Source organism: Alteromonas sp., assembly GCF_984505615.1.
In genome coordinates this window covers 1-44,366 of sequence record NZ_CFHOXV010000037.1, presented here as the reverse complement: position 1 = coordinate 44,366, position 44,366 = coordinate 1, and the positions used below count along the sequence as shown (strand labels likewise).

The following is a 44,366-nucleotide window of genomic DNA, read 5'->3' as shown; positions in this document are numbered from 1 at the left end:
TTGATTGCCTAACTCTAAGACTAGCTTAGAGGTGAGGCGGACCATCTAATTAAACGGGCTGAATAAGCCCGTTTTTTTAAAACTATGCAGGATTAATATTCCCACCAGCCTTCCTGCCACCAGGCAAGAAACTCTTCAAAATCGATGTAGCCGTCATCATTGTCGTCAATAATTTTGAACCCTTCTTCCACATGGCTCATTTTCGTTTTCGGCGACAATACGGTCAGCAGTTCAATAAATTCAGGCAGATCGATTTGACCGTTACCGTCTTTATCAAAGAAGCTGAAATCACTTTTGATTTCTGCGATTTTTTCTTCTGTAAGTTGGGTGCTCACTTAATGTCCTGATTAATTACGACTTATGAACAAAGTGTACAACCCAACTTCCCGGCTGTCTACTTAACCTGTGCCTGTTTTGCTGCCAGCGCACGTTGACGCTGCTCTTCTGCTTTTTCCTGACGACGTTTTTCCATTGCCAGTCTTGCATCAGAACCCACGTGCTCTTCGCTGCGTGCTTTCGCCAGCTGAACCTGTTTCTCACGCTCGCGGAAGCGGGCAATCTGGTCGTCACTGTGTGTACCGTGACAATGAGGGCAACTCACACCCGGTTCGTACTTATCAGACTGTTTGTCTTCTTCAGTGATCGGCAAACGACAAGCATAGCAGGCATCATACTGACTTTTCTGTAAATCATGATTCACCGCAACACGGTTATCAAATACAAAACAGTCACCTTCCCATAAAGACTCTTCTGCCGGTACATCTTGCAGATATTGCAGAATACCGCCTTCCAGGTGATAAACCTCGTCAAATCCCTGCTCTTTCAGATAAGCCGTGGATTTCTCACAGCGGATACCGCCGGTACAGAACATGGCCACCTTCTTATGTTTTTCCGGGTCCATGTTACCTTTCACATAGTCAGGAAATTCACGGAAGGTCTTTGTTTTTGGATCGACGGCATGTTTGAAAGTACCGATTTCAATCTCGTAATCGTTGCGGGTATCAATAACCAGCACGTCAGGATCACTGATAAGGCCGTTCCAGTCTTTGGGTTTCACGTATGTACCTACCGTATGGCGGGGATCAATACCTTCCACACCCATTGTCACAATCTCTTTTTTCAGTTTTACCTTGGTGCGGTAGAACGGCTGCTCGTCATGCAGGGATTCTTTGTAAGAGATAGGGTTGATTCGCGGGTCGCTGTTCAGATAAGCGAGTAAGTTATCAATCCCTTCCCGGGGACCGGAAACTGTGCCATTGATGCCTTCGCTGGCAAGCAATAATGTGCCTTTGATACCCTGCTCTTCCATCTTTTCGAGGAGCGGCTGGCGCATAGCTTCGTAGTTTTCAAGCGCAACGAATTTGTACATCGCGCAAACGATATATTGAGTCATTTTATATTTACCTTTGCTGATTGGAGCGTAAGACCAGTGCAAATTGCGGCGCGAAATATACCAGAACGTCTGCGATTTTCCAAATCAGCTCAGGATCTAACAAAAAATAAGCGTTTTTTCAGGCAGTCAGCAATGAGGAAGAACCGCTTATCACCTCATCCAGCATAGTTTCATCTACAGGTTCCGGCGGGCGGGAAATATGCTGCAACCGCATACGGGTTGCCAGACTGCAATTTTCCTTAACTTCGGGAGGAATGAGCGTGGCGTTGTCATGGGCACTTAACGGATCAGGGTGCATAGACTGCCATAATGAAAAGGCCGCCGCTGAGCCGGAATTCGCCATCTTTGCCGTGGTATTGAGCGCCATATAATCGGCATCAGAGGGCTTAAGCGGTGGCCGTTTATAGTGATTCAGACGCTCGGGAAAATGAGGATCGCCGGTAACCCCGTCTGCCTCTGCAGGCAACAGTGAAAAGTGCTCAGCACCGGGCTGACAATGCATGGCAAGGAAAAGGGAGAACTGTGCGCCTTTACCTGCCGCACGGGCAAGCTCCCCGTTCCATTCACGATCAGGGATCAGTGCCGGTAGCCGGCCAGAGTCAAAGGGTAAATCGGGTGTACTCATACTGTGCTTATCGGCATTGACCGGGATAACTAAAGACAGATCCGTACAAATTTACATACTTGAACTTTAGGCGTAATGGTCCGATCATTATACTAAAGTCTGGTTTCAGGGTAACAGGTAGATGAATTACGCAGATAAACGTGTACTGATTATAGAAGATCAGCGCCCTTTTCTGCTGGTTTTGCGGGGTCTGCTGCATTCTATGGGTGCAACCGAAGTTGTCACCAAATCCTCCGCAGAGCAGGCGTTATCCCTGTGCCGGAAACGCAAGTTTGATATCATCATCAGCGACCTTCATCTGGGCTCTGACAAAAAGAACGGTTTTGAGTTTATCGAAGAGCTGCGTAGTCAGAAACTGGCAAAACCCTCAACCATTGTGATGTTGATCAGTGCTGACAGCACCCGTCCCTTCGTACTGGGCTCTATTGATCGCGGACCTGACGACTACCTGATAAAACCCTTTTCCCAAAACCAGCTGAAAACCCGTCTTGAACGTGCCTGGAAAAAACGCCAGGCCCTGCTGCCCGTTTATCATGCGCTTCATGAAGGCGATACTGCCCTTGCCCGAAAGCAGGCGGAAAAATTACTTGCTACTAACCGGCCTTACCGTGGTTCGGTTGCACAACTGCTCACCGGCATTTGCTGGCAACAGAAAGATTTCGCCGGTGCTCTGAATGTACTGAGCGATTTTGATACAGACAGACCGGTGCCCTGGTTGCAACTGGCACTGGCTAAAAACTGGTTGAAAATGAATGAGCGGGACAAGGCCCTTTCTATGGCACAAAGCGTTCTGCAACGTAACCGTTTCAGTGCCGAAGCTTATGACGTGGTGGCAGAATGCCAGTTACTCAATAACGACACTGAGCGGGCTGCAGAAACCATACGTCATGCCATCAAAATTTCCCCTTACTGCACAGAGCGTCATCACATTGCCTGTCATATCGCCCGTCAACACAAGGATTTTGTGCTGGCCAGTGAAAGTGCGCAGGCAATCTGGTTGTTGTCCCGTAAAACGGTAAAAGAGCATGCGGATATCTGGTGCAGCTACATTCGCAGTATTCTGGAAGTAGCGGAAAACGCTGAAGATAAGAAAACCCGTAACCGCTATCAGCAGGAAGCCCATCTTGCCGTGCAGCGGGGTAAGTTTGACGATTACCTCAGCCGTAATAACGACGAATTCGATTTCGTGATCTATGAACAAATATTTACAGCCCGTCTTCACAGCATTGAAGGAAAGCTCATCGAAGCTAAGCGGGCGTTGAACAGTGGCCAGGAAGCGATTCAGCACAAATACGAGTCTTATCCGCAAACCTATGCGCCGGACAGTTTAAAAGTGATGTATGCCATCGGCGAGTATGATGAAGCAGACGCTCTGGTGAATGTAATTCGATCAGGTAACCTGCACGATTCTGTAAAACAGATGCTGGATACCGACAAGCAAAAGGCTGCTGAAAAACAACAGCTTTACTCTATGCATAACAAAGAAGGCATTGAACATTATCAGCAGGGCGATTATAAAGCGGCACGCACGTCTTTCACCAAAGCCCTGCAGTTTGCACCGGTGAATACCGGGGTTGCCCTCAACCTGCTGCAATGCGTGATTAAACTGCTGAACACCGATACTAAAGAGCAGCCGGCTTTATTAACAGACAGCAAGCGGTTGCTGAAACTGCTGGATGGTATGTTCATGAAGCCTCAGTTCCTGCAAAAGTTTGAGGAACTGAGAGCAGAATTATCAGGACTTACCGGAAAGGCTGCCTGATAACACTTTAACAGGCTTTTTCCTTCCCAGCGCGGCCATCATCGAGCCGGTGACCACCAGTAATGCTCCGCCATAAGCAACCGTGTCCAGTTCCGGCTGGTGAAAGGTATCAGGCATAATTTTCTCAGCTAACGTCATACTGATAAAAGTAAAGACCGGTTGTACTGCCAGCACGGCGGATACCTTAGACGCATACCAGACACGCATCGCCTCGGTGAAAGCTCCATAGGCAACCAGTGTATTCAGGCAGCAAAACACCAGTGCTGCCATTTGCAATCCGTCCATGGACATCAGCTCTGTCGGGGTACTTAGCGGAATAAGTAACATGCCACCTGCGGCATACATGATGAGTGTGAGTTGTCTGGCTGATAAAGTGCGTAACAATGGTTTTTGCGCCAGTGCATAAATAGCCCATGCGACTGCTGAACCGGCGATGATGAACAGGCCGGCAATGCTTTCTGTTTCTGAGGCAAATATCTGAGGCAACCGCTGATTGAAAAACAATCCCAGCCCGAGGATCAAAAGGCCCGCACCGGCAAACTGCACTTTGGTAAACGACTCTTTGTACAACAACACCCCGCCGGTCATCAGCACAAACGGTGCAATTTGCATGAGAACCTGGGCACTGGACGCACTGAGGTAATTTAATCCCATAACGTTGGTGACATAATTGGTTACCAGCATCACCGTAGCGAGGGCCGCCAGCAACCAGCCATTGCGGGTCAACGATGCGGCAACAGGCAGGCTGCGACGTATTTTAAGAATAAAAAATACCACCAGCCCTGCCGTCAGGAACCGGTAAAAAGTAATTGTCGGGCTGTCCATTACCTTAAGGCAAAGGGTTAACGCTACCGGCAGCACGCCCCACAAAAAAGCGGTCAGCAGTGAAAGTAAAAAACCGTAGACCGGTCTGAGTTGGGATTCCAAGCAGTTATTCGTCCAGCAAATCTTCGAGGCTGGCAATCATATCGTTGATCTCATCCTCCAGCTTGCTTTTTTGCTTCGCTGTCAGAGAACTTGCGACAGATGACGCAAGTCTGGCATGTTGCTGTCGATTGTTTCGCCAGACTTGAAGAAATGCTTCAGACCGGTACTGTTCAGGATTGAGCATCAGCGCAGTAAGCTGCTCAGTAAATTCAGGATTATTCTTACGGCCGGCGAATAACACCCTCGCCCGCTGCTGTAAATCACGCCTGTATGCCAGCCACAATTCCCGTGACGGCATGAAGCCGGGCGCCATATCCTGAATTAACTGTTTTTGTTCCTCTGTCAGCCGGCCGATCCTTTCTTCCATATCCTCTTCCAGGCTTTCTACACGGTCTTCCATGCGTTCCTGTTCTGACCACTCATTGGTTTCTTCTATCTTTTCCTCTGTTTCCTTGTTGTCCTTTTCCAGTGCAGCAAACAGTCTGATCACCTGCTCGTCTGACAGCTCACCCGCCATTGATGCCAGAGGCGGAGTGATTTCCTCCCGCAAACGCTGCCAGTGCTCCGTGGCTTTGGTGTAATGAGACAACAGGCGCTGTTCTGTCAGCCGGTTCTCTGCCAAATCCTCTTTCACCAGTTTGAGATGATTAATGTAGGCGGGCAATTCTTTACTGCGATGCCAGTCAATCCACTTGTCCAGCTGCTTATCAAACATGGCTTCCTGGCGATTATTCAGCTCGATGTAATCATCCATGTACCAGTAAACCAGCCAGTCCAGATTGTTGTATGCCAGTTTACTGCTGCATCCGCCCAGTAATAAGACAAATATAACCGTTACCCATTTTTTCATGACTGTTCCTGCCTGAAACCATTGAACAATGATACGCTCACCTCTATGCTTCACGGTGATGTGTTATCACTATAAAGCCCTGAAAATCACAGTAAATACTATTTAATTTTTAGTAACAATTCTGTCTCTCTGTGGCTTATATGATTCGTATCAACACTTGCAGTTCAACCCGCTGGCATACTTTGCCGGCTCTGATTCAATAAGGACGGAACGTGAACAGTAAAGTAGCCATACTCACCTCGGGAGGAGATGCTCCCGGCATGAATGCCTGTATCCGTGCCATCGTGCTGGTTTGTGAACGGGCCGGCCATGACATCGTCGGTTATTTGCATGGTTATAACGGTTTGCTGTCACAGGAATACATGACGCTGGACAGTCGTCAGGTACACAACCTCGCCCAGCGCGGGGGCACGATTTTACACAGTGCCCGCTGCAAGCCTTTCAAGACAGATGAGTCCGGAAAGCTTGCTGCTGCCAATCTTACTGCGCTCGGTATAGATACCCTCTTTGTCATTGGGGGCGACGGCTCTTTTCGCGGCGCGGCCCATCTCGGAAAATTCTGGCAGGGTCAGATCATTGGGTTACCGGGTACCATTGATAACGACATTAACGGCACAGACGCCACTATCGGCTATTTCACTGCAATTGAAACCGCTGTCCAGTCCGTGGATAAAGTACGGGATACTGCTGATGCATTTGAGCGTGTTTTTCTGGTAGAAGTGATGGGCAGACATGCCGGTTTCCTCGGCTTGAACGGCGCAATTGCCTCAGCGTCAGACTATGTCATTTTGCCGGAACTGTTTGAAAGCGAAGAAAAGACATTAAAAGACATCCTGACTCAGCTCAATGAACGCCGGGAACAACGCGGTAACGTGAGTTATATCATCGTGCTGGCGGAAAATCTCTGGCCCGGCGGGATTGCTGATTTAGCCTCACGACTGGAATCGCTTACTGAAACGGAAGTGCGTCCTGTTATTCTCGGGCATGTGCAGCGGGGCGGCTCGCCGGTCTCTCAGGACAGGTTGCTGGCACTTAAGCTGGGGGCCTATGCGGCAACTCTGACGGGCAGTGCTGTAACCGGCGTAATGATTGGAGAACTACATGGCAAACCGGTTCAGGTTCCTCTGGAAGACACCTGGAAGCAACGTAAACCGCTGGATGACCTGTCAGTTGATACCATGAAACTACTTATGAACAACCGTTATGCGTAACCTGTTACCGGGAGGATAAATTAAAAAACGGAGCATAATGCTCCGTTTTTCTACATCTTCATCGCAGCTTTGACTTTATCGCGGTGACTGCGGCTGACTTTCAGCTCGGTGTCATTCTGCAGAATAAGGTGATACTCGCCACTGATATGACTCACCAGCTTCTTAACGAAGCGGATATTGGCAATGGCAGAACGGTGAACTCTCACGAACCACTGAGGGTTCAGTTCCTGTTCCAGTTCCTTCATGGTTTTACGCATGATATGCATACCATCCAGCGCATGAACACACATGTAGTCACCGGCAGCGTCAATCCACTGGATGTCCTGCACGGCAACACGGGTCACTTCAGAGCCGTCTTTAATGGCCAGTACTTCCGGATAAGGATTGGTGTCGATAGACTCGCCGCTGGCAAGTTTACGGAGAATTTCGTTGGTATCATCACCGGTAAGCTCAGCCACCAGATTTACCAGCTTGCGGGACTGCTCATCCTGGTCACGGGTAGTGAAATACTCTCTTACTTTCACCAGCGCATCTGACAATCTGGCATCATCAGCCGGTTTCAGCAAATAATCAACTGCATGAATATCAAACGCTTTAATAGCATAGCTGTCATAAGCGGTGACAAATACAATCATCGGAATTGGCTGGTTCAGTTCACGGAGTTTGTGAATGACCTGAAACCCGTTCAGACCCGGCATCTGGATATCCAGAAAAACCAAATCAGGCCGGTTTTTAGAAATTACGCTTACCGCATCCAGACCATTCTGGCATTCCGCCACCACTTCTACATCAGCGTGACGTTCCAGACGTGTGCGTAACCCTTTCCTTGCCAACGGCTCGTCGTCTACCACGACAGTTTTTATTTTACGATCACTCATGCTTTACGTCTTATACTTCGTAAGGGATCCGCAGTCTCACACGTATGCCTGACGGCTGATTATGTTCAACCGAAAAAGCAAAATTACGCTGATATAAAGACTGCAGACGTTCCTTTATATTCACTAACCCCACACCGTTTTCACGATGCAGCTGACCATCCTTTATTTCCGCACCGGGCCCGTTATCAGCGACATCCATTAACAGGTCGTTGCCAAAGGTACGTGCAGAAATAGAAATTTGACCGCCGTTCTCCATAGTGGATATGGCGTGTTTAATTGCATTTTCAATAAGCGGTTGCAAAATCATCCCCGGCACCAGGGCTGACTCACAATCAGGTTCAATATCCCATACTACATCTAATCTGTCATCAAATCGTACTTTTTCTATTTCAAGATACAAACGCAGTACTTTGATTTCTTCACCCAAAGTAACCCGCTTAATGGGATCATTATCCAGAGAATAGCGTAAAAAGTCCGATAACCGTGACACCATGGCTTCTGCAATATCATTTTCTTTCAGCAGGATCAGCGTGGAAATGGCGTTCAGTGTATTAAACAGGAAGTGAGGGTTAAGCTGATAGCGCAACATTTTAATATGCGCCTGATGCGCCATGGTACTGGCTTTTAATGCATTCTGCTTTTCTTTTTGCAGCATCTGGAAGTTCTTGATACCAAAATAGGTACCCGTCCAGCAGCCCACCATGATCAGAGAATTGATCGTATTGGTAAAGTACAGATACCAGGCATCAGGCCGGTAGCCGTGCTTATAGATTTCCCAGTAGTTAACGTTCTTTACTACTGCCCATACCAGCGCCACCACATAACAGGCGAGAATGACGGTAGTAATCATTTTCAAAGGAGCCAGTTTTCTGGCCCAACGAAACACATACCGTAACGGAATGGTCAGTAACCAGCCGGCATAAGCATTGAGCAAAATGATAAAGACCCAGATAGGCCGGACATCATGAAGAAACGAACCAATATAATAAATTAACGCAAAACCCGCCCAGCCCACGCTGTGCAAGGTCCAGAATAAGCGTTCGTTACTTTCGAATAACTGTTGCCAACGACTCACTTTATTACCGTAAAATCAAATAGTAATTTCAATTATACGCATATTAAACGGGTTCATGGCAATCTTGGTCGTGCTTCCCCGGCACCTTGTCGCAGTGGATTTTGCTTAATAACTTATATTTAAGCGCTTAAACCAGTGAGTCCACCACCAGGCCGGGCCAATGAGTAAAAAACGGATATCATCGAAAAACGATGGCTTCCTGCCTTCGATTTTGTGACCGGCAAACTGCAGGATCCACATGACAATAAACAAGATAAGACAAAATTCCCACACAGCCACAGGACTGCCATCAATCAGATTGATGACACCGAAACTGATAATTGTCAGTAGCGTCATAGCCGCGCCTACCGGACCGGACAGGCGGAAATAGTAGTACAGGACAGGCAGCACCAGCAAATGGGCCCAGGTGAGATCGGTTTGCTGCAGAAAGCCGGGGAGCGGAATACTCCATATTAAACCCAGGGTAACGAGGTAAATAGACGGCACCGCAACGGCGTGGATTAACACATTCGTTTTATTCTGGTGGCTTTCCGAGTATTGCAATAACAACTTGTCAATCTGTCGCATATCAATAACGCTCCGTAAATGGATCCGCCGGCGGTAACGGAAAGCCTGAGCTTTTTCTGCTATAGAGCCAGAATATAGCGTTCAATTAAGGTTTCGACCGCCTTTTGCTCATTGGTAAACTGAATACCGTAATAATAGTATCCTTTTACTTCGGCAACGTTCCGCACGTTGCTGTCTATCCTAATGGTTTCACCATCCAATTTACAGCCCAATGTTATTTTTTTGTTAACTTCAAGCTTGCTATCCTCTGAACCCGTTTTTATGGCCAGTTTGCAGCCCGTTTTCGATACATCAATAATCAGGCCCCGGACTCTTTCCTGCTCTTCCTGATCTAAATAAACACTGACAGGAATGCCCGGCTGGGAACGCCGGTCACTGCGTAGTCCCATGGTTTGCAGCTTAGACGGAAATCCGGTGATAAGAATACTCACCGGTTTGCTGAAACACTTTAAAATTGTAGTTTTGAAGGCAATAACCTGCCCCAGCCCGCCTTCGATCACAAACCTCACGACCACTTCATTGCCGGCAACAAGATAATCACGGATGTTCGCCCATTTATGGGTATTTGGTACCTGAAAGATAAATGCGTTAGGAATATCCATACCCACATAGTGCGTTTTAAGGCGTTGCGGTGCAGTAGGTGTCTCTATCTGTAAATCGACAACGGTGCCGGGCGCCAAGCTTTTCAATGCAGTCATGTCATCTTTACTTAAAGAGGTGGTTTCGGCTTTACTCACAGCAGGCTGTACTCCTTTTCAGTCAGTGACATTATCATACTCCCTTTTCGCTGATGCTGACAAAAAGTCCGGTGTGATGCATGATAGCACTCTGCATGACTTTTCACGGATATTTACATGACTTCTTTGCGATACGATCTTTCCGTCCGCTCCCGCTCTCAACATCTTTTCGCAGTAACCCTCACAATTCCCGCCTGCGACACTGATGTACTGACGTTGAGCTTACCGGCGTGGATCCCGGGCAGCTATATGGTGCGGGATTTCGCCAGACACATCATCACACTGACAGCTGCAGACAACGCAGGCAATGTTTTACCTGTTACAAAAACAGATAAACAGACCTGGCAAATTAAAGCGGGTAAACAGCCAGTCACTGTTGAATACACCGTTTATGCCTTTGATCTCTCCGTACGTGCAGCTTACCTTAACGACGAATACGGCTTTATCAACGGCACCAGTGTCTTCTTGCAGGTCAACGACCTCCCCGCAGCATCCTGTGAAGTGACGGTATCTTTACCTGAATCCTTAAGCCACTGGCATGTAGAAACCAGTATGCAGCCTGATGACACAAATGGTACACATTTTATCTGCGAAGATTACGCGGAGCTTATCGATCACCCTGTATTCATGGGTGAGTGTGTGCTCGACAGTGTAACGGTTCAGGGCGTGGAATTTGTGTTCCTTTTTAGTGGCAAAACGCCGGTAAACACGAAAAGAATATGCGAAGACATGGTGCCGGTTTGTGAGCATCACCTTAATTTATTCGGTCAGCCCTCGCCCGTGGACCGCTATGTGTTCATGACGTTGCTGAGCGAAAGTGGCTTTGGCGGCCTTGAGCACCGCAGTTCTACGGCCCTGCTCTACCCACGGTTTGACTTACCGCTGGAACGTGAAGGCGGCGGCAAAACTGATCAGTACGTCACCTTTCTGAGCCTCTGCTGTCATGAATTGTTTCACACCTGGCATGTTAAACGCCTGCGTCCTTCCGTTTTCCTGAAACCGGATTTAAGCGCAGAAGTCTATACCCCCCAGCTTTGGATTTATGAGGGCTTTACCAGCTTTTATGACGATGTGACGCTGGCAAGAACGGGCCTTATCAGCCCTGAAAAATATCTGGAAATTGTTGGTCAGAACCTCACCCGTTTACAGTTGACAGCGGGACGTTTCAAACAGTCAGTGGCAGAGTCCAGTTTTGATGCATGGACCAAGTTCTACAAACAGGATGCATCAGCTCCCAACAATATTGTGAGTTACTATGTAAAAGGCGGCATCATTGCCTTTGGACTTGATTTGCTGTTACGCAGAAAGTCGCAGGGTAACGTGTCGCTGGACAGTTTAATGCAGGCACTGTGGCAGCAATTCGGTGCAGAGGAGACCGGCACCCCTGATGATGTGATTGAGACAGTTTGCCGTGAAACTTTTAATATTGATGTATCAGAGTATCTTCAGGCTGTTGTTTACGGCAAAGAAGACGTGCCCCTGAATCAGTGGCTGGCTGATATTGGCGTAACGCTGCATACAAGACCGAAAAACTCAGCATCTGACCGCGGTGGTGTACCGCCCTTACCGGCTTACCAGAAACACCATTTAGGGGCTGCCATTAAAAATGCAGAAACCGGCGTAACGGTTCAGGTTGTATTTGAAGATGGTGCAGCTTGCCGGGCAGGACTACAGGTAAACGACAGGATCATTGCACTGGATGGCTACGTAGTGAATGACATTCTGCTACAGCGTTTGCTGAATCAAACCGGTGAATCTGCGTTGCCGCTGACAGTACTGCGTGATGGCCGTTTGCTGACGTTATCACTGCCTGTGCTTGAAGAGCGGCAGGAAGCCTGTTACTTCACCATTGAAGATAAGGAAAAGCTGGCAGCATGGCTGGCTACAGCATAAATGATTCAGCCCCTTGCAGGGGCTGATTACTTTTACAGGGTTAACTGAAAAATAAGTGATTACTGGCGGGGCGGTACCAGTAACGCTGGATCCAGCCTGGTTTTACCCAGGTTAAGCCGCCAGTCAAGATGTGGACCTGTTGCTCTGCCGGTCGCACCGATGGTGCCGATAGCGTCGCCCTGTGCGACCACATCCCCGGCTTTCACCTTCGAAGAGTCAAGGTGCAGAAACGTAGAGAACACACCCATACCATGATCGAGAATCACGGTATTGCCGCTGTAATACAAATCATCTGATAATTTCACCACACCCGCTGCGGGAGCGATAACAGGCGTACCGGTTGGTGCACCAACGTCAACGCCATAATGCGGCGCTTTAGGAATACCGTTAAGCACCCGCTGGCTACCGTATACGCCGGTTACCGGGCCTTCTGCCGGCCAGATAAAACCGGTAAATACAGCATCCAGATCAGAGATATTTCCGCGGGCATTAGCTACTACAGTACTGTCTCTTCGAATACGTTTAAGTGTTTCTTCCGGCGGCGAAACCATGGAAGATTTTAAACCGTCAATACGCTGTATGTTGTACTGCCGCTTTTCCAGTTCAATGTCTCTTGAACCTGTTGTGCCGTCAGGCAGCGTCCAGGACAAAGTATGATTAAGTGCTGATTCACGGGCGAAACCAAATACAAATTTGCCCTGCGCATTGAGCTTGAGTGCTTCGCCATTCAATGTAACCTGACTTCCGGGCGGCAACTGCCCACGAAACAGACTGCCCTGCGTAAATTTACCATTCAGAACCAGCGCACCGGCTTCAGAGGCTTCACTGGCAGCAAGGCTTTGCTGCAAGGAAAAAACAGACAGAGAAATCAGCGCAGTGAGAGCCAGCGGGATCAATCGCACACCAGTGCTCCTTTTCCTACGCCTTCATAAGCCAGCACTTTCACAGAGCCACCGTTCTGGCGGGCTTTTTCTTCATCAAAAATAAACTGAGCCAGACATTCCACGGTGGAATCAGTAGTTATGACTTCACAATCTGATTCAGGCAACAATATTTCAAAGTAGCCTTGCGATGATTCATAGGCAAAACAGCAGTACTCTCTGTCTGCCGGCACAGTGCCTGATGCCTGACGGGCTGAAAAAGCCAGCCTGTCTTCTTCCGAGGCAATATAAATATCTTCCCAGCGTGATGCCCAGTATTGCTGACTCTCGAGACTATTTTCACCGTTTACAAACACGTCGATTTTAGAACGGTGACCATGAGCAATACGCTGGCAATTGCCATCGTGTTTTTTCAGGCCATGAGTGTAGTGATAGAACGGCGTGGTGATCACTTCGGTGCGCAGAATAAGCTCAAGGTTATCTACGTTTTCCGGCAGATGAGTAGCAATCACTTCGCGGAGATAGCTGCCGGTGGAGTCCTTAGTAACCGTTTCACCGTAGATGAAAGCGTAAGCCTCTGCCGGACAATATAGCTGAATCACCCTGCCGTCGTTGCAGGTAAACCGTACATCCACATGTTCACTGTTGTCTTCATGCACAATCGCCACGTTGGCGTAGTCAGCAGGTACCAGCAATTTATGGTCGACATAATCATCAATCAGTCGCTTCAGGTTTTTTTTCACCTTACCGAAGTCCTGAATCATACTCTCATCGTTAAGATCGCCGGACAGGATCACATCCACGATCCAGCTTTCTCCCACCATTCCCCGCTCAGGGCACAGGTAAGAAAAATCCATGACGGTGAGGTCGTTGACAAATAATTGCATGTAAAACCTTGTTACCGGAACTTAAACTGCCGGCATTATACGATAAATTAAACAAAGCAGGCAGGTTTCACCTGCCTGCTTACGAACGTTGGCCCGCATTTCGTTACTGTTACGGGTGAATAACGGCTATTGTACCTAATTTTTTGACTGTCTGGTCAACTGGTCTTTCAAATTTGGCGGAATACCTTTAATGGTCAGTGTGTCTGACACCGGGTCGTAGATGATTTTGTCACCCAGTAGTTTACGTTCAAAGCTCAGGGAAATACCGCCCCCCTGTCCGGTAAATTTAGCCAGCTGACGCAGCGCAGCAGGATCCGGCTGAATATTCTCTTCCAGCGGTGCCTCAAGCGTTTGTGTGAACGCCTCAAAACTGTGTTCGCTGTCACTGTCCGGTGATAACCGTCCGGATAACTCTTTAATCGACAGACTTTCACCACTGTCTATCTTCTCTTTGAAATAAGACTTTACTTCATCACGGTGCTGTTGCTGTTCTTCACGGTCAAGATTCTCGCTGGCCAGATAAGCATCTACCGAAGAAATCAGCTGTTTGTTCTGCTGTTTAATGTCCACCAGCTCTTCGCAACCGATAAAATCCATGAAGAAATCAGACACCTTGCGGCCCATGAGTCCTTTAATAAAGCTTACGTAGCGCTTTTGTTCCGGCTGGATCTCAAGTTGTGTAAGGTCAATGCGTACTGCCAGTTGCATCTTCGCCAAATCAAGGTGCTCGCGGGCATTCAGCTCCAGTGCCTGATTGATTTCCACGTGGGAACGGGTATTCAGTAACGTGATCATCAGATACTGGGTTGCCAGAAACTCATACTGGCAGAAAATCAGAAAACCTGTTTGCACTGTACCGGTATCGGTCAGGGCTTTAATCAGCTTGTCACCGGAAGTCAGCGTAAAGGCATGGAAGATATCTTCCAGGTTGTCCACGCGCTCTTTTTGCGCGTGCATGAATTCAGCCAGTGACGTTTTAAAAGGAATGGTATCTTCACCGCCTGCAGCTTCTTCAGTGAAATGGCCCACACCTTTTCCGGGCTTGCTGTTAAAGCTGTGATTGATCTGATGAGCCAGTGATTCGATTTCCGGCGTCACCGCAAGACACTTGTCCCGTGGAATGATGGACAGCTTGTCTTCGCCGCTGACGACTAACCGGTGAACAACAAAATGATGAATCAGTGCACTCATAGTCTATCTGGGATCCTGTTTAGTTGAGAATTTACAGTGGAATTCGCGGGATTTACGAATGAATGATTGTTATCACTCAGACAACGATTATAATCATTTAAAATTAAATTCCATTCTTTTTTAGTAAAGAAAACAGTAAAAGAGGCGTCACAATGCCCCAGCAAAGCCGTTATTCCGATTCGGATTTTGAAGCGCTAATGAATAAAGTCATCCTCACACTCGAGGAAAATGAGGCCAGTCGTGATTTACAGCTCATGGTATTGGGCAATGTCATCACCCACATTCTTAATACACAGGTTCCCGCTGCTAACCGCAAAGCCATGGCGGAACAATTCGCTTCGGTATTACAGAAAAGTGTTAACTAACAGGGCTGAATAATGATTTTAGCGGAGTCACCTCGCCGTCAGCGGGTCACACGCCTGGTAAACTGGGGCCACTGGTTCGCGCTGGCTAACATAGCCATCGCCATGATCATCGCCTCAGTATTTATATTTTCCTCTCCTTCACCGGGTACGGCCTTAGGTGCCTTGTATCTGGTATTTAACTGGTTCGGTCATATTGGTTTTATGACCTTCTCCGGTTTTGTCATATTCATTCTGCCGTTGTGCTACCTGGCGACAAACCCGAGAATTATCAAGTTTGCCGCATCCGCCATCGCGGCTACCGGGCTGGCATTGATGGCGTTTGACGCCCTGCTGTTCAACCGCACCGGCTTTCATTTAAGCTTCAGTTCTGCCGATTTACTGCGCAACGAAGCACAAAATCAAATCAGTCAGTTTGGTTTACAACAGTGGATGTACTTATTACTGCTGTTTATGGTCTGGCTTGGTTTTCAGCTTGTGCTGGCCAATGCGTTATGGAAACGTGTGGAGCGTTTACAGCATCACAAAATCGGTACGCCGGTAACCGGTTTTTTCCTAACCTGTTTTGTCGCCAGCCATGCGATTCATGTGTGGGCTGATGCTGAGTTGTATCAGCCTATCGTGAAACAGGACAATATGTTTCCGTTGTCCTATCCGGCTACGGCAAAAACCACCATGTCCCGCTATGGCCTGCTGGATCTGGAACGCTACAAGGAACGCAAACAGCTACAGTTTGATCCGCAAATTCATCAGGTGACCTACCCCACGGAACCGGTTTACTGCAATATTGAAGCTGACCGTACCCTGGCGCTGGTCGTGCAAACAGACGATACACCGTTGCCGGACATGCCACAGTTTGATCTCAGAGAAATGAACAACTATTTCTCTACAGCTTCGTCACTGGACGGCTTGATCCTGACTACCCTGTTCGGTGTGCCGGAAATTTACCGCGATACACTGGAACAGAAAAGACCGGTTCTGCTGGCCTTACCCGTGGGTCTGGGTATGCCTGTGTCTATTCACGTCGATGAAGCACTGCCTGCCAGTATGCTTGACGGTTACCGACAGCCTGTCAGTAATAATCATGCCGGATTGCACATTGCCTTCCTGTCGGGTGACAAAATTGCAGATATGCTGAGCGACGATGTGTTTGCGCAAAGTGACGTGATCATTGCCACCGGGTTCTCTGAAGATGGCGGTACCCGCCGTGGAAAACTGCTTACGACGCTGGATGTGAAAGGCAGTATTGCCAGCACCGAAGATTTAGCGCCTACGGTACTCAATGCATTAGGCTGCGCAGCGCCGGTCCAGTTCTACTCCACCGGACAAAATTTGTTGCAACCACAACGTAACTGGCTGGTGAGTACGTCCGGTGAAAAAGTGGTAGTGCTGCATAATCAGCAAATGATTGAAGTGCTGAGTAACGGCAGCTTTGAAATATCGGATATTGACAGCCGTGAGCGAAGCAACGACCCGTTAAATGTGGATTTACTCAGCCGTGCCATCAAGCACCTGACCCATTTTTCACGGTAGAGTCGTTACGGTATTTATTTCACCTCTCCTGAATGATGGGAATGGGAAATTCAGAAACGCTGCCTTATACGGCAGCGTTTTTATTTCGCCTTCTATTTTTGCTTCGCCTGCCATAAGGAAACATAAAAATCCGCTTCAACCTCTGTCAGCGACCGGCACAACGAAGCCTGAGTACTTTCATCCAGACGCCAGGCAAACGGTGTCATCTGAAGCAGCGCCTTCCGTTGCGAATCATTTTCAAGAGTGGCCTGCCAGTGAATCCGCTGCCGGCTCAACAGGGTAAAGCCTGGTCTCTCATCTGCTGGCAATTCATGTTCACGGGGGGTTTTATAAGCAGCTTTTTTCAGTGCCATCAAATGTGCCGGGCCCGGTGTAACATGGAGTAATAAACCCTGAGGCTTGAGAACGCGGGCAAACTCGTCGTCACTGCCCGGGGCAAAAACCTGAAGCATCAGGTCGATTTGGCTGTCCTGAACCGGTAAATCAAAACTGCTGGCCACAACAAACTGCGCATCCCTGTGCTGTCTGGCGGCTAAATCCACTGCGCTTTTGGAAATATCACTGCCACTGGCCACCACAGACTTTCCGGCCGCTTCCAGCGCAGATCTAATCACATGTAAATACGTGCCTTCACCGCACCCTGCATCATAAAGAACAACGGCTCCTGTCGCAGACATCACATCGCTTTTTGTTATCACGTCAGCCATCTTGTCCATCAACGGCTGATAAACCCGGTATTGATGGAAAGTCTGTCTGGCGTCGAGCATGGCTTTATTGTCGCCGGGATCTTTGGTGCTTTTTTTATGTACAGGCAACAGGTTAACGTATCCCCGCCTGGATACATCAAAACTATGATTGTTGTTACAGCGCCATGTGTCACCGCACACCAGCGGAGACTGACAAAGAGGGCATTGCCACATAAAGTAAACCTGTTCTGCCTGTGAAAACGCAGGGAATGTAACAGAATGAGAACGAACTGCAAGGTTCAAAAAGATGAAGCCGGCTGCCCGTTAATGTTACCTGTGGAATAACATTAACGGGACGAGACGGCTTTTCTAAAGGAAGGTAGTACTTTGATCAGATAGTATCTTTACTGAAAAGCGTGAATATACTGGAGAAATCCAGCTCACTGTTCCCTTTACGCTGATGCATCCGGTAAAGCTGTTGTGCCGCTGACCCCATGGGCAGCGAACTGCCTGTTTTAGCGCCGGTGTCCATCGCCAGGCCAAGATCTTTATTCATCAGTTTGACCATAAAGCCTCCCTGATAAGCATTGGATGACGGCACAGACTCCATCACCCCGGGACACGGATTGTATTTCTGCAGGGTCCAGTTGCAACCGGAGCTCTGTAACATAATGTCAGACATGACTTTCGGATCCAGCCCGTTATCGATGGCAAGTTGCAGTGCTTCCGAAGTGCCGGCCATCAGCACAGCCAGTAACATATTATTGCAAATTTTGGCAACCTGACCGGCACCGGTATCCCCTGCATGAAACAGGTTTTGCCCCATGACATTCAGCAGAGGTGATGCCTGCTCCACCACTTCTGCCTTGCCGCCCGCAATGAATGTCAGGGTACCGGCTGTGGCGCCGGCAACGCCGCCGGAAACCGGCGCATCGATAAAGCGATGACCCGCCTGCTCTGCTGCATGGCCGGTTTCTCTGGCAGTGTCTGCATCAATGGTACTGCAGTCGATAAGCAAACAGGATGTGTTCAGTGAAGCCAGAATCCCTGCTTCACCACAATATAAACTGCGTACATGGGCGGCAGCTGGCAGCATGGTAATCACCGCTTCTGCCTGCGACACGGCATCAGACACACTTGCCGCTTTACGGGCTCCTGTGTCACACAGCGCATCCATTGCACTTTCCACCAGATCGAAAACCGTCACGTTATATCCGGCTTTAATCAGATTCGCCGCCATGGGCGAGCCCATATTGCCAAGACCTATAAAAGTAATGTTTTTCATATTGATTCTCCCAGTCCGGCCAGCGGGTGACCTGACTGCCAGGGGGATGAGAAGAACGGATCAATGTCCGAATCAGGGATCCCGGCCACGGAGTTAAACCGCCAGCCCGGTTTGCCGTCTTTATCTATCAGCAACGCCCTGATCCCTTCCTGTAATTCACCGTATTGTGCACAATGGCAGGCCATATTCAGTTCCATCCTGAAACTGTCTGCCAGAGACTGTGTTTTACCTTTCTGAAACTGGCGGTAAAACAGCGCAGCCGTGAGTGATGAGCCGGATGCCAGCGCCTGTTGAGCTTTTAACATCCATTTGTCACCACCGGCATCGATAGCTGTAATGGCAGCAACGACGTCCTGTACAGACGGAAATGAGCAGGCTGCATTGATACGTTCAAGCCATGGCGCAATCCGGTCATCGGGCTGACTGCTTTCAATTGACGCATCTGCTGTACCGGCATTCAGGCTCTCCGCCAGCATACTGGTTACATCCTCACGGCTGCCTGATTTCCACTCAGTGCTTTTCCATTGCGTAATAAGATCAGCCAGTTCGTTGTGGGCACGCAGATGGTCGGCCAGACCATACTTGACGGCTTCAGCACCATTTACCTGCGCTGCAGTCAGGCCGAGGAACAGGCCGAGTTGTCCGGTTAAGCGGGGAAGAAAGTAACTGCCTCCCACATCAGGAAATAAGCCAATCGTCACTTCAGGCATGGCAAGGCGGCTTTTATCTGTCACCACCCGGTGAGAAGCGCCCTGCAACAAACCCATACCGCCCCCCATCACAATGCCGTCGCCCCACACCACAACAGGTTTAGGGTAAGTATGCAGGGTGTAATCGAGTTTGTATTCCACGGTAAAGAAATCACGAATAAACGGGGGAATCGTTCCGGGCGCGGATTTCATCGCATGATACATGGAAACAATATCGCCACCGGCACAAAAGGCCTTCTCACCGGCACCGTCTATAATGATGAACAGAACATCTTCCTGCTGTGCCCATATTTTCAGCTGGTTCAGCATGGCTGATGCCATATCAAGATCCAGCGCATTCAGCGACGCTGGCTTATTCAATGTAATGTGCCCTGCTATCCGGCCACAACCGGTGCGGTATTCATTTATAATAATGCGTTGTTCTGCAGACATGACCTGTCCTTTGAAAGAGCTGTTGATGCCCGTTACTGTGTCAGAGAATGTCATTCATTTCACCCATCAGACGGCGGCCAATGATCACTCGCATGATTTCATTAGTGCCTTCCAGGATCTGATGCACTCTCACATCTCTTACGTGCCGCTCCAGCGGATATTCTTTAATATAGCCATATCCGCCGTGTACCTGCAGCGCTTCGTTACACACCATAAACCCGGTGTCTGTGGCAAAACGTTTGGCCATTGCGCAATAAGTGGTTTTGTCTTTGTCATTGCAGTCAAGCTTCCAGGCCGCCAGTCTCACCAGTTGCCTGGCTGCCACCAGCTCTGTGGCCATATCGGCCATTTTAAACTGAATAGCCTGAAACGCCCCCACCGGCTTACCGAACTGCTCACGCTCCTGAATATAGGTTGCTGCGGTTTCCAGTGCCTGCTGCGCCGTGCCCACAGAACAGGTCGCGATGTTCACACGCCCCCCATCCAGACCCTGCATCGCCAGACGAAACCCTTCACCTTCTGCGCCCAGTAAACTGCTTTCATCTACCATCACATTATCGAATGTGATCATGCGGGTAGGCTGTGCATTCCAGCCCATTTTTTCTTCGGCTTTGCCGTATGTCACCCCTTCAGCGTTAGCCGGTACCACAAAGGCAGATATTCCCGACGGACCCGGCCCGCCGGTTCGGGCCATGACTACCAGCACATCTGTCGCGCCGGCGCCGGAAATAAATACCTTTGCCCCGTTCAGACGATAGCCGTCAGGGGTGCGTTCCGCTTTGGTTTTAAGTGAAGCCGCATCAGAACCGGCGCCCGGCTCGGTAAGGCAATACGACGCCAGTTTTTCTCCGCTCACCAGTGAGTCGCACCAGCGGCTTTTTATCTCCTCTGAGCCATAGGATGCAATCATCCATGTCGCCATATTGTGGATTGTCAGCATGGCCGTGGTGGTGGTGCATCCCATAGCCAGTTGCTCGAAAATCAACGAAGAGTCGAGCCTGGATAAGCCCAGACCACCAGCGTCTTCGGGGGTGTATAACCCGCAGAAACCGAGTTCGCCGGCCTTTTTAATGGCCTCAACCGGAAAGTGATGCTCTCTGTCCCACTGTGCGGCAAACGGTGCAAATTCCTGCCTTGCAAACTGACGTGCAGTGTCTGTGAATGCCAGTTGCTCTTCATTTAATGAAAAATCCATCGTCGTCTCCTCTAATCCATCGAAATAGTCAGGTTCGGACCACCCGGAATATCATCATCCAGCCAGCGACTGGTTACCGTTTTAGTTTCGGTATAAAAGCGGATTGCCTGTTTACCGTAAGCATGTAAATCGCCGTAAAACGAATTTTTCCAGCCGGTAAACGAAAAGAATGGCAGCGGCACAGGGATCGGCACATTAATACCCACCTGACCCACGGTAACTTCACGCTGATACTTTCTGGCCGCTGCACCGCTGTTAGTGAATATGCTGGTACCGTTGCCATAAGGATTATTGTTTACCAGCTTCAGTGCATCCTCCAGAGACTCTGCCCGCATGCAGGACAAGACGGGGCCGAAAATCTCTTCTTTATAGATGGTCATTTCCGGTGTTACCCGGTCAAACACCACCGGGCCTACCCAGTTACCCTTTTCACATCCCGGGACAGTAAAGTCAGAACCGTCAGCCAGACATTCTGCCCCTTCTTCCTTACCGGCTTTAATCAGGGATAACACACGTTGTTTTGCTGCTGCAGAAATCAGCGGACCAAAACCGGCTTCGGGGTCATTCCACAGGCCCGGTTTAATTTCACTGATGCGTTTAGCCAGCTCAGGGATCCACTTTTCAGACCCGCCCACAAACACCGCGGCAGAAATTGCCATACAACGCTGCCCGGCTGCCCCGACCGATGCACCCACGAGGTTATTCAGAACATGTTCTTTGTTCGCGTCGGGCATGATCACGGTATGGTTCTTCGCACCGGCGAAGCACTGGGCACGTTTTAGGTTTGCGGTGGCAGTTTTGTAAATGTACTGACCAACAGGAACAGAACCCACAAACGACACGGCTTTAATGTCTCCATGATGAAGCAGAACATCAACCTGCTCTTTACCGCCGTGCACCACATTCAGCACGCCTGCCGGCGCACCGGCTTGCATAAACAGCTCTGCCAGGCGGTTAGGCGTCAGCGGATCCTGCTCAGAAGGCTTCAGTACAAAGGTATTGCCGCAGGCAATGGCCAGAGGAAACATCCACAGCGGGATCATAGCCGGAAAATTAAACGGGGTGATGCCGGCGCATACTCCCAGCGGCTGAATATAGCTGGCGGTATCTATGTTACGGGCAACGTTTTCAACCGTTTCGCCCATCATCAGGGACGGCACGTTCATCGCCTGTTCAACCACTTCAATACCGCGCCATACATCACCTTTGGCATCGTCAAAGGTCTTGCCGGTCTCGCTGGCAAGCAATGTCGCCAGTTCGTCATGATGCGTTTTCAGTAACGCCTGGTAACGCATCATCAGACGGGCCCGTTCGGTCACCGGCACATCACGCCAGCTTTCAAACGCTTTTGCAGCACTGACAACGGCTGCATGCATGTCGTTATGTGATGCACTGCAAATTTGTGCAATGGGTTCATTGGTGGCGGGGTTGGTAACGACAATCCTGTCTTCAGACTGTCCGTTTACCCATTCCCCGTTTATCAGCATCGGCACCTGTTGCATAAGGTTCTCTTGTTAGTGAATACCCTGTTACCTTAAACAATCACACAGGTTTACGTAAACGTTAACGTAAAACAAATAAAACTATTTTGTAAATATATTGTGACATGACAGATGTTCCGGGCGACAAACCAGACTACCGGTATACCAGTAAATAATGCCTGCTCCCGGGACTATTATCTTTTCGTATAGATGACGAACCGTCAAAGCGCTGATATATTTATTAAATTCCGGTATGACAAAGTTCGTACTTTCATTACATTACTGGTGCCCTTCATGCCTTACCGTCTGGCTATTATCGAAGACAATGCCACTGCGCGTTCAGCAATAAGAAGCCACCTTTTGCCTGTGGGCGAATTCGAAATCAGCAGTTTCAGTAACGGCGCAGAGCTCAAGTCAGCCCTGCGCCGGCAACACTTTGAAATTATTCTGATGGACTTTCACCTCGGGCAAGGTAAAAACGGTGTGGAATGGGTACATCAACTCCGGCAAAGCCAGTTTATCCGGCCCAGTACCGGTATCGTGTTTATTACGGCAGACCGGCTGCCACAAACGGTAGGCCAGATCATCGATGCACAGCCGGATTTGCTGATCATCAAGCCCTACAACATTGCCACCCTTTCACGTGGTCTCAGTCACTACCTCAGTTACCGGAATTATGTCAAACAGGCACTCAATGCACTGGACAATAACGATCCCGCCGGCGCGCTGCAAATTGTGGCGAAACTGAATAATCAGAAAACGCCGGCAAAGCTCAAAAACGATGTGCTGAAACTTCACGCCAGGATCCTGTTTCAGAATGGTCAGTTACTGGCGGCTAAAGCACTATACGAGTCTGTGCTGGCGCGCTCAGAACGTGTGCTCTGGGCCCAGTGGGGAAAAATAAAATGCGAGTACCTGGCGGGTAACTGGGCAGACTGTAAAGAAGAATTGTCCGATCTGATGACCAATTCACTGGCACGGGATAAGGCATTTGAGTGGCTCGCCTGTCTGTGTTTTGAACAGGAGGCCTGGTCGCAGGCAGAGTTCTATCTGAACCACATCAAAACCAGTGACTTAAGTGTACCGGCCACACGATTGAAGTCGTTAACTTATCAAAAGCAGGACAAAGTACTGGAAGGGATCGAACTGCTGCAGAAGAAACGTGATTACAACCGCAGTACCCGGGACAGGTTTAACGAATTCACCTTTGAGCTGGCAGAGTTTTATCTCTCTATCGCGGAAGAGCAGCCAAAATCTAACCGGGACGAAAGCCTGACTCAGGCCCGCCGGCTGGTAGGGATTGCAGGACGTAATCAGAACGATCAGCAACAATTACAGAAGAAAGACTATCTTCTTGCCTTCGCTGCGGTGCTTGAAAATGACCCGGCAAAAGCGGAGCAATACCTGACTCACGAACACATGGACATGTTTGTGCGCACCGATCCCGCCACCCTCATCGTGGCCGCCAAAATCAATAATGCGCTAGGCAATACAGAGAAAGCCAAAGACTTACTGGCTATGGCACATGAGAGAAATCATCTGGACGATGATTTGTCTGCGCAAACATTAAACGAGAGTGTACTGACCCGGGCTGAAAAAAGTATGGGGCTGGCCAGTGAGAGAGCGCTGAAGCTGAATGAAACGGGCATGCGGATGTTTATTAGTAAAGATTATGTCCGTGCAATGTATTACTTCTATCAGGCCTTTCAGATGATGCCGGCAACGCAGGCATTCGGACTCAACCTGCTGCAGTGTATGCTGGAATCCCGTCATCACAGTTACCGTAATTACACCGTCGCCACATTACTGGACAAAATTGATACCGGTGCGCTGAATAATGCCAACAGACAACGTTTGCTCAGGTTGAGAAAAGTTGCCGAAGCCGACGCGGCTTACTTTCTGACAGCGACACCGGTAACACCGGCAGACGACACACAAGCCTCTGCCGGCTAGCCGTTATTTAGCGGCTAAACGGGTCAGCAGGCTGGAAGTATCCCAGCGACCACCACCGGATTTTTGTACATCAGCGTAATATTGGTCGACCAGCGCAGTCAGTGCCAGCGTAGAACCGTTCCTGCGCGCCTCATCCAGTGCAATGGCGAGATCTTTACGCATCCAGTCTACGGCGAAACCATAGTCATATTTGCCATCCAGCATGGTCGCTGCACGATTTTCCATTTGCCATGACTGTGCTGCACCTTTTGAAATAACGTCAACCACGGCTGCACAATCGAGCCCTGCCTGCTGACCAAAGTGCAGCGCCTCAGCCAGCCCCTGAACAATGCCGGCAATACAAATCTGATTCATCATTTTGGCCAGCTGTCCGCTGCCAGCCTTTCCCAGCAACTGGCTGTGTCTTGCATAGTTGTCCATGACAGGCTTTACCACATCAAACACAGCTTCATCGCCGCCGGTCATAATAGTAAGCTGGCCGTTTTCAGCGCCGGCCTGACCACCGGATACCGGGGCATCAAGAAAACCCAGTTGTTTCCCTTTACAGGTTTCCCATAAGGTGCGCGCCACATCTGCTGACGCCGTTGTATGGTCTACCAGAATGGCACCGGCATCCATCGCCTCTGTTGCCTGACCGGCTACGTCCATAACGTCATTGTCATTACCGACGCACATAAATACGATTTCAGCACCACGAACTGCAGCCGCTACAGCAGGCTCAAAAGACCCGCAATACTCCTTCACCCAGGCTTCTGCCTTAGCAGTAGTGCGGTTGTAAACTGTTACATCAAATCCTGCTTTTTGCAGATGCCCTGCCATGGGGTAGCCCATGACACCAAGTCCAAGAAACGTTAATTTTTTCACCGGTTACCTATTCTCCGTGTGTCTGCAAAAGTGATAACAGGCCGGTTAAAAAAAACCGTCTGTACCGAAACCGGCTGAATAATAACAAATTTCATGCTAAAAGTAGCTTCTGACCGCGTTTCACTTGCCGTAAAGGATTAACTCTATGTCTTCAATTTATGATTATACCGTCACATTAAATACCGGCGAAACGCTGGCGCTCAGTAAATTGAAAGGGTTTGTCATTGTCTTTGTTAACACGGCAAGCCGGTGCGGATTTACGCCTCAGTATGAGGGTCTCGAAAAGCTCTTTCTCCGGTATGAGCCTCACGATTTAATGATTATCGGTTTTCCCTGTAATCAGTTCGGTAGTCAGGAACCCGGCAGTGATGACGATATTAAACAGTTTTGCGAACTCAACTACGGCGTATCCTTTCCCATCTCGGCGAAGATAGACGTGAACGGACCGGACGAAGATCCCTTGTTTACTTATCTTAAAAATGAAGCCAGGGGCGTGCTTGGCTCTAAGGCAATTAAATGGAATTTTACCAAGTTTGTTGTTGATCGTGACGGTAAGGTTCGTGGACGCTATGCGCCGGTGACCAAACCCGACGCACTGCAAAAAATTATTGACCCGATCATACGGGAATAGACGGAGCATAATATTCATGACCATACAAATGGGTATATTCAGTTGCCAGCCCTACGATGAGGCGTCAATCAGCAAACTGGCCGGCGGGGAAATCAACCTTCACTGCTTCCCTGCCCGTCTGGATGAGAACACCGTGCCACTGTGCGACGGTCTCGACGCTGTTTGCGTATTTGTGAATGACACGGTAAATGCCGTTGTACTGGAGAAATTAAAGGCGGCAGGCGTGAGTCATATTGCTCTGCGCTGTGCGGGATATAACAATGTGGATTTGGAGGCGGCGAAACGTTTGGGGCTTGCGGTGTCGCATGTGCCGGCTTACGCGCCTGAAGCGGTTGCAGAACATGCAGTAGCGCTGATGCTGACATTAAACCGGCGTATGCACAAAGCGTACAACCGGGTCAAAGAAGGTAATTTTGACTTAAACGGGTTGCTGGGCTTCAACATGGCCGGAAAAACCACAGGTATTATCGGCACCGGTCATATAGGCCGTGCCACTGCACGAATCCTATTGGGTTTCGGCTGTGAAGTATTGTGCTACGACCCCGCTCCTGACCGTCAGTTGCAGGATGCCGGGGCACGATTTGTTCCCCTGGATGAGCTGTTGTCCCGCGCTCATATCATCAGTTTGCATTGTCCTCTGAACCAGCACAGTTATCATATGATCAATGAAGAAAGCATCAGTAAAATGCGTGATGGTGTGATGCTGATCAACACCTCAAGGGGTGGTCTGGCCGATACACAGGCGTTAATTAACGGGTTAAAGTCGCATAAGATCGGTTATCTGGGACTTGATGTCTATGAAATGGAATCAGAGCTGTTCTTCAAAGATCATTCCTGTGAAATCATCCAGGACGATGTATTTGAGCGTTTATCCACGTTTCACAACGTTCTGATCACCGGCCATCAGGGCTTTTTTACTCTGGAAGCACTGGGACAGATCGCACAAACCACGCTGAACAATGTGGCAGCCTGTGCAAATGGCACCATGGATACTACCACCTTTCTGGTTAAGCCGGCTTACTGATCAGAAAATGCATGTATTTGCCGAGCCGGCAAAACGGCTCGGTATTCATATATTGTCTTTCCAGTGCAACAAGCTCTTCAAACTGACTGTCGCTGAGATGTCTCTCTCTCATGTAGTCATGAAAACAGCGGATGCCGCTTAACGACTTTACTTCCATGCCGGCTTCTTCAACACAGCGGATCACGTCTGCCGGGACAAGCGGATTCTGCGGATTCAGTCTGACCTGATTTTTGACTTTCATGCCTTTGGCAATGTAATCAAAATTTCCATATACAGCATTACCAAATAACGCCGCATCGCGGTTAAAAAAGGTCAGACTCAGCAGCGCCCCCGGGCGCATGTTAAGACAGATTTCCGAAAGGGTTTCTAGCGGACTGGCGAGCCATTCAAGAACAGCATGACAGATAACAACATCATAGCGCTGAAGATCGGTTTCAGACTGAATAGTGCCTTTTCTGAACGTCACATTTTCCAAACCGGCCAGATATTCCTGAGCCAGCAAAAGTACATCTGCAGACGCATCCACCAACGTGACATCATGACCCATCTGTGCAACTTCACGGGTCATGATGCCCGTCCCGCCGCCCAGATCAATTACCTTGCTGACCGGCATCTTCTCAAGGAGAGGTTTAAGGATATCAAGTAACAAAAGATGCCGCAGACGGCCCTTGGTCGTGCCGTAGATGTTACTCGCGAATTTATCTGCGATACCATCAAAATACTGGTCAGTGGATTTCATAAGTCGTTTCTTTGCGCCGGAAATCAGGCTGGGTTATCAATATCGATGAAATCAACGGTAATGTCGAAAGAGGAAGACAACCACTCTCCCACCGCTTTAATACCGTAGCGCTCAGTAGCATGATGACCGGCAGCAAAAAAATGAATACCAAGTTCACGGGCAACATGTATGGTCTGTTCAGAGACCTCACCGGTAATAAACGCATCTGCGCCCATTGCAACCGCCTTCTCTATATATCCCTGACCGCCGCCCGTGCACCATGCGAAGGTTTCCAGCCGGTCACCGGCGTCTCCTTCATGCAGTACAGATCTGCCGAGTTTATTTTCAAGACGGGCTTTAAATTCTGAAGCCAGAACAGGTTCGCTGCTCTCACCGGTATAGATGATCCCCTCAGGCTTCACGCCTTTCGCAGGAGCCAAGTTGCTGAGTCCCATTAAACTGCCAAGTTGTACGTTATTGCCGCAACTGGCGTGAATATCTACCGGCAGATGATAGGCGATAAGATTGATGTTGTTGGCAAGCAATGTACGGATACGCTTTCCCTTCATGCCGGTGATTACGGGGTCTTCCCCTTTCCAGAAATAGCCGTGATGCACAAGAATAGCGTCAGCTTCCCGCCGGACGGCTTCATCAATCAGTGCCTGTGAGGCTGTTACACCGGTAATGACTTTACGGATCCGGTCAGCACCCTCAACCTGCAAGCCATTAGGACAATAATCCTGAACATCCTGAGGGCGTAATAATGTGTCCAGCGCACAGACCAGCTCATGTCTGCTGATTGCCATACCATTCTCCTGAAATAAGCGGTGTAACTCAGACCTGACGGCCGGCGATACCTTGTGAAACGAAGGGAACAAGATGAAGGATCACGGCTTTAATATCCACTTTCTGGTTAAAATCTGATTCCGCGATTTCTGTCAGTGCCCGGCTGGATGCCATGGAAAAAACAAAGCTGCCGATGGCGAAATGCAGACGCCAGAATAGTTCATCATCTTCTACGTGGGGTAAACAAGCATGTAAGGCCATCATCAGCTTAGCTACCGTACTGCCATAGTCATGCATGATGAAACGGCGAAGATGTCCCTGAGTTTCGTTGTAGCCCCTGCCCAGTAGCTGGACAAACAGTGCAGTACCTTCTGGGCGGATATCCGACAAGGTCATCATGGGCGGAACCAGGGAAAGCAAAAGACTTTCCACACCGTCCGCACCGGTCTCTGTGCCGGTGCTGTTCAGGACATCATCAATTTGTGGCATCAATACATCAAAATAGCGCTTCAGCACTGCCTGAATAAGATTTTTTTTACTGCCAAAATGATAATTTACCGACGCCAGATTCACATCTGCGCGGGCGGTAATTGCACGCATGGAAGTTTGTGCATAACCCTGTTCAGCAAACAGGGTTTCAGCTGCATCCAGAATACGTTTTTTAGTGTCTTTCGCCATGTGAAATCAGCAGATCAGAACCAGTGGCGGGATTTGGACAACAGGCGCATCACAGTGCTTTCTGCTGCTGCAGATACTGAGATCCCTAATTTCTCTGCCATACTTTTCTTTGTCGCATATTTCACTGCAAAGATTTCACGGGCCGGATGGTGAGAAAGAATGTAGTCATCAGAGGTCATGATGTCATCTACCAGTCCTATCTCCTTCGCTTCACTGCCCAGCCATACTTCGCCGGTAGCCACTTTTTCAATATCCAGTGTTTCACGTTGAGACTTCACCCAGTCTTTAAACTGAACATGGATGTTTTCCAGATCTTTTCTGAATTTTTCACGGCCTTCTTCAGTGTTTTCGCCAAACACTGTTAACGTACGTTTGTAATCACCGGCAGTGTGCTGCTCGAATTCAATATCATGTTTTTTGAGCAGTTTGTTCACATTAGGGATTTGAGCCAGTACACCAATTGAACCGATGTAGGCGAAACGGGCAGACAGCAGAGTATCTGCCACACAGGCCATCATGTAGCCACCACTGGCAGCGACTTTATCAACTGCTACCGTCAGCTTGATCCCTTTCTCTTTAATGCGCTGCAATTGTGACGCTGCCAGACCATAACCATGAACAACGCCACCGCCACTTTCCAGCCTGACCAGCACTTCATCCTGCTTTTGTGCCACACACAGTACAGCAGTCACTTCCTCACGAAGACGTTCAACTTCGTGGGCATCCATGGAACCGGTAAAATCGATAACAAAAAGACGTGAAGCTTCTTCATCCTCTTTTTTATCTTTATCTGATTTAGCCTTTTTGCCTTCTTTTTTCTGTTCTTTCGCCAGCTTTTTCATAGCGGCTTTATCCAGCAGAACAGAACGGGCGTAATGTTTAATATCGTTCAGTTGCTCTGTCAGAGACACGATTTCAAGGTGCCCTTTTCCGGGCTTCTGCCGGCTGGCACCGGCGACGATAGCAATAAGTACTACCACTATGGCTACTACCAGCGTCACGGCTTTAGCCAGAAATAATCCGTATTCGTACAAAAACTCCAACATGTTCTCCTGATTATTATTCTGTGCGGCAAGTATCGTCATGCCAGACCCGGACAAATGATTAAAAAATGCCCGTTAAACAGCGGCATAGTGTAGCAGCGTTTACGCACGCTGACGACAGCTGGATTCATCTGGCCCGTGCGATAGGGAAATTAATGCATTTGTACTGATTAAACTGTTTAAAAATATCAATATGCTATACCTGTACCGGCCCGGGTTTAGCATAATTTACCGTCTTCAGATCAGCTTTATTTTATTCTCCTACAGGTTAATCTGCCTTTTCAGGCAATGTACCCTGGCGCTAAGAAAAAAGAGGAAATATTACATGAAAACGCATAGATCCTTTTTCCAGGTTTGCGCCGTCGGAGCCATTGCAGCGATTTCAGGGTTATTGCCAATACCATTGGCACTTAAAGGAATTATCGTCTGCGCGTCGTTAATAGCCTTGCTATTAATCAAACCGGAGAAAGAGGAATAAAACAAACGGGGGCTTCTCTGCCCCTGTCTCTTCAGGAGAAAACCGTGAAGTTTGAATATACCTTTGCGAATGAAGATAGTTACACTGAACAAAGTTTGTTACCCAAACAATCTGAGCACGTATTAGCTATTGCCGGCAGTGGTTCAAGGGTCATACCATTGTTCGCAAAAATGCCTGAAAAACTTACCTGCATAGATTCATCTCAACAGCAGCTTGCCTTAACTGAGTTGAGGATAGAAGCCCTGAGATCACTTGAATACGTTGAATTTTGTAAGCTTTTGGGATATCAGTATGCGCAGCCCGATGAACGAAAACAGCTTTTTGGGAAATTATCACTTACCACTCAGACAGAAAAAAGCTTAAGCGAATTTTTCCGCAGAACAGGATGGCAAAGTTTGTTGTTCTCAGGCGTCTGGGAATTAAAACTGGCAAACTCTGCACGTTTGTTCCGCCTCAGTTATCCAGACTTAAGTAAAAAACTAATTAACTGTGACTCCCTTGAAAGCCAGAAGCTTCTCTATTTGTCATTGAGACGAAAACTAAAACTCATGGCTTTTTTTCTGACCCTATCAGTTACTTTAACGGTGCTGTTAAAGAAACTCATGCTGAGAAGAACTCATCTTTCATGGTCCTCACCCGGGCATTTTTACCGCTTTTTTACCCGGTCAATAAGTCATGCTTTTGAGAACTTTCTGATCAAAAACAATTTCTACTACAGCGCACTTTTAACAGGTTCTTACAAAAGCAACCACGCGCCTACTGCTGAAATTGACGGTAAATATTTTAATGTTTGTAAGAAGGCAGCGAAAGCTTGCAGAATTACATACATAAAGTCCGATATTATTGAGCATTGTGAGATAGCACATAACAAATATAACTTTATCTCATTATCTAATGTGCCGGATTATCTGAAAAAAAGTGACAGCCCGGATTTCATGAAAAGTCTGGAAAAATCGCTCACAGAGAACGGGATTCTGGTTTATCGCAGAAGTATTACCTCTCAGTCCAACTCCGCCCTTCGCAGACTTATCAGCGTTTCAGAAGAATTTGCTCCGGTGATCAGGCGTGACTCAACCCCCTTCTATGACATCTACATTTATCGCAAGACAGGCCCGAAAGACGTTAAAAACAAATTACTGAACCAACCCCTGATACCTGAATATGCTTAAAGTCATTTATCTTTGACTCTGATTATAAAAGACCCCCTGAGAAAACTTCTTCCGCAGGGGGTCTTTGCTGACAGCCGACTATTACGTCGCTGTGAAGTTAGTTTTGCACCACTGAAGTATCGGTAACGGGCAGCACTGTTGCACCCGTAGACATGTAACCCGCCACTTCTTTTTGCATTTCAGTGGTAGCCGCAGCACTGGCTTCCGGGCTCAGGCTGGATGCATGAGCACCTTCTGTAAACAGAACAATACCGCTTACCGGATCGCCGGTGGCAGTGCTGCTGATCTGCTCCAGTCCGGCTAATGCTGAGAATGGCAGCTGGCCAGCCAGTGGCAGCGCTGTGGATACCGGAATCACCTGATCCGGTAAATTATCCGCGCCGTCACCCACCACAGTCATCATATGTACCGGCGTGTTTGACGCCAGTGTAGCGGCATAGTTATTTGCATCACCTGCATCCAGAACCGTCTGCGCGGCGAACGCGAATTGATTCAGTACAGACTGCACTTCCGCCATCTGTGCATCAGTGAGGTTCGCAAGGAACACATCCACCGCGGCAACAAGCTGTGCCTGAGTGACATCAGTTGTTTCGTATAATTGCACTAACAACGCCTGAAACTCTTCGGAAGACTGAGATAACAGCAGCCCCTGGATAAGAGGACCAAAGGTTGGCGACTCAATCAGGAACTGAGCCAGACCGCCTCCCGGAGACTCCAGAGATGCTGCCTGCACGCTATACATGCCGTCCAGCGCTGCCAGTTCGTCACCCATTGTGCTGTTAGTTACCGCGGCAAACTCAGCCCCGGTAATCGCACCTAAAGACACACCCATGAAGTAAACACGGCTTAAGTCAAACGATGCTGCGCCGCCGGTTGTCTGATCGTTCACTGCGTTCAGACCAAGACGTAATCCCAGCATATCAGAAACACTCTGACGGACGTTATCCCGTGCAGTTGGCAGTGATTGCAGGTTCATGTAATGAGTCGCGCTGACCGTAGTCGCGTTGATGTCGTCGGTACCGTCACCATTCACGTCAAAACCACGACTACCGTGTAGCGGGTGGTCAATGGCGACGGTGGCTATCCCTGCCAGTGACAGTGCCCCGGTAATCGCCAGCATATCTTCTTTTTTACTGGTGATACCGTGCATCAGAATAGCCACAGGCCAGCCGGCTTCAGGCTGAGCGATGGGGAAACCTAACGCTCCGGCTACGGTAGCATTGGGCACGGTTACCTGTACATCCAGTGAAGGAACGGCCTGAGTTTGCGGTACAGGGTTGAATTTTGTGATATTGCGGGCTGAGTCCAGCATCGCTTCACCGATGCGTAAATCAGCAAGGCCTAGCTGATCACACAAGGTGAAGTTCGGACCGGGCGTAGCCGAAGCAAGTACCTCATCAGGTGCACCCGCCAGTACAATACCGCTGTCACAGGCCGCTTCCCAGAAACCGGTAGTCGGTGCCAGCGGGTTTTCGGCCGAAGGCACAGGCAGATAATACGGCAATGACACAGAGCCTTCATAATGAGACGCGGCGCAGAACGGACCTGCCTGAGCAAGAATGCCGGTAGAGACACCCACGGCGAAATCATTTAATCCGCCCCAGGTAGCAGACAGCTGACCTGACACAGTACCCAGCAATCCGGCGCAGGTTTGTAACGGTGCGAAACCTCCGGCATCCAGTGTGGCTTCAATAGTTGGAATGAATGCTGCGGCGGACTCCGGTAAGGCATTGATGCCCAGTTGAACCGCTCCGGCAAGGGTTGCATCATCAACCAGATCCAAAGCTTCCATCGCATTGGTGGCACCTTCGGGATCGTTTACAGTAATAACCGGCAGCGCGGTAGCCGCTGTAGGGTCACCTGCGGCAAAACGGGCAGCAAATTCAGCCACCATCACTTTTTTCACTGATTGCAGGGCGATGTCTGTGCTCTGGGTTGTGAAGGCAGAGACATAGGAAATGTCTTCACGGTCATAGCCCATTTCAATCAGAGGATCGACCAGCGAGTTGACCAGCGTTTGCAACTGCAACTGAGCGTCGGAAGAAAGCGGTAATGTATTGATGTCCTGACGAACCAGTTCCCATGATGTGGAACCCATTACGCCGTTCCCCTCACTGTCTTTCAAATCTGTTGTCATCACCAGCATATAGCCGTGTGCCGGTTTCAATGGCTTCAGGGGAACAACGGAAATAGTATCGCCGTCCACCAGCGAAAGCACAAAATCAGTGCCGTACTGTAACTGGTTACCGACTTTACAACCGGAGGACGGTATTGCGGCCCCCGCACAATCAGGATCACTCTGGTCAAGCCCCAGCGTTGCTTCGTACAGCATGACACCAGCAGATAATGTTGACTCATCCAGTGTTACCCCTGACGGTGTTGTCACGTCGATAACAAAAGGATGTTGGGTTGACCAGCCGTCCAGCACGTTGAGTGCGTTTTGCGGATCAGTAAAATCTGTCGGGTCATCTACCGGAATGTTCAGTGTATAGTCGAAGAAGCCGTCATCACCCGGCAGCATGAGCAGATCGTTAGGTATGTTAAGCACGCCGTTAGACGGATCAAAAACGACACGAGAGAAAGGCTTCTGAACGGGCGTTCCGGACTCAATGTCATCCAGCGTTTCGTTGGAGCCACCGCAACCCGTTAAACCCAGTGCCAGAGCAACACTGGTACTGATAAAGAGTTTTCTCATTTTTTCTCCCTAATAAAAGGCTTTGTTGTTATTGTCTGTTTTACAGTCAAGGCAATGTAAATGCTTGTTTCAATCCACCTGATGACAAGTGGTAACACACATTTCAAACAAGTATGACCAGTTGGTTGTAGCTTAATATTATGGTCATTACCCGAATTTTGCAAAGGTTTGTTAACTTTTCGTAAATTAATTTTACGCCACTAAAATCTGTTGAGAATTATAGGGCTAGATATTTACAACCACCGGGAGCTGAGTATCATCAAGCCTCACTTTGCCCATAGTTAACAGATCAAGGTTAGACCCTATGCCGAATCTCTACCAGGCACCTGCCGGACTTCTCGAAGAAAAAACCATACTCATCACCGGTGCCGGCGCCGGAATTGGTGCAGAAGCTGCCACGACGTTTGCAGCTTACGGGGCTACCTGTATTTTATTAGGTAAAACCGTCTCAAAGCTGGAACAGGTCTACGACCGTATTGTAAAAAATGGCGGACCACAGCCCGCCATTGTCCCTCTTGATTTGAAGGGTGCAACACTGAAAAACTATCAGGACATGGCACAAACCATTACTGACCAGTTCGGAAAACTTGATGGTGTACTGCACAATGCATCAATGCTTGGCCACTTAAGTGCCTTCGGCGATATTCCTGAGCAGGAATGGATGGATGTTATGCAGGTTAATGTAAACAGTGCTGCGCTGATGACGCAGGCGCTGATCCCCGCACTGCGTAAAGCGCCTTCTGCTTCGGTTATTTTTACCAGCTCAGGCGTGGGGAAAAAAGGCCGTGCGTTCTGGGGCACCTATGCCGTCTCTAAATTTGCCACCGAAGGTATGATGCAGGTGCTGGCATCCGAATTTGAAAACCGTGGCCTGCGATTTAATTGCATAAACCCCGGCGCTACCCGCACCGCCATGCGCGCCAGTGCTTACCCCGCAGAAAATCCTGACACATTAAAAACACCGGCTGATTTGATGCCGGCGTATCTGTATCTGATGGGTAATGACAGTCTGAATGTGAATGGCCAGTCAATTGACTGTCAGCCGAAATAAGGTTTATTGCTTATAAATACAAAACGGGGAGCGTTACGCTCCCCGTTTTCCATGCGCCATCCATCGCTTACCGCTGACCACAGGTTTGCTGCAATTTAAGCATGGCAGCTGCGAATTCTTCGCCCAGATGGACATATCCTTCACTTTGATAGTGCCATCCGTCATCCAGATGCGTCTCTTTGTCCAGAGTTGTCACATAAGCCGCACACACATCATTTTCCACAAAAGCCTTCTGTCCCTGCTGAACAATTTTATGATAATTCATCCGCATGCCGTCTTCGTCATCCAACCCCGAATCAGTAATTTTTCCAATCACGACAGGTAAATCGTCATCCCGTAAGGCCGCTCTTATCAGCGCCATCAACTCTTTTAAATTTGCCTGATACGCCAATGCAATCTCTTTCGTTTCTGCCGCATCAGACTCACCCTGCATCCAAACAATACCAGCCGGTACAAGGTTATCAACTTCACCGTCAAGATCGATATCAACAGGAGAAAATGCATTGCGGATAGTCGTGAGGAAGTGGTCGAACTGGTTAACGCCGGTGTTGTCGCGATAAAAAGGATACCAGCTGCCGTGGCCAATCCCTTCAGCAATCGCCGAACCTCCTTTGGCGTACTTTATAATGGCAAAGGGCTGGTTATTGTTCAGTGAATAGAGTTGATGACCAAATGAAACTTCCGGACCAAACTTGTCACTGTACAGGCTCACCCGGCCATTAGATTTAAAACCCTTACCCGTACCGGGCTGCAGTGGTGCCCAGACACCTTTACCGCCTGAAAGGTCATCATCTGAAACCGCATTGCCGGCAAACATATAAATATTGTCAGCAGGTTTACTGTAAAGAGGTTCAAGATCTTTACTGACGCCGTATCCCTGCATATTGGATTGTCCGCCGAGAAAGTACACCGGAAAGGTTGCCGGCATGGCTGAGAAAGACAAAAGTGAAGTGAGTGCCAGAATTCCCCGTTTCATGATGATCCCTGTTATGAACTGTTTTTTACAGATTACGCAACACTACGGCCAGCATCAATGAGAAATACGCATAAAAAAACCGCAGATAAACTGCGGTTTTAAATAAGAAACTTTAACAGGACTAGTCAGCAATCTTAGCCCAGGAATCCCGCAGTCCTACTGTACGGTTAAACACACTGAGGGTATCAGATGAATCTTTATCCAGACAGAAGTAACCGGTGCGCTCAAACTGCCAGCCTCCGGCTAACGGATTTTCCGTTAATCCCGGTTCAACGAAACCGGATTTCACTTCAAGAGAAGCAGGATTTATGGCATCCGTAAAATTCTCTTCCGCTGCCGGATTCGGTACGTTAAACAGACGGTCATACAAGCGGAATTCTGCTTTCACACCTGCACTGGCATCAACCCAGTGGATTACACCTTTAACCTTACGGCCATCAGCAGGATCTTTACCCAGAGTTTCATCGTCATAAGTGCAGAAAATGGTAGTGATATTACCATCCGCATCTTTTTCGACACGTTCAGCTTTTACCACATAAGCATTACGTAAACGCACTTCTTTGCCGAGTACCAGACGTTTAAACTTTTTATTCGCTTCTTCACGGAAGTCTTCCGCTTCAATCCACACTTCGCGGCTGAAAGGAATTGTGCGGCTGCCCATAGATTCATCATTCGGATGATTAGGTGCCTGTAATGATTCAGACTCACCCTCAGGGTAATTTTCAATAACCAGTTTAACCGGGTCAAGAACAGCCATTGCACGGGGAGCGTTAACGTTCAGATCATCGCGGATACAGGCTTCCAGCATGCCCATTTCCACCATGTTATCCATTTTGGTTACGCCGATACGCTTACAAAATTCACGCACAGACGCAGGCGTATAGCCTCTGCGGCGCAAACCGGCGATGGTAGGCATTCTGGGATCATCCCAGCCGCTCACGTGATTTTCTTCAACCAGTTGAATAAGACGGCGTTTACTCAACACCGTGTATTCCAGATTCAGCCGGGAGAATTCATACTGTCGGGGTGTGCATTCGATTGAGATATTCTCAATCACCCAGTCATAGAGTCTGCGGTTATCCTGGAATTCCAGTGTACACAGAGAGTGGGTGATCCCCTCGATGGCGTCTGAGATACAGTGGGTGAAATCGTACATGGGATAAACGCACCATTTCTCACCGGTCTGGTGATGGTGTGCGAATTTCACCCGGTAGATCACCGGATCCCGCATACACATGAACGGGGATGTCATGTCAATTTTTGCACGCAGTGAACACTGACCTTCCGCATATTCACCGGCAGTCATTTTCTCAAATTCTGCACGGTTGGTCGCAGGATCGGTATCACGGTAAGGACTGTTTTTACCGGGTTCTGTCAGTGTCCCGCGCAGTTCACGCATGGTTTCCTGGCTGGAGAAATCCACATAAGCCAGACCTTTATCAATAAGCTCCATCGCATAGCCATGCAGCAAATCGAAGTAATCCGAAGAATAACGGGCATCACCATTCCACTGGAAACCCAACCAGTTTACGTCTTCCTTAATGGAATTGACGTAAGCGATATCTTCTTTCGCCGGGTTGGTGTCATCAAAGCGCAGATTACACGTACCGTTGTAATCACTGGCTACACCAAAATTCAGACAAATAGACTTCGCATGTCCAATGTGTAAAAAACCGTTCGGTTCCGGTGGGAAACGTGTTTTTATAGAATCATGAACACCTGCAGCAAGATCTTTTTCAATAATCTGCCGGATAAAATTGGTCGGATGATGTTCCGTTTCCGCCATTCGCCCTTTCCCCTTAAATGAAAATCTGTTCTGACATAATAATCGCCGAGTATAACCGGTTGCCCGGCGGGTCACTATGATTAATTGAAATCGCCCTGCCCGAACGGCTAAATTTACAACGAAAACCGCTGTCCGGGCAATTAACTCAGACACTTATCAGCGTTAAGTATGGTAACATAACCACTTTAAACCCTTTCAGTAACAGGCATGAAAGAAAAAGCCACGTCTTTTGATATTGCTCACCTGGCCGGCGTATCCCAGTCCACGGTCTCAAGGGCGCTCAGTAACAGCCCGCTGGTAAATAAAGAAACCCGCGAGCGGGTGCAACGTATTGCCAAAGAACTGAACTACAAAGTAGACAAAAACGCCAGCAACCTGCGTAAACAGAAAAGCAATACTATTGCATTACTGCTGTTTGAAGATCCCACGTCTGACGACTCAATGATCAACCCGTTTTTCCTGAACATGCTGGGAAGCATAACAAGGGCGAGTTCTGCCGCCGGTTACGATTTGCTGGTGTCTTTTCAGAATCTGGACGATGACTGGCACGCTGAGTTTGAAGACTCGAAAAAAGCTGACGGTATCATTCTGCTCGGCTACGGTGACTACACCGCCTGGCGGGACAAACTGGCCCAACTTGAAAATCAGGGTACCCATTTTGTGCGCTGGGGGGCTAAAGATGAAGATCATCCCGGTATCAGCATCGGCTGTGATAACTTTCAGGGCGGTTATGATCTCACCACCCACCTGGTGAAAAATGGACACCGGCGGTTTGCGTTTATCGGTGATGCCGGCGGACATGCGCCGGAATTCCTGGCCCGCTATCAGGGTTACTCACAGGCATTAAAAGACGCCGGCATTGATGCCGGTGACTTTATCCGTATTGATGCAAACTCTACTGAAGAAGCCGGTGCGCAGGCTATCCGTAAAATTCTTCATTCTGAACAAAAGCCTGACGCCGTGGTGTGTGCATCAGATCTGATTGCTACCGGTGTGTTACAGGCGTTGAAAGAAACACCATACAGGGTACCGCAGGACATCGCCGTCACCGGCTACGACAACATCAGTATCTCCGCTTTTACTACGCCGGCCCTGACCACCGTGCAACAGGATACCAGGCTGGCAGGCGAATTACTGGTTACCAGCCTGCTTAAGGCGATTAATAAACAAATCGTCAGTGATTTTCTGATGTCTGCAGAGCTCATCATCCGCGAGTCCTGTGGCGGAAAAAAATACTGAAAATCAAAAAGAAAAGGGGTTGCTTTTGCAACCCCTGTGTCATTACTGATTCGCTATCTGCTCATGCAGATGCTGAATAAAATTGTCATCACTGAGCGGACCGTCCCGCAACCAGACCTGTACGCTGTGAGGGCTGACTTCACTGGTTAAAACGCGGTTGTTCACTTCCTTTTCACTGCCACTTAGTTGTTCACTCCAGCGTCCGTTTTGCATGTACTCTGCTATCTCAAAAGAAACTGGTGTATCACCTTTATTCAACAATACAAGGGCTGTCTGTTGTGCGCTGTCATCCATTACAACACGGTAGAAGGCGGCTTTTTCACCATTCAGTTCGAGCATGGTTTGTAAGCCACGCTGTAATGCCGGTGTGGCTTTACGAACATGAGCAATAGCAGACAGAGACTGATAGATACGGTGCTGCGGCGCCTTATCCACATTATCTTGTCCGTAATAGTTACGGTTTCCGCTGTGCTCTGCTGTGCCGCGCATAAAGCCGGTCTCTGAGCCCTGATAAACCACCGGTATACCCCGTGAAGTGAACAGCCAGTTATGGGCATCGATAAAGCCGTCATCCGTAGCATTCATCCGGGGCATATCGTGATTATCGTAAAAAGTGGTCAGATCATAGGGATTATGATAAGGCCCGTGGGTAAGATGCAGTGCACTGCTTAACGTTTCGAATCCTGCATTTTCAGTCCCGAACACACTGACCATGGCCTTTTGCATAGGGAAATCCAACACGCTGATATTGCCGTTTTTAGGCAGCGTATGCTGGGCAATAAAGTTCGCATCATACTGAAAACTCTCCCCGAACATAAAGAAACCGGGATGTTCTGCACGTATACGGTCAGACATCGTGCGCCAGAAATGATGAGGCACATGCCGGATAGTATCGATCCGGAATGCATCAGCGCCCTGCTCTATCCAGTAAAGATAAGAATTAATCAGGTAATCCTGAACGTCCGGATTTGACTCATCGAGATTAGACAGCTCCACCAGGTCCGGGTAGTCGTGGAAAAATGCCTGCAAAGGCTGAGTGGTATCCAGTTCAGAAGGCAGCGTATTAATATGATCGGCAACCAGCTTTCCCTGTGCATCATAAATTTCACCGAATCCCGGTTGATCCTGCGGCATTGAAAAACTGGGAGAGCCGTGATTGGCGACAATATCAAACACGGTTTTGAGGCCGGCATCATGCATGGCAGTGGTATAGTCTTTGACCGACAAGCTGGCACTGATCAGATGTTCGTCGGGCTGATAGAAATTTGTCGCCCAATAGCCGTGGTAACCGGTTTTACCCCCATCTTTAAACTGGCCGCCAAACGTAATAGGTTCACTGCCGGTAAATGCCTGATCAGGGTTATCGACTACCGGTGTTAACCACACCGCGGTAAAGCCCATATCTTTGATGAAATCAATATTGTTGACCACACCCTGCAAGTCACCGCCCATGTAGCCTACGTTAGCTGTTGCACCGTCGGGACCATTAAGAGGCAAATTCCAGCTGGGGTGATCACCGCCCTGAGTTTCGTAATTGTTTTGTTTATCGCCGTCGACAAAGCGATCAGTCATAATGAAGTAAACGGCTTCAGCACTGAAAGGCTCTGCAGTACCTCTTATAAAGGATGTGTTTGTACTTTCCGGCATCCCTTCTGACAGGGAAGAATCTGGCGTATTTTCACACCCGCTCAGGGTTAATACGCTGGCAATCGCATACATTGTGTGACTTATTCTCATTGTAATTCTCCTGCCGTATTCTGTGAGGCGACGGCATGGATTTCTTTTTCTTTAACAAAAAATACCGCCACTGCTGCGCAAAGCATGGAAACACCGGCCACCACAATGATATTGATGGCGGTGTTTTCAAATACCCTGCTCAGTATCCAGCCTGCAGTGAGTCCTGCAACGATCTGCGGAATGGCTACTGTGAAGTTAAATATGCCCATATACACACCGGTTTTATCTGCAGGAAGTGCGCCGGCCAGCATGGCATAAGGCATAGCCAGAATAGCAGCCCAGGCAATTCCTACTCCGATCATGGGAAACACCAGATTGACAGCGCCCTGTGGTACCGTGACGTCTGTAATAAATAAATTCACGTGTACCGGACTGATGTCTCCGGATATCAGGAAACTGATATAACCCAGTCCCCCTAATACCAGTGAAGAGGCATAAACGGTTTTGCGGCCAAATGTATCTGCCAGGCGGGCAAGAAACACGGAAAATACGGCGGCAAACACACTGTATGCGGCAAAAAGAATACCTACCCAGTCACCGGCAGCACCTTTCGCTGCAATCACATCAGCAGGCACACTACCCGCAGCAGCAATAAATGCAGGATCAAACCACTGTTTATCCACTCCCCAGATGTGCTGGGTGATAGCCGGCATGGTGTAAACCCACATGATGTACAACGCAAACCAGGAGAAAAACTGCACCACTGCAAGTTGTTTCATCGTGGCGGGCATGGTTGCCACAAGTTTGAAGAATCCGGTTTTTTCTGTTTTGTCTTCAGAATCTGTCTGCAATCCTTTATAACGGGCGTAATCTGACGGCGCGTATTCTTTAGTGCGAAACACCGTCCAGAGTACTGAGCCAAGCAATACGGTAGCACCAATATAGAATGCCCAAATTACCGACGGAGCCACCTGTCCGGGCGATGCGGTATTATTGAGACCCGCTACATTAGTCAGAACAAAAGGAAGAATTGAGCCGATAACTGCGCCAATGTTGATCAGTAATGACTGCACCGAATAACCCAGGTTGCGCTGGCTGGCTGGCACCATATCCGATACCAGAGAACGGAATGGCTGAAAGCAAACATTAAAGGAGGCATCCATCAATGCCAGCATCAATGCACCGAACAACATGGGCGCCATGATGGTGACAAATAAGGGAGCATTCGGCATCAGGATCATACCCAGGCCGGCGGCAAAGGCACCGGCGAGAATATATGGACGGCGGCGGCCAAGGCGATTCCATGTGCGGTCAGACGCACTGCCGACCACGGGCTGAATGATCAACCCCATCACCGGCGCCACCAGCCAGAACAATGCCAGCGAATGAAGGTCTGCACCGAGATCAGATAAAATGCGGCTGACGTTGGCATTTTGCAAAGCGAAACCAAACTGTACGCCGAGAAAGCCAAAGCTGACATTCCAGACTTGCCAGAACGGTAATACAGGCTGTTTGTTATTCATATTCTGTCCGTTATTATTATTGATTCAGGATCCACACCGTTGCACTGTGCTCAGGCACTGACAAGGAGTTTCCGGCTGCCATTATTTCATCGTCACCGGCCTGCTGTAACGTTTTTACACCAGCCATGCGCTCACTGAAACGCTGTAAGTTTACGTCCTTTTTACCGTTTTTGTTAATTACCACCATAATTTGCGCATCCGCTTTCCCGTTATGCCGGAAATAAACGTAAGTGCCATCCTCCGGTACGTACTGCGTGAGTTGTCCTTCGAAAAGTAACGGATATTGCTTTCTGATGTGTAAAAGCTGACGGATAAATTGCTGTGCTTCCACAGAGCGGGCACTGTCGCTTTCATAAGAAAATGCCGATGACTCATCTCCCGACCAGCCGCCCGGAAAATCACTGCGAATAATGCCATGATCTTCTGTGCCAGCATTATCCATCAGAATTTCAGTGCCGTAGAATACCTGCGGAATACCCCGCGTTGTCAGCACCACTGTCATGGCCATTTTCCACAGCGCCATATCCTGATCCAGTTGCGTGTAGATCCGGCTCATATCGTGGTTATCTGCAAATACCACCAGGTTACCGGCATCACCGTAGATGAAATCCCCGGCGAGTAACTCGTACAGTTTTTTGAGCCCGCTTCCCCACGACTCTTCTTCTTTCAGGGCAGAGACAAGGGTGTGTTGCAGAGGAAAATCCATCACTGACGGTAGCGAAGATTCATAACCGTCCTGTCTCAGGGTGCCGGACTGCCAGTAAGAAGTAATTACCGGATTCACCGACCATTCTTCCCCGACAATATTCAGTGACGGATATTCCTTCATGAGTCTGGCTGTCCATGCAGACAGGAAGTCCTTATCGGAATAGGAATAAGTGTCCACGCGAATACCGCTTAAACCGGCATACTCCACCCACCAGACAGCATTTTGAATCAGATAATTGGCGAGAAAGGGATTCTGCTGATTTAAGTCCGGCATTGACGGAACGAACCAGCCGTCACTGAATGCCAGTTTGTCGGCTTCTGCACCGTGAGGATCATGCAGAGTTTCACGGATATGCGTGGTGGCAGAAAAATTGCCGTCGTGGTGGATCCAGTCTTTATCAGGGGGAGAGGTTGTCCATGGGTGCCCGCTGCCGATATGATTCAACACCATATCCATGATCACACCGATCCCCTGCTCTGCTGCACGTTCGCTCAGTGTCTTATAAAGGTCATTTGAACCGTATCGCGGATCAATCTGATAGTAGTCAGTGATGGCATAGCCATGATAAGAATAACTGTCCATGGCATTTTCCAGCAATGGCATACTCCATATCTGCGTAAACCCCATATCTGACAGATAATCGAGGTGATCAATAATCCCCTGAATATCTCCACCGTGCCTGCCACCGGCTTCTTCACGGTTTAGTTTATCTGTGTAGTTTTCAAGAGAATCATTGGATTCGTCGCCGTTAGCGAACCGGTCAGGAGTGAGCAGATAAATCGTGTCTTTTCCGGAATAGCCCTGT

Annotated in this window: 39 protein-coding genes; 11 read left to right on the top strand and 28 right to left on the bottom strand. The window is 48.8% G+C overall.

The window, feature by feature from the left end:
* Positions 1-92 precede the first annotated feature (92 nt).
* The 3 genes from AC4PME_RS16620 to AC4PME_RS16610 all read right to left on the bottom strand — a co-directional run bounded on the left by AC4PME_RS16620 (position 93) and on the right by AC4PME_RS16610 (position 2,018).
* Entirely contained in the window at positions 93-335 is a 243-nt protein-coding gene (locus tag AC4PME_RS16620; protein WP_119501305.1) for an EF-hand domain-containing protein, read from the bottom strand.
* A 59-nt stretch (positions 336-394) separates the two neighbouring features.
* The gene (gene trhO, locus AC4PME_RS16615; protein WP_491045309.1) at positions 395-1,393 is read right to left on the bottom strand and encodes an oxygen-dependent tRNA uridine(34) hydroxylase TrhO; all 999 of its coding nucleotides are present in this window, start codon (positions 1,391-1,393) and stop codon (positions 395-397) included.
* Positions 1,394-1,511: 118 nt separating this feature from the next.
* Positions 1,512-2,018, bottom strand: coding sequence for a VC2046/SO_2500 family protein (locus AC4PME_RS16610; RefSeq protein WP_491045310.1), 507 nt, complete (start codon positions 2,016-2,018; stop codon positions 1,512-1,514).
* A 121-nt stretch (positions 2,019-2,139) separates the two neighbouring features.
* Between AC4PME_RS16610 and AC4PME_RS16605 the strand changes: the two genes are divergently transcribed.
* Entirely contained in the window at positions 2,140-3,780 is a 1,641-nt protein-coding gene (locus AC4PME_RS16605; protein WP_491045311.1) for a response regulator, read from the top strand.
* Here the strand turns inward: AC4PME_RS16605 and AC4PME_RS16600 are convergent.
* Together AC4PME_RS16600 and AC4PME_RS16595 are read right to left on the bottom strand one after the other, a co-directional pair.
* Positions 3,754-4,707, bottom strand: coding sequence for a DMT family transporter (locus tag AC4PME_RS16600; protein WP_474845924.1), 954 nt, complete (start codon positions 4,705-4,707; stop codon positions 3,754-3,756). The two genes, AC4PME_RS16605 and AC4PME_RS16600, sit on opposite strands and share 27 nt — an antisense overlap.
* 4 nt (positions 4,708-4,711) lie before the next feature.
* Positions 4,712-5,557, bottom strand: coding sequence for a DUF6279 family lipoprotein (locus AC4PME_RS16595; protein WP_491045312.1), 846 nt, complete (start codon positions 5,555-5,557; stop codon positions 4,712-4,714).
* 212 nt (positions 5,558-5,769) lie between these two features.
* Between AC4PME_RS16595 and AC4PME_RS16590 the strand changes: the two genes are divergently transcribed.
* Positions 5,770-6,768 (top strand): 6-phosphofructokinase, encoded by a 999-nt coding sequence (locus AC4PME_RS16590; protein WP_491045313.1) that lies wholly within the window; start codon positions 5,770-5,772, stop codon positions 6,766-6,768.
* A gap of 50 nt (positions 6,769-6,818) precedes the next feature.
* Here AC4PME_RS16590 and AC4PME_RS16585 read toward each other — a convergent pair whose 3' ends face one another.
* The 4 genes from AC4PME_RS16585 to AC4PME_RS16570 all read right to left on the bottom strand — a co-directional run bounded on the left by AC4PME_RS16585 (position 6,819) and on the right by AC4PME_RS16570 (position 10,025).
* On the bottom strand, positions 6,819-7,646 hold the full coding sequence (locus AC4PME_RS16585; RefSeq protein WP_119501298.1) for a LytR/AlgR family response regulator transcription factor: 828 nt from the start codon (positions 7,644-7,646) through the stop codon (positions 6,819-6,821).
* 10 nt (positions 7,647-7,656) lie between these two features.
* On the bottom strand, positions 7,657-8,721 hold the full coding sequence (locus AC4PME_RS16580; RefSeq protein ID WP_491045314.1) for a sensor histidine kinase: 1,065 nt from the start codon (positions 8,719-8,721) through the stop codon (positions 7,657-7,659).
* Positions 8,722-8,826: 105 nt separating this feature from the next.
* A complete protein-coding gene (locus tag AC4PME_RS16575) occupies positions 8,827-9,288 on the bottom strand; it encodes an Mpo1 family 2-hydroxy fatty acid dioxygenase (RefSeq protein WP_119501296.1) in 462 nt (153 codons plus the stop codon).
* Positions 9,289-9,347: 59 nt separating this feature from the next.
* Positions 9,348-10,025: a flagellar brake protein gene (locus tag AC4PME_RS16570; protein WP_119501295.1), complete on the bottom strand. Its 678-nt coding sequence runs from the start codon at positions 10,023-10,025 to the stop codon at positions 9,348-9,350.
* Positions 10,026-10,142: 117 nt separating this feature from the next.
* On the opposite strand from AC4PME_RS16570, the gene AC4PME_RS16565 reads away from it, so the two are divergent.
* A complete protein-coding gene (locus tag AC4PME_RS16565) occupies positions 10,143-11,918 on the top strand; it encodes a M61 family metallopeptidase (RefSeq protein WP_119501294.1) in 1,776 nt (591 codons plus the stop codon).
* Positions 11,919-11,977: 59 nt separating this feature from the next.
* Here the strand turns inward: AC4PME_RS16565 and AC4PME_RS16560 are convergent, their stop codons facing one another.
* From AC4PME_RS16560 to yejK, 3 genes are all read right to left on the bottom strand, one after another.
* The gene (locus AC4PME_RS16560; RefSeq protein ID WP_119503387.1) at positions 11,978-12,787 is read right to left on the bottom strand and encodes a M23 family metallopeptidase; all 810 of its coding nucleotides are present in this window, start codon (positions 12,785-12,787) and stop codon (positions 11,978-11,980) included.
* Positions 12,788-12,810: 23 nt separating this feature from the next.
* Entirely contained in the window at positions 12,811-13,686 is an 876-nt protein-coding gene (locus AC4PME_RS16555) for a 6-carboxytetrahydropterin synthase (protein ID WP_119501293.1), read from the bottom strand.
* 135 nt (positions 13,687-13,821) lie between these two features.
* Positions 13,822-14,877, bottom strand: a complete 1,056-nt coding sequence (gene yejK, locus AC4PME_RS16550; protein ID WP_119501292.1) for a nucleoid-associated protein YejK — start codon at positions 14,875-14,877, stop codon at positions 13,822-13,824.
* 152 nt (positions 14,878-15,029) lie between these two features.
* Here yejK and AC4PME_RS16545 point away from each other — a divergent pair, with 152 nt between their 5' ends.
* Both AC4PME_RS16545 and AC4PME_RS16540 read left to right on the top strand, forming a co-directional pair.
* Positions 15,030-15,242, top strand: a complete 213-nt coding sequence (locus tag AC4PME_RS16545; protein WP_303574171.1) for a YejL family protein — start codon at positions 15,030-15,032, stop codon at positions 15,240-15,242.
* Positions 15,243-15,254: 12 nt separating this feature from the next.
* Entirely contained in the window at positions 15,255-16,772 is a 1,518-nt protein-coding gene (locus AC4PME_RS16540; protein ID WP_119501290.1) for a DUF3413 domain-containing protein, read from the top strand.
* A gap of 92 nt (positions 16,773-16,864) precedes the next feature.
* Here AC4PME_RS16540 and AC4PME_RS16535 read toward each other — a convergent pair whose 3' ends face one another.
* The 5 genes from AC4PME_RS16535 to AC4PME_RS16515 all read right to left on the bottom strand — a co-directional run bounded on the left by AC4PME_RS16535 (position 16,865) and on the right by AC4PME_RS16515 (position 22,582).
* Positions 16,865-17,692 carry a putative RNA methyltransferase gene (locus AC4PME_RS16535; protein WP_491045315.1) on the bottom strand — a complete coding sequence of 276 codons (828 nt, stop codon included), beginning with the start codon at positions 17,690-17,692 and terminating at the stop codon, positions 16,865-16,867.
* A gap of 157 nt (positions 17,693-17,849) precedes the next feature.
* Positions 17,850-18,743 carry a 3-hydroxyisobutyrate dehydrogenase gene (gene mmsB, locus AC4PME_RS16530; RefSeq protein ID WP_491045316.1) on the bottom strand — a complete coding sequence of 298 codons (894 nt, stop codon included), beginning with the start codon at positions 18,741-18,743 and terminating at the stop codon, positions 17,850-17,852.
* Entirely contained in the window at positions 18,740-19,885 is a 1,146-nt protein-coding gene (locus AC4PME_RS16525; RefSeq protein ID WP_491045317.1) for an enoyl-CoA hydratase/isomerase family protein, read from the bottom strand. The genes mmsB and AC4PME_RS16525 overlap by 4 nt, the downstream gene beginning before the upstream one ends.
* A 40-nt stretch (positions 19,886-19,925) precedes the next feature.
* Positions 19,926-21,080, bottom strand: coding sequence for an acyl-CoA dehydrogenase family protein (locus AC4PME_RS16520; protein ID WP_491045318.1), 1,155 nt, complete (start codon positions 21,078-21,080; stop codon positions 19,926-19,928).
* An 11-nt stretch (positions 21,081-21,091) separates the two neighbouring features.
* Complete coding sequence (locus AC4PME_RS16515; RefSeq protein ID WP_491045319.1) at positions 21,092-22,582, bottom strand: CoA-acylating methylmalonate-semialdehyde dehydrogenase; 1,491 nt, start codon at positions 22,580-22,582, stop codon at positions 21,092-21,094.
* A gap of 273 nt (positions 22,583-22,855) precedes the next feature.
* Between AC4PME_RS16515 and AC4PME_RS16510 the strand changes: the two genes are divergently transcribed.
* Positions 22,856-24,514: a response regulator gene (locus AC4PME_RS16510; protein ID WP_491045320.1), complete on the top strand. Its 1,659-nt coding sequence runs from the start codon at positions 22,856-22,858 to the stop codon at positions 24,512-24,514.
* A gap of 3 nt (positions 24,515-24,517) precedes the next feature.
* Here the strand turns inward: AC4PME_RS16510 and AC4PME_RS16505 are convergent, their stop codons facing one another.
* Positions 24,518-25,378 carry an NAD(P)-dependent oxidoreductase gene (locus AC4PME_RS16505; RefSeq protein WP_490709186.1) on the bottom strand — a complete coding sequence of 287 codons (861 nt, stop codon included), beginning with the start codon at positions 25,376-25,378 and terminating at the stop codon, positions 24,518-24,520.
* Positions 25,379-25,523: 145 nt separating this feature from the next.
* Here AC4PME_RS16505 and AC4PME_RS16500 point away from each other — a divergent pair, with 145 nt between their 5' ends.
* Positions 25,524-26,009 carry a glutathione peroxidase gene (locus tag AC4PME_RS16500; RefSeq protein WP_119501283.1) on the top strand — a complete coding sequence of 162 codons (486 nt, stop codon included), beginning with the start codon at positions 25,524-25,526 and terminating at the stop codon, positions 26,007-26,009.
* 16 nt (positions 26,010-26,025) lie between these two features.
* Positions 26,026-27,033 carry a 2-hydroxyacid dehydrogenase gene (locus AC4PME_RS16495; protein ID WP_491045321.1) on the top strand — a complete coding sequence of 336 codons (1,008 nt, stop codon included), beginning with the start codon at positions 26,026-26,028 and terminating at the stop codon, positions 27,031-27,033.
* Here AC4PME_RS16495 and AC4PME_RS16490 read toward each other — a convergent pair.
* From AC4PME_RS16490 to sohB, 4 genes are read right to left on the bottom strand one after another with little or no spacing between them, the layout of a single operon-like run.
* Complete coding sequence (locus AC4PME_RS16490) at positions 27,017-27,772, bottom strand: methyltransferase domain-containing protein (RefSeq protein WP_491045322.1); 756 nt, start codon at positions 27,770-27,772, stop codon at positions 27,017-27,019. The two genes, AC4PME_RS16495 and AC4PME_RS16490, sit on opposite strands and share 17 nt — an antisense overlap.
* A gap of 23 nt (positions 27,773-27,795) precedes the next feature.
* Positions 27,796-28,557: a Nif3-like dinuclear metal center hexameric protein gene (locus AC4PME_RS16485; protein ID WP_491045323.1), complete on the bottom strand. Its 762-nt coding sequence runs from the start codon at positions 28,555-28,557 to the stop codon at positions 27,796-27,798.
* Between the two features lie 28 nt (positions 28,558-28,585).
* On the bottom strand, positions 28,586-29,215 hold the full coding sequence (locus AC4PME_RS16480) for a TetR/AcrR family transcriptional regulator (RefSeq protein ID WP_119501279.1): 630 nt from the start codon (positions 29,213-29,215) through the stop codon (positions 28,586-28,588).
* A gap of 14 nt (positions 29,216-29,229) precedes the next feature.
* Positions 29,230-30,258 carry a protease SohB gene (gene sohB, locus AC4PME_RS16475; RefSeq protein WP_491045382.1) on the bottom strand — a complete coding sequence of 343 codons (1,029 nt, stop codon included), beginning with the start codon at positions 30,256-30,258 and terminating at the stop codon, positions 29,230-29,232.
* Between the two features lie 522 nt (positions 30,259-30,780).
* Here sohB and AC4PME_RS16470 point away from each other — a divergent pair.
* Positions 30,781-31,905, top strand: a complete 1,125-nt coding sequence (locus AC4PME_RS16470; protein ID WP_491045324.1) for a DUF3419 family protein — start codon at positions 30,781-30,783, stop codon at positions 31,903-31,905.
* A 97-nt stretch (positions 31,906-32,002) separates the two neighbouring features.
* Here AC4PME_RS16470 and AC4PME_RS16465 read toward each other — a convergent pair whose 3' ends face one another.
* Positions 32,003-34,600 (bottom strand): VolA/Pla-1 family phospholipase, encoded by a 2,598-nt coding sequence (locus AC4PME_RS16465; RefSeq protein WP_491045325.1) that lies wholly within the window; start codon positions 34,598-34,600, stop codon positions 32,003-32,005.
* A 304-nt stretch (positions 34,601-34,904) separates the two neighbouring features.
* Between AC4PME_RS16465 and AC4PME_RS16460 the strand changes: the two genes are divergently transcribed.
* The gene (locus AC4PME_RS16460; protein ID WP_491045326.1) at positions 34,905-35,651 is read left to right on the top strand and encodes a YciK family oxidoreductase; all 747 of its coding nucleotides are present in this window, start codon (positions 34,905-34,907) and stop codon (positions 35,649-35,651) included.
* Between the two features lie 67 nt (positions 35,652-35,718).
* On the opposite strand, the gene AC4PME_RS16455 is transcribed toward AC4PME_RS16460, so the two are convergent.
* Positions 35,719-36,627, bottom strand: coding sequence for a sialate O-acetylesterase (locus AC4PME_RS16455; protein WP_491045327.1), 909 nt, complete (start codon positions 36,625-36,627; stop codon positions 35,719-35,721).
* Between the two features lie 121 nt (positions 36,628-36,748).
* Positions 36,749-38,413: a glutamine--tRNA ligase gene (glnS, locus tag AC4PME_RS16450; RefSeq protein WP_491045328.1), complete on the bottom strand. Its 1,665-nt coding sequence runs from the start codon at positions 38,411-38,413 to the stop codon at positions 36,749-36,751.
* 207 nt (positions 38,414-38,620) lie between these two features.
* Here glnS and AC4PME_RS16445 point away from each other — a divergent pair, with 207 nt between their 5' ends.
* Positions 38,621-39,652 (top strand): LacI family DNA-binding transcriptional regulator, encoded by a 1,032-nt coding sequence (locus tag AC4PME_RS16445; protein WP_491045329.1) that lies wholly within the window; start codon positions 38,621-38,623, stop codon positions 39,650-39,652.
* 42 nt (positions 39,653-39,694) lie between these two features.
* Here the strand turns inward: AC4PME_RS16445 and AC4PME_RS16440 are convergent, their stop codons facing one another.
* The 3 genes from AC4PME_RS16440 to AC4PME_RS16430 form a co-directional block, all read right to left on the bottom strand.
* Positions 39,695-41,389: an alpha-amylase family glycosyl hydrolase gene (locus tag AC4PME_RS16440; RefSeq protein WP_491045330.1), complete on the bottom strand. Its 1,695-nt coding sequence runs from the start codon at positions 41,387-41,389 to the stop codon at positions 39,695-39,697.
* Positions 41,386-42,852 (bottom strand): MFS transporter, encoded by a 1,467-nt coding sequence (locus AC4PME_RS16435; RefSeq protein ID WP_119501269.1) that lies wholly within the window; start codon positions 42,850-42,852, stop codon positions 41,386-41,388. Before AC4PME_RS16435 ends, AC4PME_RS16440 begins: the two co-directional genes overlap by 4 nt.
* Before the next feature lie 16 nt (positions 42,853-42,868).
* Positions 42,869-44,366: alpha-amylase family glycosyl hydrolase (locus AC4PME_RS16430; protein ID WP_491529659.1), on the bottom strand; the 1,498-nt coding region annotated here is incomplete at its 5' end.

Coding starts and splice junctions, on each gene's coding strand:
- trhO (WP_491045309.1), bottom strand. CDS start 1,393: ATGACTCAATATATCGTTTGCGCGATGTACAAATTCGTTGCGCTTGAA.
- AC4PME_RS16610 (WP_491045310.1), bottom strand. CDS start 2,018: ATGAGTACACCCGATTTACCCTTTGACTCTGGCCGGCTACCGGCACTG.
- AC4PME_RS16605 (WP_491045311.1), top strand. CDS start 2,140: ATGAATTACGCAGATAAACGTGTACTGATTATAGAAGATCAGCGCCCT.
- AC4PME_RS16595 (WP_491045312.1), bottom strand. CDS start 5,557: ATGAAAAAATGGGTAACGGTTATATTTGTCTTATTACTGGGCGGATGC.
- AC4PME_RS16585 (WP_119501298.1), bottom strand. CDS start 7,646: ATGAGTGATCGTAAAATAAAAACTGTCGTGGTAGACGACGAGCCGTTG.
- AC4PME_RS16575 (WP_119501296.1), bottom strand. CDS start 9,288: ATGCGACAGATTGACAAGTTGTTATTGCAATACTCGGAAAGCCACCAG.
- AC4PME_RS16565 (WP_119501294.1), top strand. CDS start 10,143: ATGACTTCTTTGCGATACGATCTTTCCGTCCGCTCCCGCTCTCAACAT.
- AC4PME_RS16555 (WP_119501293.1), bottom strand. CDS start 13,686: ATGCAATTATTTGTCAACGACCTCACCGTCATGGATTTTTCTTACCTG.
- yejK (WP_119501292.1), bottom strand. CDS start 14,877: ATGAGTGCACTGATTCATCATTTTGTTGTTCACCGGTTAGTCGTCAGC.
- AC4PME_RS16545 (WP_303574171.1), top strand. CDS start 15,030: ATGCCCCAGCAAAGCCGTTATTCCGATTCGGATTTTGAAGCGCTAATG.
- AC4PME_RS16540 (WP_119501290.1), top strand. CDS start 15,255: ATGATTTTAGCGGAGTCACCTCGCCGTCAGCGGGTCACACGCCTGGTA.
- AC4PME_RS16535 (WP_491045315.1), bottom strand. CDS start 17,692: ATGTGGCAATGCCCTCTTTGTCAGTCTCCGCTGGTGTGCGGTGACACA.
- mmsB (WP_491045316.1), bottom strand. CDS start 18,743: ATGAAAAACATTACTTTTATAGGTCTTGGCAATATGGGCTCGCCCATG.
- AC4PME_RS16525 (WP_491045317.1), bottom strand. CDS start 19,885: ATGTCTGCAGAACAACGCATTATTATAAATGAATACCGCACCGGTTGT.
- AC4PME_RS16520 (WP_491045318.1), bottom strand. CDS start 21,080: ATGGATTTTTCATTAAATGAAGAGCAACTGGCATTCACAGACACTGCA.
- AC4PME_RS16515 (WP_491045319.1), bottom strand. CDS start 22,582: ATGCAACAGGTGCCGATGCTGATAAACGGGGAATGGGTAAACGGACAG.
- AC4PME_RS16510 (WP_491045320.1), top strand. CDS start 22,856: ATGCCTTACCGTCTGGCTATTATCGAAGACAATGCCACTGCGCGTTCA.
- AC4PME_RS16500 (WP_119501283.1), top strand. CDS start 25,524: ATGTCTTCAATTTATGATTATACCGTCACATTAAATACCGGCGAAACG.
- AC4PME_RS16495 (WP_491045321.1), top strand. CDS start 26,026: ATGACCATACAAATGGGTATATTCAGTTGCCAGCCCTACGATGAGGCG.
- AC4PME_RS16490 (WP_491045322.1), bottom strand. CDS start 27,772: ATGAAATCCACTGACCAGTATTTTGATGGTATCGCAGATAAATTCGCG.
- AC4PME_RS16485 (WP_491045323.1), bottom strand. CDS start 28,557: ATGGCAATCAGCAGACATGAGCTGGTCTGTGCGCTGGACACATTATTA.
- AC4PME_RS16480 (WP_119501279.1), bottom strand. CDS start 29,215: ATGGCGAAAGACACTAAAAAACGTATTCTGGATGCAGCTGAAACCCTG.
- AC4PME_RS16465 (WP_491045325.1), bottom strand. CDS start 34,600: ATGAGAAAACTCTTTATCAGTACCAGTGTTGCTCTGGCACTGGGTTTA.
- AC4PME_RS16460 (WP_491045326.1), top strand. CDS start 34,905: ATGCCGAATCTCTACCAGGCACCTGCCGGACTTCTCGAAGAAAAAACC.
- AC4PME_RS16455 (WP_491045327.1), bottom strand. CDS start 36,627: ATGAAACGGGGAATTCTGGCACTCACTTCACTTTTGTCTTTCTCAGCC.
- glnS (WP_491045328.1), bottom strand. CDS start 38,413: ATGGCGGAAACGGAACATCATCCGACCAATTTTATCCGGCAGATTATT.
- AC4PME_RS16445 (WP_491045329.1), top strand. CDS start 38,621: ATGAAAGAAAAAGCCACGTCTTTTGATATTGCTCACCTGGCCGGCGTA.
- AC4PME_RS16440 (WP_491045330.1), bottom strand. CDS start 41,389: ATGAGAATAAGTCACACAATGTATGCGATTGCCAGCGTATTAACCCTG.
- AC4PME_RS16435 (WP_119501269.1), bottom strand. CDS start 42,852: ATGAATAACAAACAGCCTGTATTACCGTTCTGGCAAGTCTGGAATGTC.